Annotated in this window: 65 protein-coding genes and 1 other RNA gene (2 of these 66 running past the window's edge); 27 read left to right on the top strand and 39 right to left on the bottom strand. The window is 63.1% G+C overall.

Translation table 11 applies throughout. From position 1 onward, the window contains the following. The 3 genes in view from U6115_RS14945 to U6115_RS14935 are tightly spaced (each overlapping or abutting the next) and all read right to left on the bottom strand, a layout consistent with a single transcriptional unit that may run on beyond the window. On the bottom strand, positions 1–29 hold the start of the coding sequence (locus U6115_RS14945; RefSeq protein WP_043579936.1) for a tail protein X. It extends 178 nt beyond the left edge of the window; only the first 29 of its 207 coding nucleotides appear in the window; its start codon is at positions 27–29; the stop codon falls past the left edge of the window. Beyond that, a complete protein-coding gene (locus tag U6115_RS14940) occupies positions 29–922 on the bottom strand; it encodes a phage tail protein (protein WP_043579938.1) in 894 nt (297 codons plus the stop codon). The genes U6115_RS14945 and U6115_RS14940 overlap by 1 nt, the downstream gene beginning before the upstream one ends. Beyond that, a complete protein-coding gene (locus U6115_RS14935; protein ID WP_043579940.1) occupies positions 922–3,594 on the bottom strand; it encodes a phage tail tape measure protein in 2,673 nt (890 codons plus the stop codon). The genes U6115_RS14940 and U6115_RS14935 overlap by 1 nt, the downstream gene beginning before the upstream one ends. Positions 3,595–3,623: 29 nt before the next feature. Between U6115_RS14935 and U6115_RS14930 the strand changes: the two genes are divergently transcribed. After that, a complete protein-coding gene (locus U6115_RS14930; RefSeq protein ID WP_043579942.1) occupies positions 3,624–3,875 on the top strand; it encodes a hypothetical protein in 252 nt (83 codons plus the stop codon). A 95-nt stretch (positions 3,876–3,970) separates the two neighbouring features. On the opposite strand, the gene U6115_RS14925 is transcribed toward U6115_RS14930, so the two are convergent. After that, on the bottom strand, positions 3,971–4,240 hold the full coding sequence (locus tag U6115_RS14925) for a phage tail assembly protein (protein ID WP_043580187.1): 270 nt from the start codon (positions 4,238–4,240) through the stop codon (positions 3,971–3,973). A gap of 161 nt (positions 4,241–4,401) precedes the next feature. Between U6115_RS14925 and U6115_RS14920 the strand changes: the two genes are divergently transcribed. The 3 genes from U6115_RS14920 to U6115_RS14910 are packed head-to-tail and all read left to right on the top strand — an operon-like array spanning position 4,402 to position 5,859. Beyond that, positions 4,402–5,007 carry a PAAR domain-containing protein gene (locus U6115_RS14920; protein ID WP_080770327.1) on the top strand — a complete coding sequence of 202 codons (606 nt, stop codon included), beginning with the start codon at positions 4,402–4,404 and terminating at the stop codon, positions 5,005–5,007. Then, positions 4,934–5,566, top strand: a complete 633-nt coding sequence (locus U6115_RS14915) for a hypothetical protein (protein WP_197465941.1) — start codon at positions 4,934–4,936, stop codon at positions 5,564–5,566. Before U6115_RS14920 ends, U6115_RS14915 begins: the two co-directional genes overlap by 74 nt. A gap of 2 nt (positions 5,567–5,568) precedes the next feature. After that, complete coding sequence (locus U6115_RS14910) at positions 5,569–5,859, top strand: hypothetical protein (RefSeq protein WP_043579946.1); 291 nt, start codon at positions 5,569–5,571, stop codon at positions 5,857–5,859. Positions 5,860–5,900: 41 nt separating this feature from the next. Here the strand turns inward: U6115_RS14910 and U6115_RS14905 are convergent, their stop codons facing one another. Genes U6115_RS14905 through U6115_RS14865 form a run of 9 tightly spaced genes read right to left on the bottom strand, consistent with a single transcriptional unit; the run spans position 5,901 to position 11,697 of the window. After that, positions 5,901–6,425: a phage major tail tube protein gene (locus U6115_RS14905; RefSeq protein ID WP_043579948.1), complete on the bottom strand. Its 525-nt coding sequence runs from the start codon at positions 6,423–6,425 to the stop codon at positions 5,901–5,903. Between the two features lie 2 nt (positions 6,426–6,427). Further along, positions 6,428–7,858 (bottom strand): phage tail sheath subtilisin-like domain-containing protein, encoded by a 1,431-nt coding sequence (locus tag U6115_RS14900; protein WP_043579950.1) that lies wholly within the window; start codon positions 7,856–7,858, stop codon positions 6,428–6,430. 2 nt (positions 7,859–7,860) lie between these two features. Further along, positions 7,861–8,169, bottom strand: a complete 309-nt coding sequence (locus U6115_RS14895) for a hypothetical protein (protein WP_230623439.1) — start codon at positions 8,167–8,169, stop codon at positions 7,861–7,863. Further along, positions 8,166–8,630, bottom strand: a complete 465-nt coding sequence (locus tag U6115_RS14890; RefSeq protein ID WP_043579952.1) for a Gp37 family protein — start codon at positions 8,628–8,630, stop codon at positions 8,166–8,168. Before U6115_RS14890 ends, U6115_RS14895 begins: the two co-directional genes overlap by 4 nt. Continuing rightward, positions 8,630–9,079 (bottom strand): gp436 family protein, encoded by a 450-nt coding sequence (locus U6115_RS14885; RefSeq protein ID WP_043579954.1) that lies wholly within the window; start codon positions 9,077–9,079, stop codon positions 8,630–8,632. Before U6115_RS14885 ends, U6115_RS14890 begins: the two co-directional genes overlap by 1 nt. 2 nt (positions 9,080–9,081) lie before the next feature. Then, positions 9,082–9,414, bottom strand: coding sequence for a capsid cement protein (locus U6115_RS14880; protein ID WP_043579956.1), 333 nt, complete (start codon positions 9,412–9,414; stop codon positions 9,082–9,084). Then, positions 9,411–9,638: a hypothetical protein gene (locus U6115_RS14875; protein ID WP_043579958.1), complete on the bottom strand. Its 228-nt coding sequence runs from the start codon at positions 9,636–9,638 to the stop codon at positions 9,411–9,413. Before U6115_RS14875 ends, U6115_RS14880 begins: the two co-directional genes overlap by 4 nt. 10 nt (positions 9,639–9,648) lie before the next feature. Next, a complete protein-coding gene (locus U6115_RS14870) occupies positions 9,649–10,575 on the bottom strand; it encodes a major capsid protein (protein WP_043579959.1) in 927 nt (308 codons plus the stop codon). Positions 10,576–10,587: 12 nt separating this feature from the next. Beyond that, positions 10,588–11,697, bottom strand: a complete 1,110-nt coding sequence (locus U6115_RS14865; RefSeq protein WP_043580195.1) for a hypothetical protein — start codon at positions 11,695–11,697, stop codon at positions 10,588–10,590. A 129-nt stretch (positions 11,698–11,826) separates the two neighbouring features. On the opposite strand from U6115_RS14865, the gene U6115_RS14860 reads away from it, so the two are divergent. Beyond that, complete coding sequence (locus U6115_RS14860; RefSeq protein ID WP_059184255.1) at positions 11,827–12,237, top strand: hypothetical protein; 411 nt, start codon at positions 11,827–11,829, stop codon at positions 12,235–12,237. Between the two features lie 351 nt (positions 12,238–12,588). On the opposite strand, the gene U6115_RS14855 is transcribed toward U6115_RS14860, so the two are convergent. The 15 genes from U6115_RS14855 to U6115_RS14785 form a co-directional block, all read right to left on the bottom strand. After that, positions 12,589–13,047 carry a phage virion morphogenesis protein gene (locus tag U6115_RS14855; protein ID WP_043579961.1) on the bottom strand — a complete coding sequence of 153 codons (459 nt, stop codon included), beginning with the start codon at positions 13,045–13,047 and terminating at the stop codon, positions 12,589–12,591. Continuing rightward, positions 13,044–13,880, bottom strand: coding sequence for a phage head morphogenesis protein (locus U6115_RS14850; RefSeq protein WP_043579963.1), 837 nt, complete (start codon positions 13,878–13,880; stop codon positions 13,044–13,046). Before U6115_RS14850 ends, U6115_RS14855 begins: the two co-directional genes overlap by 4 nt. Continuing rightward, positions 13,873–15,339 (bottom strand): DUF935 domain-containing protein, encoded by a 1,467-nt coding sequence (locus U6115_RS14845; protein WP_043579965.1) that lies wholly within the window; start codon positions 15,337–15,339, stop codon positions 13,873–13,875. Before U6115_RS14845 ends, U6115_RS14850 begins: the two co-directional genes overlap by 8 nt. Beyond that, positions 15,336–16,940, bottom strand: coding sequence for a hypothetical protein (locus U6115_RS14840; RefSeq protein WP_309137398.1), 1,605 nt, complete (start codon positions 16,938–16,940; stop codon positions 15,336–15,338). The genes U6115_RS14845 and U6115_RS14840 overlap by 4 nt, the downstream gene beginning before the upstream one ends. Then, a complete protein-coding gene (locus U6115_RS14835) occupies positions 16,937–17,506 on the bottom strand; it encodes a DUF3486 family protein (RefSeq protein WP_043579967.1) in 570 nt (189 codons plus the stop codon). The genes U6115_RS14840 and U6115_RS14835 overlap by 4 nt, the downstream gene beginning before the upstream one ends. 1 nt (position 17,507) lies before the next feature. After that, on the bottom strand, positions 17,508–17,819 hold the full coding sequence (locus U6115_RS14830) for a hypothetical protein (RefSeq protein ID WP_043579969.1): 312 nt from the start codon (positions 17,817–17,819) through the stop codon (positions 17,508–17,510). After that, positions 17,816–18,157 carry a hypothetical protein gene (locus U6115_RS14825; RefSeq protein WP_043579971.1) on the bottom strand — a complete coding sequence of 114 codons (342 nt, stop codon included), beginning with the start codon at positions 18,155–18,157 and terminating at the stop codon, positions 17,816–17,818. The genes U6115_RS14830 and U6115_RS14825 overlap by 4 nt, the downstream gene beginning before the upstream one ends. Continuing rightward, on the bottom strand, positions 18,154–18,372 hold the full coding sequence (locus U6115_RS14820) for a TraR/DksA C4-type zinc finger protein (RefSeq protein ID WP_043579974.1): 219 nt from the start codon (positions 18,370–18,372) through the stop codon (positions 18,154–18,156). Before U6115_RS14820 ends, U6115_RS14825 begins: the two co-directional genes overlap by 4 nt. Continuing rightward, on the bottom strand, positions 18,365–18,961 hold the full coding sequence (locus U6115_RS14815; protein ID WP_043579975.1) for a hypothetical protein: 597 nt from the start codon (positions 18,959–18,961) through the stop codon (positions 18,365–18,367). The genes U6115_RS14820 and U6115_RS14815 overlap by 8 nt, the downstream gene beginning before the upstream one ends. 152 nt (positions 18,962–19,113) lie before the next feature. Next, positions 19,114–19,344, bottom strand: coding sequence for a hypothetical protein (locus U6115_RS14810; RefSeq protein ID WP_043579977.1), 231 nt, complete (start codon positions 19,342–19,344; stop codon positions 19,114–19,116). After that, positions 19,341–19,751: a M15 family metallopeptidase gene (locus U6115_RS14805; protein WP_043579978.1), complete on the bottom strand. Its 411-nt coding sequence runs from the start codon at positions 19,749–19,751 to the stop codon at positions 19,341–19,343. The genes U6115_RS14810 and U6115_RS14805 overlap by 4 nt, the downstream gene beginning before the upstream one ends. A 103-nt stretch (positions 19,752–19,854) precedes the next feature. Continuing rightward, entirely contained in the window at positions 19,855–20,409 is a 555-nt protein-coding gene (locus U6115_RS14800; RefSeq protein ID WP_146008475.1) for a hypothetical protein, read from the bottom strand. A gap of 268 nt (positions 20,410–20,677) precedes the next feature. Further along, on the bottom strand, positions 20,678–21,235 hold the full coding sequence (locus U6115_RS14795; RefSeq protein ID WP_146008476.1) for a hypothetical protein: 558 nt from the start codon (positions 21,233–21,235) through the stop codon (positions 20,678–20,680). Between the two features lie 11 nt (positions 21,236–21,246). Then, positions 21,247–22,272, bottom strand: a complete 1,026-nt coding sequence (locus U6115_RS14790; RefSeq protein ID WP_059184253.1) for a hypothetical protein — start codon at positions 22,270–22,272, stop codon at positions 21,247–21,249. A gap of 84 nt (positions 22,273–22,356) precedes the next feature. After that, on the bottom strand, positions 22,357–22,782 hold the full coding sequence (locus tag U6115_RS14785) for a helix-turn-helix domain-containing protein (RefSeq protein ID WP_043579987.1): 426 nt from the start codon (positions 22,780–22,782) through the stop codon (positions 22,357–22,359). A 125-nt stretch (positions 22,783–22,907) separates the two neighbouring features. On the opposite strand from U6115_RS14785, the gene U6115_RS14780 reads away from it, so the two are divergent. Beyond that, positions 22,908–23,150, top strand: coding sequence for a DNA-binding protein (locus U6115_RS14780; protein WP_043579988.1), 243 nt, complete (start codon positions 22,908–22,910; stop codon positions 23,148–23,150). A 163-nt stretch (positions 23,151–23,313) separates the two neighbouring features. Here U6115_RS14780 and U6115_RS14775 read toward each other — a convergent pair whose 3' ends face one another. Then, positions 23,314–23,586 carry a hypothetical protein gene (locus U6115_RS14775; RefSeq protein WP_146008477.1) on the bottom strand — a complete coding sequence of 91 codons (273 nt, stop codon included), beginning with the start codon at positions 23,584–23,586 and terminating at the stop codon, positions 23,314–23,316. 111 nt (positions 23,587–23,697) lie between these two features. On the opposite strand from U6115_RS14775, the gene U6115_RS14770 reads away from it, so the two are divergent. The 13 genes from U6115_RS14770 (at position 23,698) to U6115_RS14710 (ending at position 31,522) form a co-directional block, all read left to right on the top strand. Next, a complete protein-coding gene (locus tag U6115_RS14770; RefSeq protein WP_043580199.1) occupies positions 23,698–24,171 on the top strand; it encodes a hypothetical protein in 474 nt (157 codons plus the stop codon). Further along, positions 24,168–24,470, top strand: coding sequence for a helix-turn-helix domain-containing protein (locus U6115_RS14765; protein ID WP_043579992.1), 303 nt, complete (start codon positions 24,168–24,170; stop codon positions 24,468–24,470). Before U6115_RS14770 ends, U6115_RS14765 begins: the two co-directional genes overlap by 4 nt. 14 nt (positions 24,471–24,484) lie before the next feature. Next, positions 24,485–25,480 (top strand): hypothetical protein, encoded by a 996-nt coding sequence (locus U6115_RS14760; protein ID WP_043579993.1) that lies wholly within the window; start codon positions 24,485–24,487, stop codon positions 25,478–25,480. Between the two features lie 11 nt (positions 25,481–25,491). Further along, positions 25,492–27,279, top strand: a complete 1,788-nt coding sequence (locus U6115_RS14755; RefSeq protein ID WP_043579997.1) for a DDE-type integrase/transposase/recombinase — start codon at positions 25,492–25,494, stop codon at positions 27,277–27,279. Between the two features lie 11 nt (positions 27,280–27,290). After that, positions 27,291–28,487, top strand: a complete 1,197-nt coding sequence (locus tag U6115_RS14750; RefSeq protein WP_043580001.1) for an ExeA family protein — start codon at positions 27,291–27,293, stop codon at positions 28,485–28,487. 1 nt (position 28,488) lies between these two features. Next, positions 28,489–28,794, top strand: a complete 306-nt coding sequence (locus tag U6115_RS14745) for a hypothetical protein (protein WP_052258359.1) — start codon at positions 28,489–28,491, stop codon at positions 28,792–28,794. 30 nt (positions 28,795–28,824) lie between these two features. Next, the gene (locus U6115_RS14740; RefSeq protein ID WP_043580003.1) at positions 28,825–29,157 is read left to right on the top strand and encodes a hypothetical protein; all 333 of its coding nucleotides are present in this window, start codon (positions 28,825–28,827) and stop codon (positions 29,155–29,157) included. Then, positions 29,151–29,525 carry a hypothetical protein gene (locus U6115_RS14735; RefSeq protein ID WP_043580006.1) on the top strand — a complete coding sequence of 125 codons (375 nt, stop codon included), beginning with the start codon at positions 29,151–29,153 and terminating at the stop codon, positions 29,523–29,525. Before U6115_RS14740 ends, U6115_RS14735 begins: the two co-directional genes overlap by 7 nt. Further along, positions 29,522–30,133, top strand: a complete 612-nt coding sequence (locus tag U6115_RS14730) for a DUF3164 family protein (RefSeq protein WP_043580010.1) — start codon at positions 29,522–29,524, stop codon at positions 30,131–30,133. Before U6115_RS14735 ends, U6115_RS14730 begins: the two co-directional genes overlap by 4 nt. An 89-nt stretch (positions 30,134–30,222) precedes the next feature. After that, positions 30,223–30,495 (top strand): HU family DNA-binding protein, encoded by a 273-nt coding sequence (locus U6115_RS14725; RefSeq protein WP_043580012.1) that lies wholly within the window; start codon positions 30,223–30,225, stop codon positions 30,493–30,495. Continuing rightward, positions 30,495–30,569, top strand: an RNA gene (locus U6115_RS14720) — hammerhead ribozyme type II. Before U6115_RS14725 ends, U6115_RS14720 begins: the two co-directional genes overlap by 1 nt. Then, on the top strand, positions 30,570–31,172 hold the full coding sequence (locus U6115_RS14715) for a gp16 family protein (RefSeq protein WP_080770329.1): 603 nt from the start codon (positions 30,570–30,572) through the stop codon (positions 31,170–31,172). Next, positions 31,169–31,522: a Mor transcription activator family protein gene (locus tag U6115_RS14710; protein ID WP_043580017.1), complete on the top strand. Its 354-nt coding sequence runs from the start codon at positions 31,169–31,171 to the stop codon at positions 31,520–31,522. Before U6115_RS14715 ends, U6115_RS14710 begins: the two co-directional genes overlap by 4 nt. Positions 31,523–31,651: 129 nt before the next feature. Here the strand turns inward: U6115_RS14710 and U6115_RS14705 are convergent, their stop codons facing one another. The 4 genes from U6115_RS14705 to U6115_RS14690 all read right to left on the bottom strand — a co-directional run bounded on the left by U6115_RS14705 (position 31,652) and on the right by U6115_RS14690 (position 34,875). Then, entirely contained in the window at positions 31,652–32,632 is a 981-nt protein-coding gene (locus U6115_RS14705) for a hypothetical protein (RefSeq protein WP_043580018.1), read from the bottom strand. Next, positions 32,629–33,933, bottom strand: a complete 1,305-nt coding sequence (locus tag U6115_RS14700; RefSeq protein WP_043580019.1) for a methyltransferase domain-containing protein — start codon at positions 33,931–33,933, stop codon at positions 32,629–32,631. The genes U6115_RS14705 and U6115_RS14700 overlap by 4 nt, the downstream gene beginning before the upstream one ends. Further along, positions 33,926–34,171 carry a hypothetical protein gene (locus U6115_RS14695; protein ID WP_043580020.1) on the bottom strand — a complete coding sequence of 82 codons (246 nt, stop codon included), beginning with the start codon at positions 34,169–34,171 and terminating at the stop codon, positions 33,926–33,928. Before U6115_RS14695 ends, U6115_RS14700 begins: the two co-directional genes overlap by 8 nt. 68 nt (positions 34,172–34,239) lie before the next feature. Continuing rightward, a complete protein-coding gene (locus U6115_RS14690) occupies positions 34,240–34,875 on the bottom strand; it encodes a LysE family translocator (RefSeq protein WP_043580021.1) in 636 nt (211 codons plus the stop codon). A gap of 132 nt (positions 34,876–35,007) precedes the next feature. On the opposite strand from U6115_RS14690, the gene U6115_RS14685 reads away from it, so the two are divergent. Continuing rightward, positions 35,008–35,508: a YajQ family cyclic di-GMP-binding protein gene (locus U6115_RS14685; protein ID WP_043580022.1), complete on the top strand. Its 501-nt coding sequence runs from the start codon at positions 35,008–35,010 to the stop codon at positions 35,506–35,508. Positions 35,509–35,579: 71 nt separating this feature from the next. Here the strand turns inward: U6115_RS14685 and dapA are convergent, their stop codons facing one another. Together dapA and U6115_RS14675 are read right to left on the bottom strand one after the other, a co-directional pair. Beyond that, positions 35,580–36,482, bottom strand: a complete 903-nt coding sequence (gene dapA / locus U6115_RS14680) for a 4-hydroxy-tetrahydrodipicolinate synthase (protein ID WP_043580023.1) — start codon at positions 36,480–36,482, stop codon at positions 35,580–35,582. Positions 36,483–36,613: 131 nt separating this feature from the next. After that, positions 36,614–38,044, bottom strand: a complete 1,431-nt coding sequence (locus U6115_RS14675; RefSeq protein ID WP_043580024.1) for an aminotransferase-like domain-containing protein — start codon at positions 38,042–38,044, stop codon at positions 36,614–36,616. Positions 38,045–38,264: 220 nt separating this feature from the next. Here U6115_RS14675 and U6115_RS14670 point away from each other — a divergent pair, with 220 nt between their 5' ends. From U6115_RS14670 to U6115_RS14645, 6 genes are all read left to right on the top strand, one after another. Further along, positions 38,265–40,592 (top strand): FdhF/YdeP family oxidoreductase, encoded by a 2,328-nt coding sequence (locus tag U6115_RS14670; RefSeq protein WP_043580025.1) that lies wholly within the window; start codon positions 38,265–38,267, stop codon positions 40,590–40,592. A gap of 68 nt (positions 40,593–40,660) precedes the next feature. Further along, a complete protein-coding gene (locus U6115_RS14665; RefSeq protein WP_043580205.1) occupies positions 40,661–42,055 on the top strand; it encodes a cytochrome ubiquinol oxidase subunit I in 1,395 nt (464 codons plus the stop codon). Between the two features lie 44 nt (positions 42,056–42,099). Then, entirely contained in the window at positions 42,100–43,086 is a 987-nt protein-coding gene (cydB, locus tag U6115_RS14660) for a cytochrome d ubiquinol oxidase subunit II (RefSeq protein WP_043580026.1), read from the top strand. A 54-nt stretch (positions 43,087–43,140) separates the two neighbouring features. Next, positions 43,141–43,401 carry a hypothetical protein gene (locus U6115_RS14655; protein ID WP_059184252.1) on the top strand — a complete coding sequence of 87 codons (261 nt, stop codon included), beginning with the start codon at positions 43,141–43,143 and terminating at the stop codon, positions 43,399–43,401. Between the two features lie 157 nt (positions 43,402–43,558). Then, on the top strand, positions 43,559–44,626 hold the full coding sequence (moaA, locus tag U6115_RS14650) for a GTP 3',8-cyclase MoaA (protein ID WP_043580028.1): 1,068 nt from the start codon (positions 43,559–43,561) through the stop codon (positions 44,624–44,626). A gap of 363 nt (positions 44,627–44,989) precedes the next feature. Continuing rightward, on the top strand, positions 44,990–45,880 hold the full coding sequence (locus U6115_RS14645; protein ID WP_043580029.1) for a bestrophin family protein: 891 nt from the start codon (positions 44,990–44,992) through the stop codon (positions 45,878–45,880). A 162-nt stretch (positions 45,881–46,042) separates the two neighbouring features. Here the strand turns inward: U6115_RS14645 and cydB (U6115_RS14640) are convergent, their stop codons facing one another. The 4 genes from cydB (U6115_RS14640) to U6115_RS14625 all read right to left on the bottom strand — a co-directional run bounded on the left by cydB (U6115_RS14640) (position 46,043) and on the right by U6115_RS14625 (position 50,778). Next, complete coding sequence (gene cydB / locus U6115_RS14640) at positions 46,043–47,050, bottom strand: cytochrome d ubiquinol oxidase subunit II (RefSeq protein WP_043580030.1); 1,008 nt, start codon at positions 47,048–47,050, stop codon at positions 46,043–46,045. A 4-nt stretch (positions 47,051–47,054) separates the two neighbouring features. Next, positions 47,055–48,446 (bottom strand): cytochrome ubiquinol oxidase subunit I, encoded by a 1,392-nt coding sequence (locus tag U6115_RS14635; RefSeq protein ID WP_043580031.1) that lies wholly within the window; start codon positions 48,444–48,446, stop codon positions 47,055–47,057. Positions 48,447–48,780: 334 nt separating this feature from the next. Further along, positions 48,781–49,716 carry a GGDEF domain-containing protein gene (locus tag U6115_RS14630; RefSeq protein WP_052258361.1) on the bottom strand — a complete coding sequence of 312 codons (936 nt, stop codon included), beginning with the start codon at positions 49,714–49,716 and terminating at the stop codon, positions 48,781–48,783. Positions 49,717–49,920: 204 nt separating this feature from the next. After that, positions 49,921–50,778: a DMT family transporter gene (locus U6115_RS14625; RefSeq protein ID WP_043580032.1), complete on the bottom strand. Its 858-nt coding sequence runs from the start codon at positions 50,776–50,778 to the stop codon at positions 49,921–49,923. A gap of 346 nt (positions 50,779–51,124) precedes the next feature. On the opposite strand from U6115_RS14625, the gene U6115_RS14620 reads away from it, so the two are divergent. Next, a protein-coding gene (locus tag U6115_RS14620; RefSeq protein ID WP_043580033.1) for an NAD(P)-dependent alcohol dehydrogenase crosses the window boundary here: on the top strand, positions 51,125–52,149 show its 5' portion. Its footprint extends 52 nt past the window's final position; the window shows 1,025 of its 1,077 coding nt (coding positions 1–1,025); its start codon is at positions 51,125–51,127; its stop codon lies off the right edge, out of view.

Below are 52,149 nucleotides of genomic sequence, written 5' to 3'. Positions count from 1 at the left end.
CCCTCGAGGGTAATGTGGTTCAAGAACATCAGACAGCCCTCGTGATGACCTTGGCGGCCAGTTTGCTGATGGCGGGCGAAGCCGCATCCAGCGCGCTGCCGGCGGCGCCCAGATAGCCAGCGCAGACGTCGAGCTGGCCGCCCAGATTGCCTGCGCTGACCGAGCCCAGCGTGGTCTGCGCGTTGCGCACTGCGGCCAGGGCATGGCTGCCGGCCCGAGCGATCTCGGCAGCGTCAGGCAGCTTGCTGCTCAGCTCGGCCAGTTGCTCCAGCGGCTTCGCGGCGTCCTGGGCATCGGCCAGCAGGCCCGGCACCCGGCCAAGCGCCGCTTGCGGATTGCCGCTCATCTGCCTGGCCAACTGTGTGGCGTCGCGCGCCACCCGGATCGCCGCTTGCCCCTGGTTGGCATAGGCCACCGCCTGGCGGACATTGTCCTGCACCGAATCGGTGGCCGCCTTCAGCTGGCTCGCGGCCTGGCTGGCCGGGGCGGCGACGGCTGCGGCCGGAGGCTGGGCCGGCTGCACGGCGGGCGGCCGCGGCTTTTTCTTGTCGCCCACGTACTCGCGCAGCGTGATGTTGGCTTCCAGCGCGATCAGGGTGCCGGCCGCATCGGTCTGCTTGCTGGTGGCCTGCAGATCAGTCAGGACAAACCAGCCCTTGTAATCGCCGTTGCCCAGCACCAGCGCCATCGCTTGGTGGTCCGCCAGCGCCTGGCGCAGCTTCAGCAGCTCGCGCTCCGGGTCGCAGAACTGGCTGTGGAACGACAGCTGGATGCGGATTTCATCCAGCTTGTCCGCCACCCACTGCAGCCGCGGCTTGCCTTCGATCAGCGCATGCTCGGCATAGTCGGCGCCGAACTGCGACTCGAAGCCGTCGAAATAGGTAATGAGGTCGAACTGGACCTCGCCCAGGAGCGCAAACATTAGTTGAAGGCCCTCCGTTGCTGCTGTTGCAGAAGCCGCCGCATCATTTGCTCCAGCTCATGCATCGACATCTGCAATCCGGACTGGACGGCGCTTTTGACCGCTTCCCCAGAGCCCGCCGGCACATTGATGACCGGGCTGAAATGGATCACCATTCCGCCGCCTGCAGGCGCGCCTTTGCCGACCGCTTGCAGGCGCTGCAGCCCATCCGCCGCAACCTGCGCGCGCAGCTTTGGTTTGCCCCATGCGTTGGTGGCGGCGCGGGCCATGGCGCCGGTCGCGCGCGTGGCATGCACGGCGCTGCGGTCTATGCCGATAGCCGCGCCCTGGGCGATGTTGTCGCCGAAGCCCATGAACACCCGTGACGGCGATTTGATGCCGAGAGTGTTGGCGAACCAGCCTTTGATATTCGATCCCAGTCCGACGATGGCATCCTTGGCCGCGCCGAGCCTGGACTTGATGCCATTGACCAATCCCATCACCAGGTCTTTGCCCGCCTGCAGGAACTTGCCAGGCAGCTCGCCGGCAAAGCGGATGACCGGCAGCCAGTACACGATCCAGCCGGCCACCTTGGCCTTCATCCAGCTCCAGGCGCTGGCCATGCCTTGCTTGACGCCTTGCCACAGCCCGCTGAAGAAGGTCTTGATGCGGCCCCAGTTGGCGATGATCAACCGCGGGATGCCGATGATGGGGAAGATGTAGTTCAGGATGGGGTAGCGCTTGAATACGCTGTCTACCGCCGTCCACACCTTGCCGAAGAAAGCCTTGATCGGCTCCCAGTAGCGATAGATCAGGTAGGCGGCGCCGGCAATGGCCATCACCGCCAGGCCTATCGGGTTCATCATCGCAGCCCGGCCCAGCCACATCACGGCCTGAATGGCCAGGCGGATGCCGCCCAGCAGGCCGCCCCCCAGTGCGCGGCCCAGCGCCAGCACGCCTCGCGCGGCCAGCATCAATGGCGAGCCAAAAGCCATTGCGAATCCACGGCCAAACGGAAGCAGGATGCGCCCAATCGCGACGACGCTGCCGCCAATGCGTCGGATTCCCGACACCATCGACGCAAAGCGTCCCGCTTGCCATAACGCCCGCAGCAGCGTCCACTTGCCGGATACTGCCGTGATGGCCGTTGTCAGTGCGCTGAACGGCGACAACACCAGGTTGAGGCCGTACTTGATGCCGATGAAAGCCATCTTGCCGGCGAGGAGGCCGCCTACCAGACCGATCACGCCCTTAATGATCCCAGGATGGGCTTTCGCCCATTCCCCAAATGCCTTCACCGCCGGCATGATTTCGACAATCGTTTCAGAAATGGGAGGCAACAGGGTGTTGCCTATCGTCAGCCCCAGCTCGGTTATGCCAATCTTGAACTTGTCGATCTGGGACTTGGCGGTATCCATCCGCTTCTTCCAGTCCTTGTCCAGCAAGCCCTTGTCAGCGGCGCCCATGCTGCCTTGCTGGATGTCCTTCATTTCCTCCTGGTTGGCGATAGCAGGCCGAATAAACGACATCGCCTGCATATCCTGAAACAACTCGCCGAGCTTGTAAGCTTCAGAAAGGCGTTGCAGCGCCGTCGCACGCTCTTTGTCATCCTTGATGGCCATCGCCTGTTTAAACTGGCCAGCAGCAGCCGGCCCCTTGGATTGCATGTATTGAGTAATGATGGCCAACATGGACTGCACAGGCGACAACCCTTGCGCGCGCAAATTCATCATGCTGGCTTTCAGATCGATGCCCGCATTGGCAAAGTCTTTTAGCGTGTCCGGGGCTGTGATCTTCTGCAGGAAATTCTTGAAGTTGTTGGCGGCTTCATCGTTTGAGCCGGCGCCTTTTCGGGCGATCTGCAACGCGGCGCCGATCTCGGCCACGGCCTCCTTGCCAGTGACGCCGAGCGCTTGGAACGACGGCGACAGCGCCGGCAACCACTTGGCCATGTCGCGGATTTCAAACTGGCCCCGCTTGCCCGCATAGGCGAGCATATTGAGCGCGCCTTCGAAGCCGTCTTCGCCCACCTTGAGGTTGTCCTTCAGCGCGATGGCCACGCTGCCCAAGTCGTCCATGCTGGCGCGGGTCGCAGTGGCCGCCTTGGCCATTACCGGAGCGTACTTCTCCAGTGCCTTTGCATCTTGAATACCGCCGGCTACCAATACCGAGGTGCCGCGCGCAATTTCATCCTGGAATTGGTTCCATTTGAGTGCCGCATCACGGATGGTCGAGCCAAGTTTGGCCTCCTCGGCTTTTGAGAATTCGCCGGTGATGGCAACGTCTCGCAGTTGGTCCTGAAAATCAATCGCCACATTGCCCGACTTCACCACTGGCGCCATCAAGGCCACCGCCGTTCCTACGGTCTCCATCGCCTGGCCACGCAATTCAGAACGGTTTGCTTTGAGTGTTTCGCCACGAGCTAGGCTGGCTGTCAGGCGCTCCTGCTTGCTGCGTAGCTGATCCAGCGTCTGGCCCAGACGGTCGTATTGCCGCTTCAGCTCCGCGACATTACGCGTGGGGTGGGACATCGCCTGCGCCATCGCATCGCCGAGCCGGTTGTGTTTGAGCCGCAACTCGTCTGCGACCTGGCCCAGGCGCGCAGCAGTGTTGCGTGCAGAGGCAAACGCAGACTGGAAAGAGCCAGACAGCGCCGCGCCGATTTTTACCCCGATCAGCAGTTCGTTGGCCATGCCATGCGACCTTTTGCTATGCTGTGAACATGTTTGAAAAAACCGCCCTCACTACCGCCAAGGCCATTTACTGGCTGGCCATCTGCAGCGGAGCCATCTGGCTGGCTTGGGTCTGCTTTGCGAACCTGCCGCTGTGGGCCGCGGCCATCCTGTTCGCCATCGCATTGCCGCTTGCGGCGGCGGCTGGCGCGCCCTTGGCGGCCGCCGCATCCTTCGTGGCCGGCGTGTTGGTGGCGGCCGTGCTGGCCGTGTATCGCGGCCTTACGCACTCCGGCGCTTGAGTTCCCGCTCGGCCGCCTCCACCCACCACCAGTAATCCACCATCTCCAGCCCGTCGATTTCAGAGGGCGGCATCCGTAACGCAATCAACAGCACTTCATCCAGCGGCTGCAGGCTGCTCTCCGATGCCCACCATTTGGCGAAAACAATCCGACAGCGCCTTGCTGTCTGCGATGTCCAGCTGGTCGATGTCTTCCAGCGTCAGGCCGGTCATGCGTGCGAACAGGAAGTCTTCCTGGTCGGCGTCGTCCTGGCTGTGACGGCTGGCGGCTTTCAGGTCCGCGCGCTTTAGGCGCTTGATCTCCAGCGCTTCGATACGCTGGCCTGCGGCGTTGGTGAACGGGTACTGCAAAGTGACCTTGTCCATGGAGCATCCTTCCGGTTGATTGATTGGGAACCACGAAAGGATTGTCGCCGGCGGTGGCCAGGAACGCCGTTAAAGGGCTTTAAAGAAGGGTTTGCACGTTTGGTCAGTCGAAAAGGTCAAGGTATCGTGGTACTTTCCGCCCTTTGCCAAACGCTGAAGTAATGAAACGAGTTATCCGAATCGGCGACCCCACAAGCCATGGCGGCAAAGTTGTAAGCGCCTCAGCTACAACCTCCATGTTTGGCAAGCAGGTCGCCTTGGTCGGCGACTCAGTCAGCTGTCCACAAAATGGCCACGTCAATTGCGTGATCGTCGAGGGCGACCCGTCTTGGACAGTCGGCGGCAAAGGCGTGGCGCTGGAGGGCCACAAAGTCAGCTGTGGCGCGACCTTGATTTCCACCATGGGAGAGGTGGGCCGCAGCTACGAGTCCAGCGCGGGAGCCAGCGCAGGCACTAACTCAACGGTTGCCGCAGGCGTTGCTGCAGCAACAGCCGCCGCCGCTGCAGTTGCTGCCATGTTCGATATGCACTTCCTGATCCAGGGAGACCAGACCGGGAAACCGCTCGCCAATATCCCCTATAAGCTATCCCTGGAGGATGGCACCGAGATCATCGGCCGAACTGACGAAAACGGTTTCACTCAGAAGATTTCTGCCGCACACCCTGCAATTGCCACTATTACTGCCCCATATCATGAGCACGAACACCACACAGAAGACTCTGACGCCGACGACGGATGCTGCGCCTGCGGTCTTGAAGATTGCTGAGCCGGAGCTGTCCGGGGCGCAATGGGTATCCCGTTACCCAGGCAGCGCGAAACTCAGCGATCTCGAACCCGATTTCGGTGCCAACGTCACCGCGTTCATTGCCGCATTAAAAGCCGCGGGTGCGCGGGTATCGATTGCCGCAACGTTCCGTCCGATTGAACGCGCGTTCTTGATTCGCACCAGCTGGGAGATCAAGAACAAGAAGGTCAAACCGGACAAGGCCGCAACCTTCCCTGGCGTGAACATCAACTGGGATCATGGCGACGATGAAAAGTCCATCGCGGCGGCACGTGCCATGTGCGCCGGCTACTCGACGTCGACACTGGGGACACGACCCGCGCTGAAGAGCCGCCACACTGAACGCAAGGCCATCGACATGACCATCACCTGGTCGGGAAACTTGACGATTGACGATGCCGACGGCAACAGTGTGGTGATCAAAACCGAACCCCGCACCGGGATGAATACCGAGCTGAAGACCGTCGGTGAGTCCTACGGGGTGATCAAATTCTGGAAAGGGGCGAAGGACAAGCCCCATTGGTCAACAGACGGAAGATAAGAATGAAATACACACTCATCGCGCTGGCCTGCTTGGTCTCGCTCCCTGCAGCTGCTGGCAACGCCACCAATCCCGACGTGAAGAAATTCGTTGATGCCGCCGACCTGTGCGAGCACTTCCTGGGCGAGATTGGCGGGCCTGGTTCGGCCAAGGAACAGAAACAGCTGGTGAATAAGGCGAATCGCTACTGTGATGTTGCCAAGCGCCAATTCAAAAAAGTCGATGCCAAGTACAAGACGGATAAAGAGGTTCAGACCATCCTGGACGATTACCGCGACGAACTGGAAGACTGAAAAAGGCCCGCAATTGCGGGCCTTTTTCTTGGGTGGGACGGTCAGCCGCCGATGTTGCTGCGGTAGATGGACAGCATGTCCTCGCCGCCGACGCGGAAGATATTGGCCATATAGTCCAGCTCCAGCATCTCTTCGCCGTCCACCACCTGCTTGATATAGGTGGCGGAAAAGGCGGAAGAGAATTCCGCGTTCTCATGCTGCTTGAAGGTGCCGAGCGGGTTCTTCTTGAACATCACGGTCAGGAAGGTGACCAGGCTCACCTGTTGCATGCGTCCCTGGGCGCCGTAAGTTTCGATGCTGGAGCGGGCCTGCAGCTGCACCGCCTGGAACGGATTGGCGATGATCTTGGCCACGTCCTTGTACAGCGAGTTCCACTTGATCTCGCCCTCCAGCTTGTCGAAGCCGGCCGGCAGCTCGATCTTGCCGACCATGCCCAGCGCTTTGTGCTCCTGCATGATGGCGGACACATCCGGCAGTTTGACTTCCTCGGCGCGGCCCAGCAGCGAGTTGCCGTTGATGTAGATGTTGGCGTTGGTGATGCGGTTGATTTCAATCTTGCCGGCCATGGTCAGTTCCCTCCCTTCAGGCTGAGCAGGTATTCCGAGGTGATCTCGGTTTCAAAGGTCAGGCGCTCCAACGGCGGCGGCACCGTGTACTTGTAGTGGATCAACAGATGGCCGGCGGACAGCTCGGTGGTCGGGTTGCGGGCCGGGTCGAACCAGGCCTTGAAGCCCAGCAAGGCGCCGTCGCCGATCAGTTTGCGGCCGTAGCCGTTCACCGACTCCACCAGCGCGTCGATGATGGCCTGGTTCAGCGGCTTGTCGATGTATTGCTGGCTGAAGTAGCGGATGGACTCGTTGATCACGTCGCCGGTACGGCGCACGTTCTCGAAGTTGCGCATGTGGCTGATGGTCGGCCAGGCCGCGGTACGGTTGCCCCACAACCGGTAGCCTGAGCCATAGCTGCTGAACACTGTGGTGATGCCTTGCTCGTTGAGCAGGTTCACCTCGCAGTTCGGGTCGTCGATCATGGCCGACAGCTGGCGCTCCACGCCGATCACGCTGGCCAGCTCCTGGTTGGAACTGGACCACCAGAAGCCCTTGTCGTTGTCCACCTTGGCGCGCAGGCCGGCGGCGCGGGCCGACAGCGGCTCCAGGCGCTCGGCATTGCTTGCCGAGTCGTACACCTTCACATGCGGGTAGCACAGGCGGACGCGGTCGCTGGAGGTATTGAAGTTGATGGCGCCAACCGGCCCGCGGCCGGCCAGCGCCTGGGCGAAGGTGGTGCCGATGGGCGCGTCGACGTAGGCCACCGCGTCCAGCTGGTCAGCCATGGCGATCAGTTCGGCCGCCACCGAGTTCTGGGTGCAGAAGCCCGGCGCGATCAGCAGCTTGGCGAAGAAACCGAACAGGTTGTAGGTGTCCTTCAGCGCCTTCAGCCCGGTGCGCACGCCGGCCGCGTTGACGGCGCCGATGATGTCGGCGGCAGTGACCTTGCCCGGATCGGCATAGTCGTAGCCCGCCTTGAGCGTGGCGCCCGCTGCGATCCGGCCAGCCGCCAGCCGGGTCACTGCGCCGGTCAGGGTGTCGACGGTGTAGTCGGTGCCTTCGGTGTACACCGTGCCGCCATCGGCGCTTTTCAGCACCAGCCCGCTGATGGCGCCGTGCGCCAGCCTGCCGCGGCCGCTGGCCGGGTCCAGCGTCACCGCTTCGTCCTTGGCCTGACTCTTGTGCAGCGCCGGGTCCAGCACGTTGATCACGATGACGGTGCCGGCGCCGTGGTCGTAAATCGCGTCCAGCGCCTGCGGGATGGTGAAGCCGGCCAACTGCGGGCCAAAGGCCGCCGCGTCCTTCTCCGACAGGGCCAGCGTGGCCACGTTGACCGCGCCGGCCGGCGCGGTGCCGATCAGGCCGATCACCGCCGACTTGACGGTGCGCACCGGGCGCGGGCCGCGCTCCACTTCAATCGTTTCAACGCCATGCAGGTAGTTCGCCGCCATGGTCAGGCTCCTTTCTCGGTCGACGCGTCATCGCTGGTGATTCGGGCGGCCTTGGCCTTGGCCGGCTCCTGGGCCGGAGCAAGGTACTGCAGCGCCAGCAGCGTCTGGGTGTATTCGTGTTCGGCCGGCAGCTCGACTTCTTTGCCGGGGAACAGCATGATTTCCTGGCCATCGGCCAGGGTGACCCCGCTCACGGGACCGGAATACAGGTATTGGCCAAGCCGCACTGCGCTGGGCGCAGTGCCAGCTGTCGCCGGCATGACGACATTCGTCGTCGGCGTCTCGGTGAAACTCGCGTTGCTCGTTTTCATGGTTGTTCCTCGTGGTTGACTTGGGTGATTCGCGGGTCGGCGTCGGCTTGGTCTTCCTCCACCTGCATCGCCAGCGCGGTGAAGTCGGCGGCGTATTGCCACAGGCCGGCGGATTGCCCCAGGAAGCGCTCGCCCGCGGCCTGCAGCTTGCGGCAATCCGGCAGCTGGTAACCCACCAGCGCGCGGCGGACGTCGTCCAGCACCGCCACCGCGCCAGTTCGGCCGTTCAACTGCCGCAGCACCACCGTCACCGACAACTTGAGCGTGCGCGGCTGTGCCACGACGCCGGCATCCACCGGCGCGGCGAACTGGCTGCTCAGGTAGCTGATCAGCAGCGCGCCGGCCGGGTGGTTGAGCCGATACTCGGCCGGACGCTCCGGGAAATACTCGACCAGCAGGCCGGGCAGCCTGGCCGCCAGCCGCGCCACCATGGCGTCGATGATCTCGACTGTGGCGGCCATCAGCGGTAACGCTCCAGCAGGGTGGCGCTGAACAACTGGCGCCGCGCCCGGACCTTCACCTCGCCCGGCTCCGGCGCGGCTTCTCCGGTGGGCAAGCCGATGGTCAGCTTGCCGTCGCGGATGGATTCCAGGATCTGCAGCGCCGCCTTGTAGGTGCGGGTGACGGCGTCCGGCAGCTCGTTACCCTCCGGCCGCCGCGCATACAGCCAATGCCGCGCCAGGTTGACGGTGTTGTCCTTGATCACCGACGGCACCGTGGCCAGCGGCAGCACGTAGCGGCCCCGCAGATGCGCGTCCACCAGCTCCTCGGCCTGGCGCACCGCTTCCTCCACCACTGCCAGGTTCGGCTCCGGCGCCACGCTGTAATCGGCGGGGGCGTCGTTGGTGAGCTGAACCAGCGTGGCCTGGGGGATGGCCAGCTGCAGGTCGGCCAGGGTGCAATAGCGCATGGTCAGATGCCCCGCAGGATGCGGATCACGTCGCCGGTCGCGGTGGCCGCGTCCAGGGCAATGCCGTTGGACAAGCCGGCCGCTTTGGCCACGGCCTGGCCGGCAGCGTTCGACTGCACGTCAGCGCCGGCTGCGATGGCACCGCCGGCTTCCACCAGGATGGCGCCCAGCGCGTTAGCCGGCGCCATGTTGTCGGCCTCGGTGTCCACCTCCACCACGCCGAGCGCCTTGGCGCCGTCGCCGCAGGTCTTGCCATCCAGGCCGACAAAGCGGCGAGCCTGCAGGTCAGTCACGGCCAGCACCGACAGGGTCAAAACGACGTTTTGTCCTTTCATTTGCCTTCTCCTTCCTTGCCTGTTTTGGCGGTGTCGCCTGCAGGCGGCGTGTCTTCGTTCTCGGTGTTGGTTTTGCTGTCGGCTTTCTGCTTGCTGGCCGGGGTGGTTTTCACCTCCACCAGCCAGGGAGACGATTGTGGCTCGTCCAACTCGATGGTTTCGCCTTCCGCCAACAGTTCTCCGTCGTGCTGCAGCGAGATGCCTTGGATGCGATAGCTCGGCATATATCCCCCGTCACGCCACGTCGGCGATCAGATAGCCGGCATCGGCGCCGACCACCACCAGCTTGTAAATGTCGGTGTGCCGCACGTAACGCACCTTGCCGCCTTCGCCGTCGTACTTGTCGGTTTCCGGCATGTTGCGCTTGCGCAGGGTGTAGCCGAAGGATGGGATGTCGGCATCGCCATCGGTACCGGCTGCGGGCTTGGCCACGTAGGCCAGCACCACGTTGTCGCCCCAGATATCGCCGGTGGCGCCGCGGCCGTCCGATGCCAGCGCTTCGCCGATGAAGATGTCTTCGACACCCCACAGCGCCTTCAAATGCTCCAGCGTGATCAGCTTGCGTTCCTGGGAGCCCAGAGCAGTGGCCAGCTTGGGGTGGAACTTCAGCGTGGCGTAGGCGGATGCGCCAATGACGGCGGTGTTGGGTCGCATGCCGGTGCGCTGGCGCACCACCTCTTTGCCGTCCTCCACATCCTTGATCGGATCGCCGCCACCATTTGCCCACTTGCTGGAGCCGGATAGCGCCACCTTGGCGCCGGGCAGATAGGTCTTGGGGTTTTGCGCCAGGATGGCGGCGGCTACTTCGCGCCGCAGGTCGATAGCGTCCTTGACCCGTTTGGCGGCCTTGGCCTCTTCGTTAAACATCGATTCGGCTTGCTCTCGATGGTCCACCGGATAGGACAGGTCATGCTCGCGCAGCACCACGTCCAGGGTGTTCGGGTCGTCGGCGATCATCACGTTGGTCTTGCCACGGATGGCGCGCTCGGTTTCCCACAGCATGAAGGCTTCTTTGCCGAACAGCGGGATGATGCCGGCCTCCTTGTCCATTGGCGCAATCGGAAACAGGTTCTCGCCGATGTACTGCGCGTTGCGATAGCCGCGCGCCAGGCTGGTCAGTACCGGGTCGACCACCCGGAGGTTCTTCAAACGGTCGCTCATGGCGGCTCCTTATCAGTTGGGACGGGATTTCAGCAGTTGGCGCACGGCCTGCTCGTAGGGGACGCCCTTCTCGGCGGCCAGAGCGGTGGCGCGGTTGTGCAGCTGCAGCCGCTCCGGATCGGCGCGCTCGCCAAATTCCAGCGAGCCATCCTGCTCCCACTGGTTGGCCTTGTCCTTGGTGGCGGACTCGCCGAAGTCGATCACCTTCGGCATGTCGCCCAGGAAGCCTTTGAAGGCGCTGGCCAGCGCTTGCTTGGCGTCGCCCTCGCCAAACTCGACGGAGGTTTCGCCGTCCGCAAAGTCCAGGAAAGCCACCACGGCGTCCTTGTGCTTGGGCGCCAGCTTGCCTTCGCCGATCAATTGCTCGGCATAGGCCAGATGTTCTCCGTGGCGCGCGGCGGCGGCCGTGGCCTTCTTCTCGGCCGCGGCCGTCGCCAGTTGCTGCTTCAGCCTGGCGTTTTCCGCCTCCAGGGCGGCTTGCTGTTCAGGGGTCACTTCAGGGGTCTCCTTGGGTTGGGATGGATCGGCAAAGGAAGAAGAGGAATCATCCTGGCGGGCGTCGTCTTCCAGGTTGGCCACGGCATAGTCGGGGATGACTTTATCGGCAGTGTCCAGGTCGAATTGGCTGATCAGCCACTCGCGCATGCGGCGCCAGAGGCTGGCGTTCTGGACGTCGCCCCAGTCGCCAAACTCGACTACGTCGTCGTCGGCCTCGCCAAATTCCACCGGACGCAGCCCCTTCACGGCAGGCGGCTGCGCGCCCAGGAAGCCGACATGGCGCAGGTAATAGACGCCGGGCACCGGGTTGTTCGGCGAGTCGGGACGGTAGAAGGAGGCGGAGATTTTCTTGTGGCGTCCGGTTGCCACCAGTTCGGCGAAAGCCGGGTCCACCTGGTGCGGATCGGCCAGAAGATCGATGCCGCTGGCGGCAAGAGACTTCACCCAGCCATAGGCCGGCGCGTCGTGTTTGGGATGGCCGATGACGATAGGCGCCTCATGCAGTGCCGGATCGTAGGCGCGGGCACAGGCCGCGAGATCGGACTCGGAGAAGTCCAGCACGTCGCCAGACATCGCTGTCTGGCGGCCGGACTTGAATATGTGCAGGGGTTGGGTCGCGTTCATGCCGTTCATGGTGAACGGTGTCAGCAGGCGAGACTTTTAATCAGCTTTAAAGTTATGCTGAGCTTGTGCCGTAGGGAGCCTAGCTGCTTAATAGCTAGGGATATCGAGATGACTCAGGAGATGTAAGAGATGAGTGAAATAAAAAAGCAGCTCCATCAACAACACATTGCAGCAAATGATAAGTATTGCTATTTTTTGCTGGCCGCAGCAGGAGCTTGTATCGCATATGCAACCGAAAAGTCCGTGGGGGTGCCGCTAACATGGCCTTTGCTAGTGCTTGGGGCGGCCATTGTTATGTGGGGGCTTAGTTTTTACTATGGTTGTTACTGGATTACAAACGAACGAAATGCGCTTTGGCACAATATGGCCTTATTGGATGTTCAGGAACCCCTTGATAAAGTAGCGAACCGGATACTGTTCGATCAGAGTTCCAAGGGAGCAAAGACTGGTGAGCGAAGGCAGTTCCGCCTTTTCATTATCGGAGGTATCTGCTTTATCGTGTGGCGGGTGCTGACCCTGATTCTTGGCCGGTTGGTATGAAGTGCGAGGGGAGCTCTGCTCATCAACTAGCACCTAAAGCCTTTATAAAGCTTTAGATAGCCTCCTTGAAGTCGCACAGGATACGTTACTCATTTGCTTTCAACCAAACCGCCCCTGCGGCTTCTACAGAGCAGGGGCGGTTTGGCTTAGTCTGGTACCATCGCCAGCAACCCGAACCACAGAACCACTGCCAACATCCAGAGCCAGCGCCACCTAGTCAACGCAGCCAACACCACCACACCGCCAGTTACTGCTACTACGCACTTCATGCGCATCTCCTATTTGCGAGTCAGGGCGGGATGCCCCATGACCTCGTATAGGGAGATGCACAACAGATGCGTGTAAGAACCATCACATGCCAGTGCCCGCGGCGTGCTGCAGGTGGCGCATCACGGCGCCGATGACCGCCTCGCCAGCCTCCGGCTGCAGCTCGCCGTCTTCGGTCATCGGCAGATACGGCCGCGGCTCCAGCTCCACCGCCTCGTTGCGGCCGGCTTGGCCGCCCAGCTGGTGAATGCGGGCATAGTCCAGGTTGCTGCCGATCTGCGACGAGCGCGCATCGTAGGCGGTCACCACCGAGGCCGCCAGTTGGCCGCGGTGCTGCAGCGTGACGCCGCCGTCGTTGGTGGCGCGCTGGCTGGGCGTCCAGCTCGGCCGGCCTTCGGCCTCGAAGTTTTCCTCGGTGATGAACGCCAGCGAGGCGGCGATGGCGCGCATGGCCGGCGTCATGTCGGCCACCGACGACTCCAGCCGGCGCAGCGCGCGTTGCACCTGGTCGTCCTGGATGGTGATGCTGACGAAGTCGCTCATGCTCTTAGCTCCTTGCTGGCCAGCTTGGCCAGGTCACCGGTATAGCGCGCCAGGTCCGGCGTCCAGCCGGCCGCGCCGGGGTTGTAGCTCCAGCCCACGTCCGGCGAGACGCTGACCTCGCGCCGGGTCACCGGGTCAATGGTACGGAAGGTCGCCACCTCTCGTTGTTCGCCGGTTCGCTCGGATACGGTGCGCAGCGCGGTGCCCAGCCGGCCAGCCGAGGACTCAACCTGGATGCCGCGTGCGGCCAAATCGTCGGCCGACAGCGCGACAATGCGGCAGCGGCAGCCCCAGCCGTTCGGCGTGTAATAGGACTGCCAGAACGGGTCGTCGTAGCGAAACACCTTGCCGTGCAGGGCGCGATGGCTGGGGCGGGTCTTGCTGTCCCGGATGGCGACATACATCCAGAACGGCCGGTCGTCCACGTTCTCCATCTGGGTCTGCCAACGGCCGGCCATGTAAGCGGTCTGCAGGTTGGTGCGGTAGATGGTCTCCAGCCGCCTGGGGCTGCCCAGCTGCACCTCGCGCACTTCGCCAGTGTCTTCGTCCAGCACTTCCTGTTTGCCCCACCAGCCCTTGGCCTTGAGGACCGGCGTCAGCTCTTTCTTGAACCAGGCAAAGGTCTTTCCCTCGGCCAGCGCCTTCTCCACGGCGTCGCGAATGTCCTGCAGGATGTCCAGCCGCGTCACCTTGGCCACCGTGAACGCCTGGGCTTGGGCGTCCTGCCACAGCTCCTCCCAGTCCCAGGTAATGGCGTAGCCCTTGTTCTTCAGGTACTGGATGGCCTTCTCCGGGGGCAGCTTCATGCAGTACGCGAGGTCGACGTCAGCCATGCAGCCTCCCCCAGACTTTGGCGGTGAAGATGGCGCGCGCCAGGCGCTCCTGCAGGCCGCTGGCGTCCATGTCCGGGTATAGCTCGGCCAGGCTGCCCAACAGCTCATCCGGCTGTGCGCCAGCCTGGATGCGGTCGAACAGCGGTTGCAGCATGGCGGCGGCGTCCGCCTGCAGCTCGGCGGCCGGCAGCGCATCCAGCGCCGCGTCCAGCGCGTCCTGGTCCGGCGCTTCTTCATCGGCTTCGGCAAACTCGGCGCTGGTCTCGGGTTTGGCGGTTTCTGCCAAGTCGCCGTCCTGCAGGTTGTAGGCGCGCTTGAAATAGGCCGGGGTGAGCTGGGCGCCGGCGCGGGTCAGCTTCTCGTCGCGGCCGGCCTGGACTTCGTCCACCTGCTCCTGCTCCCACATCTCGAAACGCGGGCGGTCGCCGCCGTTGAAGTTCAGCTCGCAAACCCAGCGCACCAGTTGGTTCAACGCTTCCTCGATCACCTCTTTGTCGCCGTCGCGTATGTCGCGCGTTACCTCCAGCCCGGCCTGGGCCGAGGCGCGGTTGGCGCTGGCCTCGGTGGTCTGGTTTTGGCCCAGCAGCGCGATGGAGACCTCGGAGCGGCAGAAGTGCAGCAGCCGCTCGTAGACGTCGGCATTGTTGGCGCCGTTGGCGGCCTCCTTGATCTCCACGGAGGAGTCATCCGGGACGACTGCCACCGCGTCCTGCACCATGGCTTCCAGGCTGTCCAACAATAGATCGGTTTCCTGGGTACTGGCCGAGCGCGGGTGCTTGCCGACCAACCAGGGCGAACCGTACTTCTCGGTGAACTGCACCCAAAACTTGAGGCCGCCCTTCTTGAAGGTGGTAGGCCAGAAGCACATGGACAGATCGGCGAAGCCGTAGGGGTTGTCGTAGCTGGCATCCTGGCGCGGCACCAGGAACTTGCGCTCGGGCAGCTCCTCGCCCTTCAGCGGGGCTTGCTTGGTGCGCAGGCGCAGCTGGTTGTCTTCGTCAAAGACAAACCAGTCGGCCGGCTTGCCCACGATGTCCACCGGCACCAGGTAGCTGCCCACCTTGCCCCACATGATCTCCATCGGCTGGTAGCCGTAAAGCATGGCGTCCAGCATCTCGCCGATGATCCGTGACAGGTTGAGGTCGTTGAAGATGGACGTCATCGACTTGGCCACCCGGCTGTTGGCCTGGTCGCGATCCAGTCCCCATTCCAGTGCCTTTACCGCCGCCTTGCGGCGCCGGATGCAGCCGCCCACATGGGCGTCGGCGCGCAGCTCGCGGTAGACCTTGATGTCCTTGCCCAACGCTTTCAGCACCGGGTCCGGATTGGGCAGATACATGCCCAGGCCGTAGAAGTCGATGCTCCTGGAGCGGGTGGCGATCTGGCTGGACAGCGACTGGCGCGGCTCGCCGAACTGGACGAACTCGGTGGGGCTGACCCACATGCCCTTTGCTTTCATGCATACCCCTGTGTGATGCGGGTGGCGGCGCGGCGGCGGCGGGACTTCACGGCTACCGGGCCTTTGTTGAGTTCGCGGCTGGCGTAGTAGGCCAAAGCGATGGCCACCGCGGCGTCGCCGTGGCGCTTGCCCTTGTCTTCACCAGTGGTGCGCGCATCCGGGATGCGCGGCACGCCCTTGACCACCTGGACAGCGCGCAGGTCGGCCAGGATGTCGGCGTCCTTGGGCAAGTCCACCAAGTCGCCGTCTTCCAGCGCCGCCTTCAGCGGCGGCATGTGCTCGCGATACCAACTCTCGGTCAACATCACCTGCTGGATGCGGCTGGCGCCGTAGCGCTGCATGGCGAACTCGGCCAAGGAATGGCCGTTGCCGCGGGCGTCGAAGGCGCCGCCCATGAAGCGCGGCAGGCGGTCCAGCAGGTAGAAGGCAATCTGTTCTTGCTGGCGGAACGGCACATTGCGCAGCTCCAGGATGAACGGCACCCGCCGCACTAGGTTTTGCTGCTGGATCAGCGGCACATGCACGGACAAGTCGCCCGTGCGGCCGAAGTCCTCGCCATTGAAGCTGATGGCATCGGCGGGCAGAGCAGCCAGCAACGGCGCCAGATTGGCCTCCAGCCAGTCGCTGCACTCGGCATGGCGGACGTGATCGGACAGCAGTTCGAAACCATTCGGGCAGGCATAGCGCAGTACCGGCGTGTCCGCCGACATGCGGGATTCAATCAGCGCTCTGGATAGCCAGGCGCCGCCGCTGTGCTTGGGGATGCAGCCGTACTCTTCGTCGGCCGATTCGGTATTCGGCGCGTTGCGGTACAGGTCGTCGCGCCATTTCTTTTCCGCCTCCGGCGACCAGGTCTGGCCGGTGACATAGCAGATGCGCTGGTACAAGCCATCGGCGATGGCGTCATCCAGAGTGATGCGGTGGATGCTGTAGTCCTTGCGGCCTTCGCGCGCTTCCTGGATGTACTGGTTGAACAGATTTTCGACGCCGTTGTGGGTGCTGATCAGCCGCACCTTGTTGCCCCACATGGTCAGCGCCAGCGCGGCTTTCAGCAGCTCTTCCAGCGAGTCATGGAAGGCCGCTTCGTCGATGACCACGTCGCCCTGCAAGCCGCGCAGATTAGACGGCCGGCTGGACAGCGCCTGGATTTTGAAGCCGCTCTTGGGGAAGCGGATCATATACGCGAGGATTTCCTCCTGCTTGCCTTCGTCCCAGAAGCTTTGCTCGTAGACATCGGCCTGGGCCAGCTCGTTGAAGGCCTTGGCGAACAGCGCGCAGGCGGCGATGTACTCCAGTGCCATTTCCTTCTTGCTGCCCACGTAGAAGGTATTGCAGCCCTGGCGACGGCGTGGCCGGGCAGCCTTGACCACGTTGCGGCCGGCCTCGGCCCAGGTCAAGCCGGTACGGCGGCTCTTCTCCGCGAACATGATCTGGGCTTCGTCTTCAAACCAGCGCTGCTGGTACGGCAGAAACACCGGCTGTTCGGCCGGGATAGCATCGGCCACATCCTGCGGCACCACCACGCCGGCCAGCTCCAGCTCTTCGGCCAGGTCGATCTTGCGCGGCGTGCCCAACGGCTTGAGCGGTGTCTGCGCCATCATTCTTTACCCAGCAGAATGCGGCGGATGCGGGCCTCCATCTGCTCGCTCATGCCATCGGCGCCGCGCAATTCCTCCAGTTTCTCCTCCTGCTCGGCCAGCAGCTTGGCGCGGGCTTCGCGCTCGATGCGGGCCTGCTCGTCCAGGCGGAATTTCTTCTGGTTGACGCTGGCGCGGGCGAGCGTGGCGATGTTCTTGGCGGCCTTGGACAGCAGCGCGATGCGGTCTTCCGGCTTGGTTTCTTCCTCGTTGGCTTCCTGCAGGCTGACGATGGACTCGAACATCTCGGTTTGCACCAGGGCGATCACAGCCTCGGAGCGGGCGTCCTGGTCGTCCGCCGCGCCTTCGGTCAGCAGGCGGGCGGCCTCGGTGCTGGCCTTGATGGCGGCGAAGCGGCGCTCGATCTTCTGGCCGTAGCGGTGGATGGCCGATTTGCTGATGGCGAAGCCCTTGTCGCGCAATGCCCCCTCCAGCAGCTGGTAGCCGCTGAAGTTGCCGTCCATCAAGGCCTTGTCCAACCAGTCGCGCACGGCTGTCGGCAGCTGTTCTACGCTGTTGCGACGGGCCATGTCACTGGCTCCAGTACTGCGCCGGACGGGCGATGCCCGGCGCGCAGTCTATGGTGTACTCGGCAATGTCGACGCCGTAGCGGGTCAGGTCGCCCCACCAGCGGCCGGAGGGCTCCTTGCGCAGCTTCACCAGCGCGCGGTCTGCCAGGTAGTCCAGCTCCTTGCGGACTTCCAGCGGCGTCACATCCGGGTAGATGGCACGCATGGTCATCTGGATCACGTCCTCGCACACCTCCTCGGGGCGAGCATTGTTCAGCGCCAGCAGCAGATACCAGCGCAGGCTTTCCCGGCGCACCTTGGCCTGGTCGATCATCGTTGAGCACCTTTCAGTTGGATGTTCTCGATCTTGAGCGCCACGGCATCCAACTTGGCCTCAATCACGGTTTGGTTGCGGACATAGTCTTCGCGGCGGACATAGGACAGCGGCAGGTCTGCCTGGAACTTCAGAAAGTCTCGCTCCAGGCGATGCACGCTCTCCGCCTCCTTGGCGATCTGGGCCAGCAGCGCGGCGATCTGCGCCTCTTGCTTGGCGTCGCGCTCGCTCTGCCGCTGGTCGATCTGCGCCAGCAACATCTTGCCGGCGCCAAACAGAAAGCCCAGGAAGGCCAGGATTAGCGTTACCACCATGCCCAGCTCCATCTGGATGGTCATAGGCCACCCCGTTTTCGTTGTTCCGCGCGGGCCTGGCAGTCCATGCAGCGGGTGCAGCCTGGCGCTGCCTGGCGGCGGGCTTCCGGGATAGCCTCGCCACAGTCATCGCATTGCGCCAGGCTGGCGCCCAGCGGCCGGCTGGCGGCGGCCTGGGCCGCCAGCGATGCCGCCAGGTGGAGCGCCTCCAGTTCCTGGGCGCGGTCAAACTCATCCATGGTCGGCCTCCTGGTGCAGCCGGATGAAGCCATCCAGGCGGGTTTCCAGCTCCTGGCACCAGCGGCCGTAGTCGGCGGCGTGATTCAGTAGGTCTGCGGGCGGTAACCCGCGCGCGGCGGCGCCGGCTTGGTCGGCTTCACCAGCATTTCCGGCGTCGGCTGCGGGCAGGCCCGGATCACGTTCGGAATAGCCGAGGGAGGCGCGGTAGAGCCGCAGGCTGTCAGGGCCAAGACCAGTCCAAGCCTGGCCATCATTGCGAGTCGCATCTGCGATCCTTTCGCGAAGTTGGGCCTGGCTGCGCGCCAGTTGGCCCTGGGTTTGCAACAACTGCCAGCCCACCTTGTGTGCCAAGTCGGTCAACCGCGTCTGCTCTGCATTGGCCGCCGCCAGCGCCTGGTTTTGTTTCTCTGCCTTCTGCAACAGCTCGGCAGCGTGCGCGGCCTCTTGCTTGGCCATCTTGGCCTCGTAAACGCGGGTGGTTTGGCCCTGGCCAAGACCGTAGCAGCCATATCCCGCACACCCCAGGGCAACGCTGCACAATGCCGCGCTTAGCGCGGTGGGAAGCAAAGGGTTGGTGACGCTAAACATGGCAGCACCTCCGACGATTGCGGGCGCGACGGGCGGCGCGCTGGATGGCCGCTGCGCCGGTCTTTCCGTGGCGAGGGGTGGGATAGCCGGGTCGGTTCCCGCATGGCGCTGTTTGCCACAGGAACCAGCAGGCTAGGAGCTGCAGCAGGCGCTCAAGCATTGCCGCCTCCCTTTGCGTCGCGTTGGGCGGCAATCCAACTGCGGGCCGCGGAGTAACCGCCCACCACGCCCAGGTAGATCAGCCAGACCTCGGCGGTCAGCGTGCCGGCCACGCCTTGGTAAACGAACATGCCGGTGGCGACCGCGCAGGCCACGTTGGCCCACAGCTTGCTGTGGCTGAGTCGGCCCGTGGTCGGATTGGTGGCGAGGTCGGCCAGGGTCATTGATACCCCCGCGCCAGGGCGAAGTGCGGAAATTCGCGGAACGGCGCGCCAGGTCGGCCGTACCAGTTGAGGCCCAGCTCCATGCCGATGCGGCCGGCGGTTTGCCAGGCGGGGTGCCGGTCTTCCCACATCGGCTTGCCATTCACCAGCGGGACGATGTCGAAGGCGCGCGCGGCGGGCTTGCCGTTGATCATCGCGTTGTGTTCGGACTGGCCGCCTTTGGCATTGGTGACGCGCGGGCCAGGATTGCCGTTACGGCCCTGGGCGTAGAGCTGGTCCTGCTCGGCAGGCGAGCGCCAGGTGCAGGTGATGAGGATGTCGAGGCCGGCGGCCTGGCAGCGCAGCAGGAACGTCCGGCAAAGCGGCTGCAGGTCCGGGTGAAGGTCTTCGATCTTGCGGCTGGGCATGGTTCCCTCCTGTCAAAATGAAACATGCCACCCATTGTGGGGTGGCATGTTCGGAGGGGCTTTTAATGTAGTTTAAGGTTGATGGTCCGTATAAATAGAAATCCTATCGTGAGGGTTGCCAATTTGCCCAATGGCACCATTGACTAGTCCACCTTCGCCAGAGGTTGATTTCGACAAAATCACTTGATTCTTTGTCTTTATGTAGATGCCCGTCTGCCAGTAAAAGTTCGTTATGACAAAGCAAGTCAAGCACTTTGTAAACAGCTGGCTCATCTTTCTCTATTATTAGTCGTTTCCGGTAATGCTCTTGCCATGCATCATCCTCAATCGATCCTGCCAACATATCAATTTCAAGATCGGCGAATTTCCCTCTCAAAGTCGTATGCAGTGAGGCACGACGAGAATAGCCTATAACCATATCGGTTGCAGCAAGTATTGCAGCAAAAATGGACAACGTTACTAACCACCAAGTGCGATTCACATTTTCGCCGAGATCAAACAAGACGGAGCCTGCCATCAAGATGGTTACAAATCCTGTTATGTGGTGCAGCCGTTCGTAAAACATTCTTCGACGATCGTGGTATCGAATAGAGCGCCTCACGTCAAATAATAATTGGTATTTTACATGATCAAGACCACGCAGCTCATCAATGTTCATTTTGGCTCCTTGTCTTCACTTCCACTCGAGTCGCCGCTAGTCTTGCTTTTGTTGGGATTTGAAGGGGCGGGCACGGTGTTTTTTATACAGCATCCTTTGCCCGATGGTTTAAAAATCCTGGGATATTTCTTGGTCAAAACTTTCTTAATGGGTTCACTCCAAATGGAGTCGTTCCTTTTGTTTTTTACTAGTGCCAATGGGCTTCGCTTTTTATTGCGATTCACAATGCATACCCCAGGAGAGTCCTGACGAGCAGGAGGCATAGAAGTTACTTGCTGGGACAAGTATAGGACACTGTTCCTACGCTGCCATCCGCTCTCACCCCCAGGACCTTTAGGCATCCATTGCGTGGAGGGATCTCGCTCGTAGAAGCGATCTGTTCTGTAGCCCGCTTGTTTCCGCCTTTCCCTGCTTGCAAGCACTCCCGCTTATTTTCCTGGTAGTTTTTCAGTTCTCGGCCTATCCAACCTGGGTTGGCCTCGCGGCCACCACGCTGGGCTGCGTCAAGTTGCGCTTGCCACCAGGCTTGCGCATGCACTCCGGCGGCGAAGCAACGGCCAAAGGGTTCATCAAGAACGCTTTTCCCAAATGATTCACCACGCGCCCGTAGCTGATTGAAGCGCTGGCTTTGGTTGCTGATGGACTTCAGTTCCCCCGATGCCAAAGTCTTTTGAGCCACTTTCATGTTTGAGTCTAATTCTTGAATGTAGCGGCTGGCGTCTTGTGGGCTCGCTGCATTGGCAAAAAACGGTACGGATAGGCTTAGAGCGAAGGTGATTTTTTTCATCATGGAGCCTTTGTTGTGTAGCGCGACAAAAATTGGCATCGAGGATATGCCTAGAACAATTGCGGATTGCTCTCCGGGACTACCGCTTCTGTTTCTTGCTCCGTAGGCTGGGCGGGCACGCTGTGCGCAGGGGCATGCCTTGCATGTTTTGCGCGACTTTTGGCTGGCGCGCTGTGTTGGGCAGCGCGTTTAGTTGGCTTGATGGTTTGCCAGTTGGGCTGACCACCCTGGGGGGAGGCGACACATTGCACATCATCGGCTTGAGGATTGTCGATAATGCTGCCAATGCTATATGCCTTGCCGTGGAACTCGCAGCTGCGGACGAGCATTTCAGCGGTACTGGCTCGTTTGGATGCTTGATAGTTCGAGTAGCCCAAGACGACAGAGACCGCAATGGCAAGCCCCGCCATGACGCAAGCCGTGACAAGCCCCTTGCGAGTGCTGGCGAGCTTATGTGTTGCCGCATAGCATGATGTGCAAGCATGGGCGCGCGGGGTGGCTTCTTGCGCTTGTCGAAGTTGATGTGAGAGGGTATTGAGCGAGGCGGTCTGCTGGCGATGCAGTTGCTCAAGGCTTGAATAGGCTTGTTGGGCATGCCGCAGCCGTTCTGTGGTTTCTGCGTGTTGCTTCCGCAGCTTCTTTTCTGTCGACTGCGCTTCTGTGTATTTGGCCTTCAGTTCGCTGAGCTGGATCAGCAAGTCGGCCTGCTGGCCGGCTGAGGCCTCATCCTGTCTCTCCGCTTGCGCGATCCAAAGATCAAGAATGGCATGCGCGGCCTTTTCTTGATCTCTGAACAGCTCATTGTGGCCCTCGCCCAGAATCTCCTTCAGCGGCCCCCATACCTCGACGCTGTCTTTGCCTAGCAGATCAATAAGCTGCCGGCCTTTCAGCTTGATAGGCCACACCTCAGCGGCTGTCAGGCGCTCGCGATCCTGGCCGCTATAGATATGATTGTTGATGTTGCCGTTGGCTAATTGCCCGTTGAAGTCGCCCTGCACATTTTGGTTCTGGTTTCGTTCGTCCACGGTGTTGCTTTCATTCGTGCCGCTCAAACCCAGCGAATGGAAGGAAGCCATCCGCCAGCCTCTTCGAACCGATCACGCTACCAGCTTTACCAAAATTTGCACCTGTCATTCAGGACAATTCAACTGCAGACAGAGTTATTTTTCCTTCGTCGTTCCGCCGATGTTCATCGCCCCAAAGACATTATTGGTGACATCGCCCTCAAGCACTTGGCCATGGAAGCTACCTCCAACCGAAATCTTGCTCCCAGATGTTGGTTGGTTTCCGCCCTTCAAGCCCGCCACGATTGTGGCTTTCACCTCAAGCGACGCCGCGCGGAACAACGACAGCAACTCCTGCTCATCATTCGAAAGAGCCTGGGCTGAGCGAGTGCCTGTAATGACGAATTGGATATCCGTACCTACCTTTGCGACTGACTCAAGATAAGCAGCATCAGGAAAGCGTTCTCCCTTTTCGTACTTCAGCTGAGCCTGCTTCTGAACTCCGCCAATCGCTCCGTACGCGGTCTGATTAAAGCCTAACCGTTCCCGCTCCTCTCGTAGTCTGTCACCAATATCACTCATTTGGATACCAAAAATATTGACAGGTACTCAAACGAGTACCATCATTAGTCCACACCGTCCCACCACGAACGGCAACTTAAGCGGCACTCTCCCAAGCGCCGCCGCCCCTTGAACAGGAGCTAACCATGCAACTACGTACCCCAGCCCAGGCTCGCCAGGAGCTTCAGGACAAAGGGATTTCGATCACCCAATGGGCCATCGCTAACAAGTTCTCGCCCAACTTGGTTTTTGAAGTCTTGGGCGGCCGCAAGAAGTGCGTGCGCGGCCAGGCCCATGAGATCGCCGTCAAGCTGGGCATCAAGGCCGGTGAGATCTGCACCGATCCTGCCAATGCCTTAGCTCAATCCCGTCGCCGCGTCGCAGCGTGAGGCCTGCCATGACCACGTCACTACTGACTGACCATTTCTTGCCGGACGCTCTCGCTTCGCTGCGCGCGCAGTCAACGTTACGGCAGCGGATGCAGTTGACCGCCGCTCAGCGCGCCGAAGCGGAGCGCCTGTCCCCGTTTCTCGGCATCAGCATGCAGCAGGTTTACCGCGGTTTGCGCTCCGGCGAACTGTCTTTAACCACCAAATAACGGCCGCTGATCATGTCCGCCCATGCATCCACTTCACCCATTACCGCCGCGATCTCGCCAGGATTAGTAACGCTGGCCTTGGGCGCGGAGACGAACTGCTCCAGTTTGCCCACCAGCGCGCTCGGGTCCAGCTGGCCTGCCTGGATGGCGGCTTCCAGCAGCGCCTCAATCATCAGGTTCTGCGCGGTGATTTGCGCTTGCAGCCGGGTTTCCAGGTCCATCGTCATGGTTTGCTTCCTTTCGTGGATTATCCGCTGTTCATGCTATGCGGCGCAAACCCGTTGCACCAGCTGCAAAACGGCATTTTGTTTGGAGCGCCTGTCCTGGAGGACATTCCAATGAGCCGCCGCAACTGGAAACGCCTGCAGCCCAGCTCGCTGCGCCACGCGCTGGAGCTGTGCAAAGACTACGCGAAGGAAAAGCACAACCTGTCGGTGGAGCGCATTGCCGAGCGCATGGGCCTGACCGACCACTGGACACTCTACAAGTGGTTTCAGAGCGGCCGCATGCCGGTCTGCATGATCCGCGCCTACGAAACGGTGTGCGGCATCAACTACGCCACCCGCTGGCTGGCGGCCAGCGGCGGCTTCCTGCTGATCGACATGCCCACCGGACGCAATGCCTCGGCCGAGGACATTCAGGTGCTGCAGCAAACCCTGAACGACGCGGTCGGCCTGCTGCTGCAGTTTTATGCCGGCAAGGGCCAGGAGACCGACACCCTGGCCGCGCTGCAGCAGGGCCTGGAGGGCTTGGCCTGGCACCACCGCAACGTCGAACGGCACCTGCAGCCGGAACTGGAGCTGAACCCATGAGCGCGCAAACCAATAAAAGCTCCGAGAAGGTGCTGGACGTGCTGACGGTGCTGCTAAGCCATTTTGCCCACGGCCTGACACCGGGTGAGCTGGCCAAGGCCACCGACCTGTCGCCGTCCAGCATCACCCGCTACGTGGCCACGCTGGAAGAAGCGGGCTTCGTGGAACGCATCCCCGAAACCGGTCGCATCCGTCCCTCGGTGAAGCTGGCCCAGCACGCGGTGGCGATCCTGCGCAGCCTGGAAGCCGCCCGCAGCCGCCTGGACGAACTAACCACCCGCATCACGCTTGAACGATAAGAGGAGTTCCCCGCATGGCACGCACCAAAACCACAGAAACCCCCGCAATCGCCCCAGCCGTTGAGCTGCGCCAAGACGCAGTGGACGCCGCGAACGTGATGGCCATCGCTCAAGCGAGCTATGGCGCAGAGCGCGACCTCGTCAATCAGCTGCTTGGCCAGGCTCAGATGGCTGGAGCTTTCGAGGAGTTTTCCCGCACGGTGCGGACTTCCAAGCTCGCCTACGTCAAGGAAAACAAGCTGTATCGGACATTGGCAGGCAAGAAGGCTCCGCACGGTGCGGAAATGTTTAATGGAACATGGGAAGAGTTTTGTCACTTGCTAGGGAGGTCGGTTGACCAAGTTGACCGCGACATCGCCAACCTCCGCGCCTTCGGCGAGGAAGCCCTGGAAAGCATGTCCCGCATGGGCATCGGGTACCGGGAACTGCGCCAGTTCCGCAAGCTGCCGGAAGACCAGAAGACCGCCCTGATCGAAGTGGCCAAGGCCGGCGACAAGGAGTCGTTCGTGGAGCTGGCCGAGGAGATCATCGCCAAGCACACCAAGGAAAAAGAGGCGCTGGCGCAGCGTGTGGAAGAGGCCGAGGCGAACCTGGAGGCGCGGTCGCGAGTGCTGCAGGACAAGAGCAGCAAGATCGACCAGCTGACCGAGGAAGTGGCCAAACTCTCCAACCCGTTGAAGACGCTCCCCTGGGACAAGCGCGTGGCGCCGTTCCAGCAGGAAATCACCCAGCGGCAATCGGTGCTGGATGCCGCCATCGCCAAGCACCTGGAGGCAGTGAAAGCGCTGGATGCCTGGCTGACCGCTGAAATCACCCAGGCCCCGGACTATGACCCGGAAATGCCGGCGCCGCTGCCGCCGGAGGTGCGCGCGGTGCTGCTGCACCTGGACGACGCTGTTACCCGCACAGCCATGCTGGCGGCTGAGCTGCGCGACGAGCTGCGCCGCCGCTTCGCCGCGGACATTGAGGACGCCCGCCGGAATGTCCTGACCGAAGGCAGCGAGGCGTAAGGGAGACGGCCATGTCCATGACACCGGAAATACGCGAGGTATTGCGCGGCCTGGCAGGCAAGCTGGACGCGGCGCGGCACGGCGAGCAAACCGCGCTGGTGCAAGAGGCGGCGGGATTCCTGGGCTGGTCGCCGCAGACGGTTTACCGCCAATTGAAGCAGGCTGTGGGCTGGCAGTCCGGCCGCAAGCCCCGCGCTGACAAAGGCAGCACCGTGGTGGCAGAGGACGCCCTGGTGATGCTGGGCGCGGTGCAGCGCGAGGCCATCCGCGACAACGGCAAGCAGACGCTGTTCACCACCACGGCGCGCGGGATGCTGGAGCAGAACGGCATTGAACTGAAGGTGAGCAACAGCCAGCTGAACCGCCTGATCCGCGACCGCAAGCTGAACGTGGCCGCCCAGCGCTGCGCGGACCCGGTGCAGGCGCTGCGCGCGCCGCATCCCAACCACACCCACGAAATCGACCCGTCGCTGTGCCTGGTGTACTACCTGAAGGGGCGGCAGCACATCATGCGCGACCGCGATTTCTACAAGAACAAGCTGGAGAACTTCGCCAAGGTGAAGTTCAAGGTATGGCGCTACGTGCTGTACGACAAGGCCAGCGGCGTGATCGTGCCCTGGTACTGCGAATCGGCCGGCGAGAACCAGCACAAGTTGTTCGAGTTCCTGATGTTCGCCTGGGGCGAGCAGCCGGGCCGGCTGTTCCAGGGTCTGCCGCGCTTCCTGTTGTGGGACAAGGGCAGCGCCAACACCTCGGCCGCCATCAAGAACCTGTGCCGCGCCCTGGGCGTGGAGACGCTGGAGCATCAAGCCGGCCAAGCCCGCGTCAAGGGCGGCGTGGAAGGCGCCAACAACATCGTCGAAACCCAGTTCGAGAGCCGGTTGCGCTTTGAGCCGGTGGAGAGCATCGAACAGCTGAACCGGGCCGCCATCGCCTGGAGCCGGGCCTGGAATGCCAACCTGATTCCCGGCCAGGACAGCCGGCTGCGCCGCACCGGCTTGGCCGACGCCATTGCGCGCATCGACCTGTGGCAGTTGATCCAGCCGCAACAGCTGCTGTTGCTGCCCCCGGTGGAGGTGTGCAAAGCGTTCATGACGGCCAAGGAAGAGACCCGCAAGGTGCGCCCTGACCTGACCGTTTCGTTCAAGCATCCGCAGGCCGAACGCACCGCAGCCTACAGCCTGCGCGGCTTGGATGGGGTCAACGTGGGCGACGAAGTGCGCGTCAACGCCATGGTGTTCGGCGACTGCGCCATTCAGGTAACGGTGTCGGTCTACAACGGCGCCGACCGTGTCTACCAGGTGGAGCCGGAGCGCGGTTACGACGCCTATGGCCAGTTGCTGTCGGCTCCGATCATCGGCGAAGCATACAAGGCCATGCCGCAGACCACGATAGAGCATGCCGCCAGCGCCATGGATGGCCAGGCCTACCCAGGCATGAGCGCCGAGGAGGTCAAGGCCGCGCGGGCCAAGAAGGCGACACCGTTCGACGGTGCGCTGAACACCCACAGCTACCTGCAGGACGTCGAGTTGCCGGCCTATCTGCCGCGCCGCGGCACCGAGCACGCGCTGGCCGCGCCGGCTATCGAATACCCGCCGCTGACCCTGATTGAAGCCGCCAAACAGCTGAAGCAGCGCGTCACCGCGGCCGGCGGCGAATGGACGCAAGACCGTTTCCAATGGCTGGCCCAGCGCTATCCGGCCGGCGTACCCGAAGACCAGCTCGCCGCCATTGTGGCCGAGCTGACCAGCCCGGCAGCGGGCACCAAGACGCCGCTTCGCGTGGTGAAGTCGGCATAGAGGAGCAAGTCATGTTGAAGCTGAAGAGCGTGCTGCAAAAGGTGGGCCGTAAGCAGGCTGACCTGGCTGAGCACTTGAATGTCTCCCAGGCCACCGTGGCCCAGATCGTCAATCACGGCGAGTGGCCCAAGAGCCTGGATGAAATTGACCTGCAGAAGAGCATCCGCCGCTATCTGCAGGCGCATGGCGCCAGCGATGGGGACATCGAAGGCGTATTTGAAGAGGTGAGCGAACCGCGCGCCAACGCGGCCCGCTCGGTCTCCCAGACGAAAACCGACCAGGAATCCAACCAGGAGGAAACCATGTTACTACGCAAACAGACTTTGCTGCCCGCCACTCGCAAACATTTCAGCCTGTTCCGCGACCCGTTTGCAGATGACGCCATTCAGTCCAACGAGGACATGTTCATCAGCCCGGACATCCGCTACGTGCGGGAAGCCATGTTGCAGACGGCCAAGCACGGCGGCCTGCTGGCGGTGGTGGCGGAGTCCGGTGCCGGCAAGACCACGCTGCTGCGCGATCTGGAGGACCGCATCCTGCGCGATACCCAGCCGATCCAGATCATCAAGCCCTACGTCCTGGCGATGGAAGACAACGACCAGAAAGGCAAAACGCTCAAGTCTACCCACCTCGCCGAGGCCATCATGGCCGCCGTGGCGCCGCTGGAGAAACCCAAGAGCAGCCCCGAGGCCCGCTTCGCCCAATTGCACAAGGCTCTGCGCGAAAGCCATGCCGCCGGCTATCGCCACTGCCTGGTGATTGACGAGGCGCACTCCCTGCCCATCGCGACTCTCAAGCATTTGAAGCGCTTCTTCGAGCTGGAGCAGGGGTTCAAGAAGCTGCTGTCCATCATCTTGATTGGCCAGCCGGAGCTGAAGCTGAAACTGTCCGAGCGCGATGCGGGGGTGCGCGAGGTGGTGCAGCGCTGCGAGATGGTGGAGCTGGCGCCGCTAGAAGGCGCACGCCTGGAGGAGTACCTGAAGTTCAAGCTGGAGCGGCTGAACAAGCCGGTGGCGGAGGTGATCGACGAAGGCGGCATCCACGCGCTGCGCGCCAGGCTGACCATCAACACCAAGCGCCTGGACCGGCCGGAATCCGTATCCCTGCTGTACCCGCTGGCTATCGGCAATTTGCTGACCGCGTGCATGAACCTGGCCGCCGAGATCGGCGCCCCGTTGGTGACTGCCGACGTAGTGCGGGAGGTGTGAGATGCAAACCGCCCCGATTCAGGCCAGGCGCCCGCCGTTCAATGCCCAGATGATGGCCGGCGCGCTGAAGGTTGCCTCTGCCATAGAGGCGCTGACCCAGAACAACTTCACCGTGGTGTCGGTGGAGCTGAACACCCCGACCCGGCCGACCATCAATATCCAGACCTGCGGCAACTGCCGCCGGATGGTTGAAAACGGCGAGGCCGTGTACTTCAGCTTTGGCCGGGATACCTACTTTGGCCCGTACCGCCAGGGGCAGTTTGAGCTGGGCGGATGCCGGATTGTTTGGACGGAGATGGGGAACTGACCCCGTTACTCAAAATTCAAGGAGCCAGTCATGAACCTGAATCACGAAGTGGCCTCGTTGCAACGCATCGCGCAATACACCTCTGCAAACATCACCCGCGCCTCGGCAGCCGGCCGCAGCTTCATCGAAATCACCCGCGCCAGCCCGGCCGCCCTGGAACTGGTGGCGGATATCTACTCGGTGCGGTTCGAGCGCGAGGAACGGATCGATACCAGCGTGCCGTTTGATACGGCGGCGTGGGAGCAGGAAATGCTGGTGATGTCCGCCCCGGCCAATCGCCCGGCGTGGCGCCAGCTGTACCGAATGGCGCGGCAGATGATCAACGGCAAGCGCCAGCTGTTGCAGGCCGAGGCGGCATGCTGAAGCCAGCCGCGCCCGAGTTGGACGCTGCCACCAAGCAGCGTCTGGCCGAGGAGGTGGAGCGACTGGTGGCGATGGGCACCGACCGCAAGCAGGCCAGGCAGATCGTCTGGCTGGACTACCAGGACGAGCTGCAGCAGTACCAGGTGGCTCCCCAGGCGGAAGTCTCCACCCCGGCCGAGACGGAGACAGAGGCGCCGGCCGCCCACGCGGAGGAGATGCCCGGCCCCGAACCGCCGCCGCCGACATTGTCGCCTAGGCGATTTTGGCGGGCTGCGGATGAAGTGCCGCTGACGCCGGAATGGCTGGAAAGAAACCGGGCCGAGTTGGCCAAGGTGAAACGATTGGTAGGACTGAGGAGTGAGGAATGAACGCTATCCCCGAAGGGTACAAGCAGGACGGCAAGGGCCGGCTGGTGCCGATCAGCATCATCAAGCCGATAGACATCGCCCGCGACGAGTTTGTCGCCGAGGCGCTGCAGAAGGCTGTGGCCATGCAAGACCAACTGGCCCAATTCAAGGCCGGCTTGTTCGCCGACATTGAGGCGTTTGTCAGCCTGTCGGCAGAGCGCTACCAGGCCGATGTCGGCGGGCAAAAGGGCAATGTCACCCTGACCAGCTTTGACGGCAATACTCGCGTGCTGCGGGCCATCGCCGACACGCTGACATTTGATGAAGGCCTGCAGGCGGCCAAGGCGCTGATTGATGAATGCGTGCACGAATGGACCGAGGACGCGCGCCCGGAGGTGAAGGCGCTGATTGCCGACGCCTTTCAGACCGACAAGGCCGGCAACATCTCGACTGGCCGAGTGCTGGGTTTGCGACGGCTCGACATCCAGGACGAGAAGTGGCAGCGCGCGATGCGGGCGCTATCCGAATCGGTTCGGGTGCAGTGCTCCAAGGCCTATGTCCGCATCGAACGGCGCAGCGAAGGCACTGGCAAGTTCGAAGCGGTACGGCTGGATTTGGCGGGGGTGTGAGATGCACACGGGAGAGACCGCAAGCGATGTGCCAGCGAATTAAACACTACGCCGTTTTGACAATTTCTTTAACCAGCAAGGAGCAAACCATGACCAAGCAAGACCTGATCAAACACCTGGCCGCCCACGCGGATGTCACCAACAAGCAAGCCGAAGCCATTCTCAACGCACTGACTACCGCGGTGCTGGATACCGTGCGTGCGGGGGGTGAACTGGCGATTTCTGACCTCGGCAAGTTTGGCACCACCCAGCGTGCAGCCAAAACCGGCCGCAATCCGAAAACTGGCGAAGCCATCCAGATCGCCGCCAAGCGTGCGCCCAAGTTCTCCCCGGCCAAGGCGTTGAAGGACGCCGCCGCATAAAGCGAAACCGCGCACATAGAAATATGTGTGCGGTCTGCCCGGCGTGGTTGCCGGGTACTGATGAGCAGCCAACGATGAACGCAAAGACTCAAGACCGACAGCGACTGATCCGCCTGATCCACGTGGCCAAGCGCGAGCTGGCCCTGGATGACGACAGCTACCGCGCCATTCTCCAGCGGATTGGAAAGCAGGTATCCGCGGCTGACCTGACTGTTCCAGAGCTGAACCAGGTGCTGGAATACCTGAAGCGCAACGGATTCAAGGTGCGTTCCAAAGCGCGGCAGGCCGCTCAGTCGCGCCCCCTGGCCCAGGACGAGCAGCATAAGAAGATACGCGCGCTGTGGCTGTTTCTACATCAGATCGGCGTGGTCAAGAACCCAGCCGAGAGCGCGCTGGCCGCGTATGTAAAGCGGATTACCGGGCGCGATGCCATGCAGTGGCTGGCCGGAGATCAACTGGAGCAGGTGATCGAATCATTGAAGAAGTGGGCGATGCGTTCGCTGCCCGATTTGGTACAGAAGCTGGCGGCCGAGGTGCAACACCTTCCGCTGACGGCTACGCAGTGCAACGAGCTAAACCAGCGGATGGCTAAGGCCATGGCGCGCAAGACGTTCGAGCCAATGTTGAGCGCCTGGGAGGGTCTGACCGCCACCCTCAAGGCGAAGGAGGAAGCATGAAGCCCATCCATACCCGCAGCAAAGGCCCGGAGCTGCTGTCCGATCTGGCCGACCACATCGCCGAGGCTCTGCAGGAGCTGGCCAGCATTGAACGGGAAATCGGTGAGCAATTGGGCAGCGAGATCGCCAATCGAATGGCGGCGCACTGGGGTGGACAGAACATCTACTTTCCGATGGGGCTGTCGGTCAGGTTGTCGAAGCGGGACCGGAAGATATTCGAGGAGTTCACCGGAGACAACCACGGCGACCTGGCACGCAAGTACGGTGTCAGCCTGCAGTGGATTTACAAGATCGTGAAGGCCGTCCGGCGCGAGGAAATAGAGAGCCGCCAGGGCGACATGTTCGGCTGAAAGTGGTGGGCCGACCGGCTCACCACCCTTTGCAATACGTGAAATAGATTTTCAGACCGCCGTCCATCATCTTCCCATATCATCCCAGCTGTTCCCGATTATCACGTTACTACCAGGTGGGTTTATCCCTCACCCCTTCAAGAACGGCGCGGCGTAAGCGGCCGCCAGCAGCCTGTCGACGGCGGCGTCGCGCGAGCCGGCGGCGGGCCGGCAGTTCAGCAGCGCCGGGAGGTAGGGCGGGCTGCACAGAAAGGATCGCGCCGGCGGCGGATAAAATACGCCGGCTATCCTGCGGCAATAGCGCAGGCCGCGGATGGCGCAGTACGGGTGCCAGAAACCCACGATGTCGAGGTCGGGCCGGCCGGCGTACAGTTGGCCGAAATCCAGCGAACGGGTGGGCGAGCACAGCCAGCTTGGGCCGCAGGGCGCCACGTTGTCGAAGCGCTTACCGGTGAGCATGGCGGGGATGGCATTGATGGTATCGGCGCCGGCGGCGGGCACGACGACGCTGGCCCAGCGCAATTGGCGGTCTTGCGCGGCCTTGAGCAGCGGCGCGGTGAACTCGGGTCCGGTTTCGTCCAGCAGAATCGCCAGGGTGTTGCGGCTGGGCGAGGCCTGGGCGTAAGGGCTGCCCAGCGAAAACACCGGGTAAGCGCCGGCCTGATTGCTCATCCGCAGCGCATAGGGGGTAAGCGCGAACAGCGTGGCGGCCGCGATGACGCCATGTGCCAGCTTGCGCCAGAATGCGTCGGCCAGCCGCGCCGCCGCCAGCCAACTGGCGGCGCAAAGCAGGAAAATGACCGTCCGGGCGGCGTAGGGCGGCAAGGCCGGGGCGGCGGGCAGCAGGCCGCGGACAAACTTGTGAAGCAGGTAGAGAGCGGTGAGCAGCAGCAGCGCGCACAGCAACTGGCGGCCGCGCGCGCCCAGCGCGGCTGCCATGCCGGCGAGCAGGACAGCCGCCAGCGCCGGCAGCAGCAGGTAAGCGGCGGTTTCGGCGACGCTGTAGCCGCCATGGTAGCGCGCTGCGGCCTGCCAGGCCGGCAGCCAGCAGACGGTGGCGCCCAGCGCGATGGCGAGCGCTAGGACCCAGCTGTCGGCGCGGCGGCTCATGCTTGCCGTTTTTCCAGCGCCAGCAGGTGGCGGCCGATGCCGGGCAATTGCTGCTCTCCCAGCAGGCGGAAGCGTTCCAGAAAGGCGGCGCGCTGCAGCGACAGCGGAAATTCGGCGGGATGGCGCTTGCGTTCGCGGCATAGCCGTTCCACCAGCGGATCGTTTTCTTCGATCAGTTCGACGATCAGCCATTTCCGGGTGGAGGCGGCGGCGAATTCGGCGATCTTGCGGTAGGGGATGGAAAGCGAAATCGCCAGGTGGTGAGTCAGCGCCAGCATCAGCGCCAATTCTGTCACCGCGGCCAGGCGCGCGGGCAGGCCGTTGAATTCGGCGCCGCCCCAGCCGCGGCCGCCGTCCAGATCGTCCAGATTGGCCACCAGCGGGTGCAGGCGGGCCTGTCCCGGATGCGTGTCGTAAAGCTGGCCGATGCAGCGGTGGTCGGTGTCCAGCGCGATGACTTCCGCGCCAGCGTCCAGCGCCAGTTGCGAATACTCGCCGGTATTGCAGCCGAAATCCGCCGCCCAGGCCGGTTTGAGCCGGTTCAGCCACTGGCTGACGAAGGCGCGCTTGGCCTCCTGGGCAGCCGGCGGGTAATGGGTATTGTTGGCGGCGTAGTCTATCCAGGCGCTACGGCCGCTCTGGCGCGCGGCAGCCGCCAGAAACCAGTCCAGCAGGCTGTACAGATTGCCGTGGTAGCCGGGCCGCTGCGCCAGCGTCTGCGCCGGCTCGGGAATCGGGGCGCTGCCGCGGCCCAGGGCCAGCGGCCAGAAGCGGGTGGCGAAGATGCGCGCGCCCATCAGCGCGCGGAAGCGCGAGGCGTCCAGCCCGTCGCGGCTGAGCAGGAAGCTGTCGCTGACCGGAAAGTCGCGATAACGGGCGACGCATAGCGGAAACACGAAATGCTGCAGATACTGGCCGAAGGCCCACCAGTGGCGGCTGGCGATGGGCTGGAACGACAGGTGGTCGCAGAAGATCGGCGCGCAGCCTTTGAACAGCACGTTCCAGGCCGAGGCGTCCTTCAGCTCCCAGCCCGATTCCAGCAAGTTGCAGGAGATGTCCAGCGTCAGCCGCGCCGCGTCGCGCAATTGCGGCGCCGACCATTCGTGCGGGTAGCTGACGAAGGGCAGCCGTTCGGAGACGATGCCGGAGCTGCCCAGAAAGTCGAAGTCCAGCAGCATGCCCTGGCCGACCAGCTGCTGCGACAGGGGGCTGTGCAAGTAGTGGCTTGGCTCCAGCGGGGCGTACAGCGAGCGGACGGCGGTGCGTTCCTTCAGTTCCAGGTGGCCTAGCGGGTCACGCATGATCGTCGTCTTTCCTCTTGAAGACTCGGCGCAACAAGCGCTTGAGCGAGGAGACGGGGGCTTTGACGAAAACCAGCAGTCCGCCCAGCAGGGCTAAAGCGCCTTGCCAGGCAAACAGGGTGGAGCTGGGGTCGATGTAGGCGTAGGCGGCAGGGCTGAGGGCAATAAGCATAAAGAAAGTCGCCAATATTCTCATTTTAATAATCCTATTGGGTATTTGAAACTTAATGCTGCTCATTCAGCTTAGCATCTGCCCCCGCCAATGTGTTTGCCAATCTGGAATAGTAATTAATTTCTATTGAGTTTTCAGCGCGCCAGGATCAGACGCAGCCCCAGCGCGATGAAGATGGCGCCGGCCGTCCGGTCCAGCCACTGTCCGGTCTTGCGGCTTCTGGCCAGCCATTGGCCGACATGGCCGGAGAAATAGCCCAGCGCGCCAAAGATCAGCGCGCCCTGGGCGGAGAACAGCGTGCCCAGGATGGCGGTTTGCAGCCCGGCCGGGCCTTGCGCCGGATTGACGAACTGCGGCAAAAAGGCCAGAAAAAACAGCACCACTTTGGGGTTGATGGCGTTGGCGATCAGGCCGCGGCGGAAGGTGGCGGCCAGCGAACCCTGCGGACCCGCGCCATCGCCGCCGGCATCGAAGCCGACGCCCGGGCTGCGGATGGCGCCCCAGCCCAGGTAAACCAGGTAGCCGCCGCCGGCGATCTTCAGCGCGGCGAAGGCGGCGGGCGAGGCGGCGATCAGCGCGCTGATGCCCAATGCGGCCAGCAAGGTGTGGTTGAGGCAGCCCAGCGCGCAACCCAGGCCGAAGGCCATGCCGTGGCGGCGGCCGCGCGAGATGCCCTGGCTGAGCACCATCAGGTTGTCGGGGCCGGGCGACAGCGTGATCAGCACGGCGGCGGCGAGAAAAGCGGCCAATTGGGGCAGGGTGACGAGCATGGTTGGATGTCCTGATGCGGATGGTTGGTTTGGCTCCGATCACAGCATGCCGCGCCGGCTTTGGCAATGGGCGGGTGACAAGCCGCGGGGGCGCAACTAGAATTCGGCTGATTATTAGCGAGGATACGTTTTATGCCGTCTTTTGATGTCGTTTCCGAAGTAAACAAGGTGGAAGTGCGCAACGCGCTGGATCAGGCCAACAAAGAAGTGGGCAACCGCTATGACTTCAAGGGCAGCGACGCCCGCATCGAGTTCAACGACAAGGAAGTCACCCTGTTCGGCGACACCGAGTTCCAGCTGGACCAGGTCAACGAGGTGATGGTGGGCAAGCTGGCCAAGCGCGGCGTCGATGTGCGCAGCCTGGACTACGGCAAGCTGGAGAAAGTGTCCGGCAACAAGGTGAAGAAGGTATTGAAGATTAAGGAAGGCCTGGATTCCGACCTGGCGAAGAAAATCGTCAAGCTGCTGAAGGATTCCAAGATGAAGGTGCAGGCCAGCATCCAGGGCGAGGCGGTGCGGGTGTCCGGCGCCAAGCGCGACGTGCTGCAGGAGGCCATCGCGCTGCTGCGCAAGGATATCGGCGACGACCTGGAAAACGGCTCGCCGCTGCAGTTCAACAACTTCCGCGACTGATCCCCGCCGCGCGGCGTGTCAGCCGCGAAAAAGGAGACCCTCGGGTCTCCTTTTTTATTGCCGATGGCCGCTCAGCGTTGGCCGGCGCGCCAGGCTTCCAGCCGGCGCCAGACTTCGGCGGCCTGCCGTCCCACGCTTTCCGGCGCGGCCGGCAGCGGCAGCCGGCACTCGCCGACGGCCAGGCCCTGGCCGCGCAGCATCGCCTTCACCGACATCGAGTACACAGAGTCGTCGGTATTGGAGAAGGCGAACGACGGCTGCAGCGCCGCGTTGATGGCGCGCGCGCGGCGCACGTCGCCCTGCTCGAAGGCGGCGATCATCGCGGCGAACTCCGGGCCGGTCCAGTGGGTGGAGGTGCCCACCACGCCGACCGCGCCGATGGCCAGCAGGGGCAGGGTCAGCGCGTCGTCGCCGGAGTACAGCTCGAAACGGTCGCCGGCCTCGGCCACCAGGCTGGCGGCGGCCGCCGGATCGCCGGTGGCGTCCTTGAAGGCGACGATGTTGTCCACCTCGCCCAGCAGGCGCAGCAGCACGTCGCGGGCGATGCGGCGGCCGGTGCGGCCGGGCACGTCGTACAGCATCACCGGCAAGCGCGTGGCGGCGGCCAGCGCGCGAAAATGCGCCTCGATGCCGGCTTGCGGCGGGCGGTTGTAGTACGGCGACACCAGGAAGGCGCCGGCGGCGCCCAGCTCCTCGGCGCGGGCGGTGAGCGCCAGCGCGTGGCGGGTGTCGTTGCTGCCGGTGCCGGCCAGCACCGGGATGGTCACCGCCTCGCTGACCGCGCGGATCAGGTCGAAGCGTTCGGCGTCGGACAGGGTCGGCGCTTCGCCGGTGGTGGCCGCCACCACCAGGCCATCGCTGCCGTTGTCGGCTAGGCGCCGCGCCAGCGCGCGGGCCGCGTCAAGATTGAGCCGGCCGTCGGCGTCGAACGGCGTCACCATCGCCGTCAGCACCTTGCCCCAGTGTTTTGCCATGTCAGCCCCTTTTTATTTTTGCGTGAAGACAGGGCGGGATGATACTCCTCCGGCGCGGTTCGACCAATCATCCGAGCCGCCCGGCCGGATGGCGGCGGCGCGATTGGCTGCCTTGCCCCTGGCCGCCTGCTTCATTTGTAGTGGGAAATGATTTTTCCCAGGGTGACGATGGCGGATTGGATTTCTTTAGACCATGAATAACTGTAATTCAGGCGAATGCAGTTTCTGAATTTTCCGGTATTGGAAAAAATGGTGCCCGGGCCTATGGTGATTTTTCTCTCCAGCGCCTCGTTGTACAGCCGCATCGCGTCAATATGCGGCGGCAGCTGCACCCAGAGCAAATAGCCGCCGGCGGGCTCGGAAATGATGCACGCCTCGGGGAAAAACCGTCTCACCACATGGGTGATGATTTTTGCCTGCTGCTGATAGAATTTTCTTATTTTCCGCAGATGCTGATCATAGCCGCCTTGCGACAGATACTCGGCGATGGCCATTTGCGGAATGGCCGAGGTGCTGAGCGTATTGACGAATTTCAGGTTCTCGACCTTTTCCCGGTATCTGCCCGGCATGGCCCAGCCGATGCGGAATGCGGACGACAAGGTTTTGGAGAACGACGAGCAATGCAGCACATAGCCTTCGGTGTCGTATTGCTTGAGCGAGCTTGGCGGCGTGTCGGAGTAGTAAAGCTCGTTGTAGACCGCGTTTTCGATGATGGGCTTCTTGGCTCGGGTCATGATCTCCACCAGCTTTTTCTTGTTCGCTTCCGGCATGACGATGCCCAATGGATTGTGAAAATTCGGCATCACCATGCAGGCAGCGATATTGCCCGATTCCAGGATGCTTTCCAGGTAGTCCACATCCATGCCGCTTGTGCCGCTGGTGGGAATTTCTATCGCCCGCATTCCCATGCGCTCTATCGCATGCAGGATGGCGTAGTAGGTCGGCGATTCCACGGCGATGGTGTCGCCAGGCCGAGCGGCGGCCTGCAGGCAAAGATTCAGCGCCTCGGTGGCGCCGACGGTGATGATGACTTCGGCGGGATCCACCAGCAGGCCATTGAGGAAATAGCGTCCGGCGATCTGGCGGATGAGGTCTATGTTGCCCGGCGGCAAGTCATTTAGCACGCCCCAGCCGCTGCTCTTTTTGGCGATATTGTTGGCCAGATGGCTGAGCCTGACCAAGGGGAAGGGCGTGGGGTCGGGATAGGGCGATCCCAGCGGCACGGCGTCGTGCCGGCTGATGGTTTTCAAGGTGCGCAATACCAGCTGGCTGATCTCGACATTGCTGGCGACCGGATGGGGCCTGAGCGTGGGCGGCATTGGCGCCGGCATGGCGGCGGCATGGCCGGCCAGCGTGGCTTTGCGCACGAAATAGCCGGATTGCGGCCGGCTTTCGATGACGCCCCGGCTTTCCAGCAGCGAGTAGGCCTTCAATACGGTGGTGATGCTGATGTCGCGTTGCTGGCTCAATTGCCGGACTGACGGCACCTTGTCGCCGGCTTTCAACATGCCCGACATCACATGCTGCTCCAGTTCGCGGGCCAGCGTTTCATACATTTTCATGCGCTGCGTCCCTTGGGTTCTGCGGGTGGCCTGGCTTGGCCGCTACCATCATAGCAATGCCTGGGGCCTTGACGTGGGTCAAACTGTACTCTGCGATATCGTCGCGATGTGTACACTTCCGCCGCCGGACTTTGCTCTTAACCTCTCCTCCATGCAATACGGCGCAGAATGAGTCCCGATTTCCGGGCCTTGCGACTGCGCGGATCATGGAAGCCAGGTCATGGACAAGTCAAATCCACCCGGAAAGATCGAACCCTACCACCATCCCGCCGCGGGCTGGGGCGCGCTGAAATATGTGGCGATCAATCTGATCAAGGAACGGGTGTCGGGCGGGAATTACCGCATGCTGTTCAAACAGAATCAGCCGGATGGCTTCGATTGCCCCGGCTGCGCCTGGCCCGACCGCCAGCATGCCTCCACGTTTGAATTCTGCGAGAACGGCGTCAAGGCGGTGGCGGCGGAAGCCACCACCAAGCGCGTGACGCCGGCCTTCTTCGCCGAGAACACCGTCGAGTCTCTGATGCAGCAGACCGACTACGAGCTGGAGCAGCACGGCCGGCTGACCGAGCCGATGAGCTATGACGCCGCCAGCGACACATACGTCCCCATCTCCTGGCCGCAGGCGTTCGAATGCATCGCCGGGCATTTGAAGCGCCTGCCCTCGGCGAACCAGGCGGCGTTCTACACCTCCGGCCGCGCCAGCAATGAGGCCGCCTTCCTCTACCAGCTGTTCGTGCGCATGCTGGGCACCAACAATTTTCCCGACTGTTCCAATATGTGCCACGAGGCCACCAGCCGCGGCCTGCCCGGTACGGTGGGGGTGGGCAAGGGAACGGTGACGCTGGACGATTTCGAGAAGGCCGACACCATCATCATCTTCGGCCAGAACCCGGCCACCAACCATCCGCGCATGCTGGGCGAATTGCGCGAGGCGGCGCGCCGCGGCGCGGTCATCGTTTCGGTCAATCCGCTGCGCGAGCGCGGCCTGGAGCGCTTCGCCAGCCCGCAGCACCCGATCGAGATGATCACCATGGGCAGCACGCCGATTGCCTCCACCTTCATCCAGCCCAGGCTGGGCGGCGATTTCGCGCTGATCAAGGGCGTGGCCAAATATGTGCTGGCGCGCGACGACGAGGCCCGCGCCAAGGGCGAGCCGGGCATTCTGGATAGGGACTTCATCCAGCGCCACACGCTGGGGTTCGACGCCTTCGCCGACGACCTGCGCCGGGAAGACTGGGCGCTGCTGGAGGCCGAATCCGGCGTCGCGCGCGCCGACATCGAAAACCTGGGCCGCATCTACGCCGCGGGCGAGCGGGTGATCGCCACCTGGGGGATGGGCATCACCCAGCACAAGCATTCGCTGCAAACGGTGCAGCTGTTGTCCAATCTGCTGATGATGCGCGGCCATATCGGCCGCGAAGGCGCCGGCATCTGCCCGGTGCGCGGCCACTCCAATGTGCAGGGCAACCGCACGGTGGGCATCGAGGAAAAGCCGTCGATGGCTTTTCTCGACCGCCTGGGCGAGGTGTTCGGCTTCGAGCCGCCGCGCGAGCACGGCCTGGACGTGGTGGAAACCATCGAACACATGCTGCACGGCAAGGTGAAGGTATTCGTCGGCCTGGGCGGCAACTTCGCGATGGCAACGCCGGACACCCTGCGCACTTTCGAGGGCCTGCGCGCCTGCGATCTCACCGTGCACATCACCACCAAGCTCAACCGCAGCCACCTGGTGCACGGCAAGGCCGCGCTGATCCTGCCGACGCTGGGCCGCACCGAAATCGACGACCGCTCCGGCGTGGCGCAGGGCATCACGGTGGAGGACTCGATGAGCATGGTGCACATCTCCTATGGTATGAACACGCCGGCCTCGCCCGATCTGTTGTCCGAAACCGCCATCATCGCCCATATCGCCGATGCCACGCTGGGCGACGCCAAAGCGCCGTGGCTGGAATACGCGCGCGATTACGGCAAAATCCGCGACGCCATCGAGCGGGTGATACCCGGTTTCGAAGACTACAACGCGCGCATCCAGCAGCCGGGGGGCTTCCATCTGCGCGTGGCCTCGCGCGAGCGGGCGTGGGAAACCGCCAGCGGCAAGGCCAATTTCATCGCCCACCCGGTGCAGCGCGACACGCCGATCAGCCGCGCCCGCAAGCTGCATGGCGAACGGCTGATGACGCTGATGACCACCCGTTCCCACGACCAGTACAACACCACCATCTATGCGTTGGATGACCGCTATCGCGGCGTGTTCGGCCAGCGCCGGGTCATTTTCATCCATCCGGCCGACATCGCCATGCTGGGTTTCCAGGATGGCGACTGGGTGAACATTTCCACGGTGTGGGAGGACGGCATCGACCGCCACGCCAATTATTTCCGCCTGGTCAGCTACGACATTCCGCGCGGCTGCATCGCCGGCTATTACCCGGAAACCAACCCGCTGGTGCCGCTGGACAGCGTGGGCGATGTCTGCAACACGCCGACGTCCAAATCGATACCGGTGCTGTTGCACCTGTCCGCCGCGCCGCCGGTGATGCCGGCGTTTTGACGCGCTTTTCCTGAATTTCGGCAGCCCGGCAGGCAAGGCGGGCTGTGGCTTTCCCTATGGTGATTGATATGTCTGTCGAATCCCTGGATCTTGCGCGCGGCCAGTTCGCGCTGACCGCGATCTTCCACATCTTGTGGCCCATCCTCACCATCAGCCTGTCCGGCTTTCTGGTGATTGTCGAAACTCTGTGGGTGCGCACCAGCAATCTCGTCTGGTACCACCACGCCCGTTTCTGGAGCAAGCTGCTGCTGCTCAACTTCGCCGTCGGCGTCGCCACCGGCATCCCGATGGAGTTTCAGTTCGGCACCAACTGGGGGCCGTTCTCCGAATACACCGGGCAGTTCTTCGGCAACATCCTGGGCTTTGAAGGCGCGATGGCCTTCATGCTGGAGGCCGGCTTCGTCGGCATCATGATGTTCGGCTGGGACAAGGTGTCCCGCCAGATGCACTTGTTCGCCACGGCCATGGTGGCTTTCGGCTCCTCGCTGTCGGCGTTCTGGATCATGGTGGCCAATTCCTGGCTGCAAACCCCGGCCGGCGTCATCGTGGTGGGCGGCAAGCTGGTGGTGACCGACTATTTCGCCGCCATTTTTAACCCGGACATGGTGTGGGGCGTCAGCCATATGTGGTTCGCCGCGATGGAGACCGGGCTGGTGGTGGTGGCGGGCATTTCGGCCTGGTATCTGCTCAAGCGCCGCCATCCGGCGTTCTTCGCCCGGTCTTTCCGCCTGGCCTTGCTGTTGCTGGCGATCGCCCCGCCGCTGCAGATCTGGCTGGGGGATTCCAGCGGAGTGGATGTGTTTGAAACCCAGCCGGCCAAGGGCGCGGCCATCGAAGGCCATTGGGAAACCAACGCGCCGGGCAGCGGCGCCAATTGGTCGCTGATTGCCTGGCCCAATGCCGAACGGCAGGGCAATGACTGGTCGCTGGAGGTGCCCGGCATGCTCAGCCTGCTGGCCACCCATACGCTGCATGGGCAGATCAAGGGCCTGCGCGACATTCCCAAGGCCGATCAGCCGCCGATGCTGCCCTTGCTGTACTACGCCTTCCGCGTGATGGCGGGCATCGGTTTCCTGTTCATGGCGCTGGCGTTCTGGAGCATGTACGCGATCCGCAAGGCGCGCGGCCGCCTGGACAGCCTGCTGGCGCAGCGCAAGCTGCTGTGGGCCTGGGTGCTGGCCATTCCCTTGCCCTACATCGCCGTCGAATGCGGCTGGATCGTGCGCGAAGTCGGGCGCCAGCCGTGGACCGTTTACGGCATGCTGCGCACCGAGCACGCCGCCTCGGCGATTCCGGCGGCCACGCTGAGCGGCAGCACCATGATGTTCGGCGCTTTCTTCATCGTGATGCTGGCGTCCTTCTTCCTGTTTGCCCGACGCTGGCTGCAAAAGGGGCCGGACCTGTCGCTGCGCCCCGCGCCGACGGCGGCGAGCCTGGACCCGGCGCGCGGCTTCGAGCGCTGACGCGCCGGGCCGGCCCTACCGATTGTTGTTAAGGAAACACTGCAATGACACCTACTTCCACGCAGGACCTGCTGAGCCATGCCTGGTTCGGCATCATCGGCCTGATGCTTTTGCTCTACGTCGTGACCGATGGTTTCGATCTGGGCGTCGGCATCCTGTCGCTGTTCCAGCGCAAGCAGACGGAGCGGGACCTGATGATCCAGTCCATCGGCCACGTCTGGGACGCCAACGAAACCTGGCTGGTGGCGCTGGGCGGCGCGCTGTTCGGGGCCTTCCCCGCGGCTTACGCGATGCTGATGACCCAGCTGTATGTGCCGGTGATGGCGCTGATCGCCAGCTTCATGATGCGCGGCGCATCCATTGAGTTCCGCCATCTCGCCCGCGGCAGCAAGGCGTTCTGGGATCGGGTGTTCGGCCTTGGCAGCCTGCTGGCGGCGCTGGCGCAAGGCCTGATCCTGGGCCGAGTGATCAGCGGCCTGGCGCCCGGCATCCAGGCGGACGCGCTCGTGGCGGTGACGGCCATAGGCGTGGCGTCCGGCTACAGCTTGCTGGGCGCGACCTGGTTGGTGAAGAAAACCACGGGGCAACTGCAAAACCGCGCCCGCCGCGGCGCGGTGGCGTCGGTGTGCGCCACGGTGCTGGCCGCCATCGTGGTGTCGCTGGGCACGCTGTATTTCAGCCCGGTCGGCCTGGGGCGGTGGCAGGATGGCGGCACCCTGCATGTGCTGATGGGGCTGGGCCTGCTGGCTGCGCTCGCCTTTGTCCATGTGCTGTACGCCGTCTACACCGGCGGCGAGCACAGCCCGTTTGTCGGCGCCTGCCTGCTGTTCACCGCGTCGTTTGCCGGGCTCGCCATCAGCCTGTTCCCGTGGCTGGTGCCGGGCAAGTTGACGATTGCGGCGGCGGCCTCCAACAGCGCCTCGCTGGCCTTCATGCTGCTGGGCATAGGCACGGTGCTGCCGATCATGATCGGCTACAACCTGTACCAATACCATTTGTTCCGCGGCAAGGTGGCGTTGGCGCCGCATTGACGCGTTTCGCCGGCGGCTGGATGCGGGAGCCGGCGCAATGATAAGGAAAACGTGATGGACGAACCGAACGATCAGGTCTTGCTGGCGGTGCTGGCCCAGCTGTGGCAGGCCGCGCTGAAGGACCGCGAGCGGCCTTGGTCGCTGACCCGGCTGTCCAAGCAGTCGGGCGTGCCGATGAGCTCGCTGCGGCGCTGGCTGAGCTATCTGCGCGCCAGCGCGCTGGTGGAGGTGGCGATGCGCGAAGACGGCTGCGTCGGCACCGCCTGGCTGACAGAGGAGGGGCTTTGTGCCTGCGGGGAACTGTTTGCGGCATGAGCCGGCGCTTTGGCCGCGCAACTGTATCTGTCAGTACGGCTGGCAACTGTACCGTTCGCGGCGGCGCTCAGCCGCTATAGTGGCGCACATGAAGCCGACTGGGCCGCATTTGCCGTCCATGGGGCAGGTCTGAGGCATGGCGGGGAGAGCGGACGTGATGAGCGAACAGTCAGCGCAAGACAAGAGCGGAATGGCGGTGTTGGACGCGCTGCGGCGCCCGTTGCTGGATCTGCGCCTGTCGGTAATCGACAAGTGCAATTTCCGCTGTCCGTACTGCATGCCGAAAGACGTGTTCGGCAAGGACTATGCGTTCCTGAAACATGCCCAGCTGCTGTCGTTCGACGAAATGCGCAAGATGGCGGTCGCCTTCGTCGCGCTGGGGGTGGAGAAAATACGCATCACCGGCGGCGAGCCCTTGCTGCGCAAGGACATCGAGCGCTTGATCGAATCGCTGGCGCGGCTGAGCACCCCGGCGGGAAAAAGCGTTTCCGTGTCGATGACCACCAATGGCGTGTTGTTGGGCGCCAAGGCGCAAAGCCTGAAAGACGCGGGGCTGGAACGGGTCACGGTAAGCCTGGACAGCCTGGACGACGGCATTTTCCGGCAGATGAACGATGTCGGCATCGGCGTCGGGCGGGTGTTGGACGGCATAGCGGCCGCCTGCCGGGTTGGGCTGGCGCCGGTCAAGATCAACACCGTGGTGCAGAACGGCTTGAATGACGGCCAGATCCTGCCCATCGCCGACTATTTCCGCCATAGCGGCGTCACCGTGCGCTTCATCGAATTCATGGACGTAGGCGGCGCAGCCAACTGGAGCGGCGCCAGCGTTTTGCGTTCGGAGCAGGTGCGGGAGCGGATCGAGCGGCGGCATGCGTTGATCGCGGCGCCGGTCGAGCGGGCCAGCGATACCGCCCGCTATTTCCAGTACGCCGATGGCGGCGGCGAGGTCGGCTTCATCTCCAGCGTGTCCGCGCCGTTTTGCGGAGACTGCAGCCGCGCCCGGGTCTCCGCCGACGGCCAGCTGTTTACCTGCCTGTTCGCCAATCGCTCGCTCGATCTGCGCCCCTATCTTGGCGAGCAGGTTTCTCCCGCCGCCTTGCAGACCGTCATCGCGTCGGCCTGGCGCGCGCGGGACGACCGCTATTCCGAATGGCGCGGCGAGCAATATCGCGAGCACGGCCGGAAAAAATACCCGACGGTGCGGATGTCCTTGGTCGGGGGCTGAGCGGCGTTTTTCCCCGCCATGCTTCGTTGGATGCGAGAGGCGGCATTGCCCTGCGGGCAGTGCCGTTTTTTATTGCAGCTAGTTTGTTTCAATCGAAACTGTATTGCATTGGATGGGGGGAACTGTGCTCTTTCTTTGCCGGACGGCTGATTAAGATGGCGCTGTGGCCTGTGATGGGCGGCGGGCTGGCTTATTCGGCTGCCGCGGCTGTTTGACACTCGCTGCAAGATTTCAACGGGGAGAGGTTTTTGGGTTCAGGCCTTTCTGCCCGCATGGATTGGCGCGGCAGGCATGGCGGACGCCGTTTCGCGTCTTACGGGCGCTTGCCGGGCAAGGTTTGATTAATGGATTCAGGAATGCAAGATGATTGTGCGCTCTGAAAGCAGCTGGCTGAAGCTGCTGTTCGTTTGGGAGGGGTCGGTTATTCGGCGGATCATCCCCCAGCTTTTGTTCATGGCCGGGATCAGCGGGGTGGCGCTGTTGACCGATGGGCATGTGTTCGGCGATAAAATCCCTCTGAATACCGTGCCGTTCACGCTGGTGGGCGTGGCGCTGACGATATTTCTGGCATTCCGCAACAATGCCAGTTACGACCGCTATTGGGAGGCGCGCAAGCTGTGGGGGCACTTTCTGATCGCCATCCGCAGCCTGGCGTCGATGGTGATTTCCATTCGGAGCGCCCAGCCGGCTATGGCGGCGGAGGGCGAGGCCATCATCCGCAAGCTGTTGCTGCTGCCTAGCCTGCTGAAAAGCCAGTTGCGCGGCGATGCGCTTGAAAATGCCAGCTGCGCGGGAAAAGCGTACAAACCGACCGTGCTGTGCCATGAAATACGCCGCGCCTTGTACGCGTTGAATCGGCAAGGCCTGGTGACGGACATGCAGTTATTGGCCTGCGATGGGCAGATGGGCGAGATCTTCAATGTGATAGGCGGCTGCGAGCGCATCAAATCGACGCCGATTCCGTTCGTGTATTCGGTATTGCTGCACCGGACCGTATATATCTACTGCCTGTTCTTGCCGTTCGGCCTGGTGGACATCATCAGTTACGCCACGCCTTTCATCACGGTGTTCCTGTCTTATACCTTGTTCGCGCTGGAGTCTATCGCCAGCGAGCTGGCCGAGCCGTTTTCCTGTTCGCCCAACGGCCTGCCGCTGGATGCGATGACGCGCACCATAGAACGCACCGTGCTGGAGTTGAATGATGAAGCCCTGCCGTCGGATTGGCGGGTGGGCAGCCATTACATCCTGACCTGAGCCGGCTGGGCGGCGCCGCTTTTGCGGGTTGGCGATGCGGCAAATATCAGCTGGGGAATCATGGACTGCGGCGCGGAGCCGTTCCACACGAACAGCATGCGGAACCAATTGGGCATCGGCCGGATGATCATCACGCGCGCCGGGCGGATTCCGCGGCGCCGTTCAATGATAACCGGCGTCGCCTTCGCGGACCTTTCCCCGGAATACGTGGTATTGCATGATGTTGTAGACAAAAATGATGGGCAGGATGATCACCGTGCCGACCAGCGCGAATAACTGGCTGGAGTGGCTGGACGATGCCTGCCATATGGTCAGCGATGGCGGAATGATGTTGGGCCAGATGCTGATGACCAGGCCGCTGTAGCCCAGAAAGCACAGCGCCAGCGTCAGGAGAAAAGGCAGGGAATCATTTTGCCGGCGGATCGCGCGGTAGACTCCCCAAACCGACGCCAGCACCAGGATGGGCACGGGCAGAAACCAGCCGAGATGGCCGCTGCCAAACCAGCGGTAGGCGACGGCGGGCAAGCCCAGCACCGTCCACAGGCTGATGATGGCGATGACGCCAAGCAAGGTGCCGGCCATTGGCCGCATCAAGGAAAACATCTTTCTCTGCAGTTCGCCGTCGGTTTTCAGGATCAACCAGGCGCAGCCCAGCGTCGCGTAGGTGATCAGCACGCCTATCCCGCAAAAGATGCTGAACGGCGAGAGCCAGTCGAACGGCCCGCCGACGAATTGCCCGTCGGCGATTTTGATCCCTTGCAGCAGCGAGCCCAGCACGATGCCCTGGCAGAACGCCGCCAGCGCCGAGCCGCAGATGAAGGCCAGGTCCCACAAGTGCTGGGTGCGCTTGGCCTTGGCGCGCAATTCGAAGGCGGCGCCGCGGAAGATCAGCCCGATCACCATCATGATCAGGGGCAGGTAGTTGGCCGGCAGCAGGGTGGAGTAAACCACCGGGAACGCGCCGTACAGGCCGGCGCCGCCCAGCACGAGAAAGGTCTCGTTGCCATCCCAGAATGGCGCGATGGTGTTCAGCATCACTTGCCGCTCGTTTTTCAGCTCGAAAAACGGAAACAGCAAGCCGATGCCGAGGTCGAACCCGTCCAGCACCACGTAGATGAAGACGCCCAGCCCGATGATCGCGGCCCACACGACGGGAAGATCGATCTGCATGGCATTACTCCTCTTCTTCCAGCATGTCCAGCGCGCGATTGTGCAAACCCGGGTGCGCCATCGGCTCGCCATGCGCGGCATGCGCGGCGGGGCCGTGCTTCATCAGTTTCAGCATGTAGTAGACTCCCACGCCGAAAACCAGGAAATACACGATCACGAAAATCAGCAGCGACACGCCGGCCTGCTGGGCGGTGATGGGAGATACCGAGTCTTCGGTTCTCAGCACGCCGTACACGGTCCAGGGCTGCCGGCCGACTTCGGTGGTGATCCATCCGGCCAGCAAGGCCACCAGGCCGGATGGCCCCATGCACAGCACCAGGCGTTGAAACCAGCGGGCATGGTAGAGGCGGCCGCCGCGGCGCAGCAGCAGGCCGAGCAGCGCCGTCAGCAGCATCAGCATGCCCAGGCCGGCCATGATGCGGAAAGTCCAGAACAGGATGGGCGAATAGGGGCGGTCCCGCGGCGGAAATTCCTTCAGGCCGCGGATCTCCCCGGTCCAGCTATGGGTGAGGATCAGGCTGCCAAGATGCGGCGCCTGGATCTCATAGCGCGTCGTTTCCGCCTGCATGTCCGGCAGCCCGATCAGGTTCAGCGCGGTGCCGCCTTTCTCGGTTTCCCACAACCCCTCGATGGCGGCGATCTTCGCGGGCTGGTATTGGCGCGTGTTGAGGCCATGGGCGTCGCCGACCAGAATCTGTATCGGCGTCAGCAGCAGCAAGATCCACAGCCCCATCGAGAAGCTGCGCTTGATCGGCGCGTCGTCGCGGCCGCGCAGCAGGTGCCAGGCGCCGCAGGCGGCGACGATGAAGCCCGCCACGATGAAGGCGGCGATGGTCATGTGGGCGAGCCGGTACGGGAACGAGGGATTGAAAATCACCTTCAGCCAGTCCACCGGGACGATGCGGCCGTTTTCGATGGCAAAGCCTTGCGGCGTCTGCATGAAGCTGTTGGAGGCGAGAATCCAGAACGTGGAAATCAGCGTGCCGATCGCGACCATCAGCGTGGCGAAGAAGTGCGCGCGTGGGCCGACCCGCTCCCAGCCGAACAGCATGATGCCGAGAAAGCCGGCTTCGAGAAAAAACGCGGTCAGCACCTCGTAGGTCAGCAGCGGGCCGGTGATATTCCCCGCCACGCGGGAGAAGCCGCTCCAGTTGGTGCCGAACTCATAAGCCATCACCACGCCGGAAACCACCCCCATCCCGAAGCCGATGGCGAAGATTTTCGACCAGAACAGGTACATGTCCTTGTAGGCGCGGTCGCCTGTCGCGATCCAGCGCCATTCCAGCACCGCCAGGAAGCTGGCCATCCCGATGCTGATCGCCGGAAAGATGATGTGCACGGAAACCGTGAAGGCGAACTGCAATCTGGCGAGGTGAATTGCGTCGAATAGATCCATGGCCATTTGCTCTTGTTTGGGAAACCATCTGCCGACCCGGGCCCGCGCCGGCCGCCCGGCCTTCGCGCGCGTCACGCGCAGGGGGGGCGGATTTGAAGACGGGCGGCATCAGCACATTCGCTTTCGGGGTGTCGGCGCCTCCCAGCCGCCGGCGGGCGCGTCATAGGCGTGGATGCCGGGGACGTCGCATCGTTTGGCCATGCGGATTGCCTCCTGCCGTGCCTGCCTGGATGCGGAGGCTGGCGGGCGAGGCCCGCGCAGGCTTATTCGTAACTCTAGTCCAAATGATTTTGATGGAAACTGTTCCAGAAAGTATCAAGGCGGCGGGCCTGGCCTAGCCGTCCCGGTAGATGACCGAGCGGTTGCGGTCGTATGCCTTGGCCTGGTACAGCGCCTGATCGGCAGCCTGAATCCAGTGGCGGCGGTCGAATCCGGGCGGAATGGACAACTCCGCCACGCCGGCGGAGAAAGTGTAGGAAAAGCCGGGCGCGACGAATTCCAGGCTGGCGTTCGCCAGCTCGGTCCGCACGCGCTCCAGCAGGCTCATCGCGCCGGCGGCGCTGGTTTCCGGCAGCAACAGGGCGAATTCTTCGCCGCCCAGCCGCCCCAGCGCATCCTGGTCGCGGGCATGGGCGGCCAGGGAGTCGGCGAAGTGTTTCAACACCAGGTCGCCGGCTGGGTGGCCGTAGCTGTCGTTGACGCGCTTGAAGTGGTCCAGGTCGAACATCACCAGGCTGGCGGGGTGCTGGTAGCGTTTGGCGCGTTCGTATTCCCGCTCCATCTGCGCGAGGAAGTGGCGGCGGTTCGAGATGCCGGTCAGTTCGTCTGTCATGGCCAGCCGCTCCAGCTCGGCATGGGCGGCGCGCAGCGCCAATTCGGTCTGCTTGTGCCGGGTGATGTCGGCGCAGACCATCACCATCATGCCCTGCTGGTATACCTGCTTGGTCAGCAGCAGCCAGCGCTTGTCCGTCCACTCCACCTCGTAGTTCCACACCTCCTGGGTGCGGTGGCGGGCGTGAACCACCTCCAGCCAGGCCTCCAGCGTGGTTTTGCCGCATTCCGCGATCAGCCGCAGATTGAAGGCGCGGGCCATCAAGTCGTCATAAGGCTTGCCGATCATGGAAATGCCTTCAAAGGCGAACATGGTGATGAAGGACTGGTTGTAGAAAAGAAAGCGATCCTCGGCGTCCAGCACGGCAATGCCGTTGGCGCTGCCGTTCAGATGCTGGACAAAGAGATCTTGTACTTGTTTTGAATGGTCTAAAGTCATGCCGGGCCTCCCCAATTAGTATGATTTTAGACTTTATCGATTGAATATTAACCGGGAGCCGGGCAAGGGATTGCGCGTCACGCGCTTGGCGTGGCAGGGAGGATCGGGCACAGGGGGCGAAAATGGGCCCCCTCTGCGGGCCGGACTGCGCGGCGGGCAGAAAGGACTGGCGATGCCGGCCGCTCAAGGCGGCCGGCGGCGGGGTCAGGCTTGCAGCCAGCGGGGCAGCAGGCGCCGCGCCGGCAGCGTGCCCAGCGCGGCGCCGCCGACGATCATGGCGATGGCCAGCGCGGCGGAGCCGTTGAGCGCGGCCTGGCCGGAGGCGACCAGCATCAGCGTGGACAGCAGCGGGGTGGCGTTGCCCAGCGCGCCTATCTGGCGCGGATCGCCCAGCTGCATCGCGCGGTTCCAGCACAGGAAGGCCGCGCCCATCGGCAGCAGGCCCAGCACGGCGATCATCAGCCACTGGATGGCCGACGGGTGGGCGGCGGGCTCAGTGGCGAAGTGCAGCGCCAGCGCCAGCAGGCCGGAGGCGAGGCAGTAGCCGCCTACGGCGTTGTCGGAGGTGGCGGGCAGGCGGCGGGTGAACAGGCTGTAGGTGGCCCACACCACGGCGGCGCCCAGCGCCATCAGGTAGCCGGGCAGCGCGGACAGCGATAGCGACAGCTTGCCGCCGGTGACGATCAGCGCCGCGCCGGCGAAGCCGATCAGGCTGCCCAGGATGTGGTTGGCGCCCAGCCGGGTGCCCGGCAGCAGCAGCGGCGACAGCAGCACCATCAGCAGCGGCCAGATGTAGCTGAGCACGGTGGCATCCATCACCGGCGCCAGCCGGTAGGCGTTGAACAGGAAAAAGTAGAAGCCGAAGATGCCGTAAACCCCATTGGCGAAGCTTTTCAGCGGCACTTTCCATTCCGCGGCGCGGCGCGCGGTCAACAGGCTGCCCAAGATCAAGCCGACGCCGGCGACGAAGAAGGGCGGCAGGGCATGGGTGAGCGAACTGAGGGTGGCGACTGAGGCCCACATGGCGATGGCGGCGAGCGCGTAGCGCATCGGCTTGTTCATGAGTATTTTCCGTCTGCATTATTTTATCTGGAGATATTTTACGCGGAACGGCCAGTTGTAAACCAGCTGTTACATCAAGCTGGCAGCATGCTGCGCGACGGGTGTTATTCATGTTCATGCCATTGCGCTGCAGGGGCGGCCCTTAAACGGATCCAAAGACGAGGCGCGGCGCGAACTTTCATGGATTGGCGCAGGTAGCGGCGGCGCCACGGCCGGTTTGACTTGGGTCAGCCATAGGCCATTCGGTCGGGTGGCCGGCTTGCGTGCGGGGAATGGGTCTACTGTATTGAAGCATGGGCCGGGGCGCCATTTCGCGCCTCGGCCGCCATCGATGCGGGAGGCAGCCATGAACAGCATGAAAGCGACGGTCTTCGTCGCGCCGGGCCGGATAGAACTGCGCGAGAAGCCGATTCCGGCGGTGGGGCCGGGCGATGCGTTGGTGCGGGTCACCACCACCACCATTTGCGGCACCGACGTGCATATTCTGAAGGGCGAGTATCCGGTGGCGTCGGGTCTGACCATCGGCCACGAACCGGTGGGGGTGATCGAGAAGCTGGGCGCGGACGTCAAGGGCTATCGCGAAGGGCAGCGGGTGATCGCCGGCGCGATCTGTCCCAGCTTCACCTCCTACGGCTGTCAGGATGGCCATCCGGCGCAGGATGGCGGCTGCGAATGCCACGGCTACAAACCGATGGGCGGCTGGCGTTTCGGCAACACCATAGACGGCACCCAGGCCGAGTACGTGCTGGTGCCGGACGCCCAGGCCAATCTGGCGCCGATTCCGGACGGGCTCAGCGACGAGCAGGTGCTGATGTGTCCGGACATCATGTCCACCGGCTTCGCCGGCGCTGAGGCGGCCAATATCAAGATCGGCGACGTGGTGGCGGTGTTCGCCCAGGGGCCGATAGGTTTGTGCGCGGTGGCGGGCGCGCGCTTGCGCGGCGCGTCGTGCATCATCGCGGTGGACGGGATAGACGACAGGCTGGCGATTTCGCGGCGGCTGGGCGCCGACATCACGCTGAATTTCCGCCAGGTGGATGTGATCTCGGAAATTCTGAAGCTGACCGGCGGCCGCGGCGTCGATTCGGCCATTGAGGCGCTGGGCACCCAGGGCACGTTCGAGTCGGCGCTGCGGATATTGAAGCCGGGCGGCACCTTGTCCAGCCTGGGCGTGTACTCCACCGATCTGAGAATCCCGCTGGACGCGTTCCATGCCGGCCTGGGCGACAAGAGGATCGTGTCTTCGCTGTGCCCGGGCGGCAAGGAGCGGATGCGGCGGCTGATGAATGTGCTGGAGAGCGACCGGCTGGACTTGTCGCCATTGGTCACCCATCGCTACAAGCTGGACCAGATCGTCGAAGCTTACGACCT

It is taken from the genome of Chromobacterium subtsugae (assembly GCF_035919665.1).
Taxonomy (GTDB): domain Bacteria; phylum Pseudomonadota; class Gammaproteobacteria; order Burkholderiales; family Chromobacteriaceae; genus Chromobacterium; species Chromobacterium subtsugae.
This window is presented reverse-complemented; position numbering and strand designations above follow the sequence as displayed.

Excerpts from the sequence above, each read along its gene's own strand:
- U6115_RS14940 (WP_043579938.1), bottom strand. The coding sequence starts at position 922 with ATGTTTGCGCTCCTGGGCGAGGTCCAGTTCGACCTCATTACCTATTTC.
- U6115_RS14935 (WP_043579940.1), bottom strand. The coding sequence starts at position 3,594 with ATGGCCAACGAACTGCTGATCGGGGTAAAAATCGGCGCGGCGCTGTCT.
- U6115_RS14930 (WP_043579942.1), top strand. The coding sequence starts at position 3,624 with ATGTTTGAAAAAACCGCCCTCACTACCGCCAAGGCCATTTACTGGCTG.
- U6115_RS14925 (WP_043580187.1), bottom strand. The coding sequence starts at position 4,240 with ATGGACAAGGTCACTTTGCAGTACCCGTTCACCAACGCCGCAGGCCAG.
- U6115_RS14920 (WP_080770327.1), top strand. The coding sequence starts at position 4,402 with ATGAAACGAGTTATCCGAATCGGCGACCCCACAAGCCATGGCGGCAAA.
- U6115_RS14915 (WP_197465941.1), top strand. The coding sequence starts at position 4,934 with ATGAGCACGAACACCACACAGAAGACTCTGACGCCGACGACGGATGCT.
- U6115_RS14910 (WP_043579946.1), top strand. The coding sequence starts at position 5,569 with ATGAAATACACACTCATCGCGCTGGCCTGCTTGGTCTCGCTCCCTGCA.
- U6115_RS14905 (WP_043579948.1), bottom strand. The coding sequence starts at position 6,425 with ATGGCCGGCAAGATTGAAATCAACCGCATCACCAACGCCAACATCTAC.
- U6115_RS14900 (WP_043579950.1), bottom strand. The coding sequence starts at position 7,858 with ATGGCGGCGAACTACCTGCATGGCGTTGAAACGATTGAAGTGGAGCGC.
- U6115_RS14895 (WP_230623439.1), bottom strand. The coding sequence starts at position 8,169 with ATGAAAACGAGCAACGCGAGTTTCACCGAGACGCCGACGACGAATGTC.
- U6115_RS14890 (WP_043579952.1), bottom strand. The coding sequence starts at position 8,630 with ATGGCCGCCACAGTCGAGATCATCGACGCCATGGTGGCGCGGCTGGCG.
- U6115_RS14885 (WP_043579954.1), bottom strand. The coding sequence starts at position 9,079 with ATGCGCTATTGCACCCTGGCCGACCTGCAGCTGGCCATCCCCCAGGCC.
- U6115_RS14880 (WP_043579956.1), bottom strand. The coding sequence starts at position 9,414 with ATGAAAGGACAAAACGTCGTTTTGACCCTGTCGGTGCTGGCCGTGACT.
- U6115_RS14875 (WP_043579958.1), bottom strand. The coding sequence starts at position 9,638 with ATGCCGAGCTATCGCATCCAAGGCATCTCGCTGCAGCACGACGGAGAA.
- U6115_RS14870 (WP_043579959.1), bottom strand. The coding sequence starts at position 10,575 with ATGAGCGACCGTTTGAAGAACCTCCGGGTGGTCGACCCGGTACTGACC.
- U6115_RS14865 (WP_043580195.1), bottom strand. The coding sequence starts at position 11,697 with ATGAACGCGACCCAACCCCTGCACATATTCAAGTCCGGCCGCCAGACA.
- U6115_RS14860 (WP_059184255.1), top strand. The coding sequence starts at position 11,827 with ATGAGTGAAATAAAAAAGCAGCTCCATCAACAACACATTGCAGCAAAT.
- U6115_RS14855 (WP_043579961.1), bottom strand. The coding sequence starts at position 13,047 with ATGAGCGACTTCGTCAGCATCACCATCCAGGACGACCAGGTGCAACGC.
- U6115_RS14850 (WP_043579963.1), bottom strand. The coding sequence starts at position 13,880 with ATGGCTGACGTCGACCTCGCGTACTGCATGAAGCTGCCCCCGGAGAAG.
- U6115_RS14845 (WP_043579965.1), bottom strand. The coding sequence starts at position 15,339 with ATGAAAGCAAAGGGCATGTGGGTCAGCCCCACCGAGTTCGTCCAGTTC.
- U6115_RS14840 (WP_309137398.1), bottom strand. The coding sequence starts at position 16,940 with ATGATGGCGCAGACACCGCTCAAGCCGTTGGGCACGCCGCGCAAGATC.
- U6115_RS14835 (WP_043579967.1), bottom strand. The coding sequence starts at position 17,506 with ATGGCCCGTCGCAACAGCGTAGAACAGCTGCCGACAGCCGTGCGCGAC.
- U6115_RS14830 (WP_043579969.1), bottom strand. The coding sequence starts at position 17,819 with ATGATCGACCAGGCCAAGGTGCGCCGGGAAAGCCTGCGCTGGTATCTG.
- U6115_RS14825 (WP_043579971.1), bottom strand. The coding sequence starts at position 18,157 with ATGACCATCCAGATGGAGCTGGGCATGGTGGTAACGCTAATCCTGGCC.
- U6115_RS14820 (WP_043579974.1), bottom strand. The coding sequence starts at position 18,372 with ATGGATGAGTTTGACCGCGCCCAGGAACTGGAGGCGCTCCACCTGGCG.
- U6115_RS14815 (WP_043579975.1), bottom strand. The coding sequence starts at position 18,961 with ATGTTTAGCGTCACCAACCCTTTGCTTCCCACCGCGCTAAGCGCGGCA.
- U6115_RS14810 (WP_043579977.1), bottom strand. The coding sequence starts at position 19,344 with ATGACCCTGGCCGACCTCGCCACCAATCCGACCACGGGCCGACTCAGC.
- U6115_RS14805 (WP_043579978.1), bottom strand. The coding sequence starts at position 19,751 with ATGCCCAGCCGCAAGATCGAAGACCTTCACCCGGACCTGCAGCCGCTT.
- U6115_RS14800 (WP_146008475.1), bottom strand. The coding sequence starts at position 20,409 with ATGAACATTGATGAGCTGCGTGGTCTTGATCATGTAAAATACCAATTA.
- U6115_RS14795 (WP_146008476.1), bottom strand. The coding sequence starts at position 21,235 with ATGCCAATTTTTGTCGCGCTACACAACAAAGGCTCCATGATGAAAAAA.
- U6115_RS14790 (WP_059184253.1), bottom strand. The coding sequence starts at position 22,272 with ATGGCTTCCTTCCATTCGCTGGGTTTGAGCGGCACGAATGAAAGCAAC.
- U6115_RS14785 (WP_043579987.1), bottom strand. The coding sequence starts at position 22,782 with ATGAGTGATATTGGTGACAGACTACGAGAGGAGCGGGAACGGTTAGGC.
- U6115_RS14780 (WP_043579988.1), top strand. The coding sequence starts at position 22,908 with ATGCAACTACGTACCCCAGCCCAGGCTCGCCAGGAGCTTCAGGACAAA.
- U6115_RS14775 (WP_146008477.1), bottom strand. The coding sequence starts at position 23,586 with ATGACGATGGACCTGGAAACCCGGCTGCAAGCGCAAATCACCGCGCAG.
- U6115_RS14770 (WP_043580199.1), top strand. The coding sequence starts at position 23,698 with ATGAGCCGCCGCAACTGGAAACGCCTGCAGCCCAGCTCGCTGCGCCAC.
- U6115_RS14765 (WP_043579992.1), top strand. The coding sequence starts at position 24,168 with ATGAGCGCGCAAACCAATAAAAGCTCCGAGAAGGTGCTGGACGTGCTG.
- U6115_RS14760 (WP_043579993.1), top strand. The coding sequence starts at position 24,485 with ATGGCACGCACCAAAACCACAGAAACCCCCGCAATCGCCCCAGCCGTT.
- U6115_RS14755 (WP_043579997.1), top strand. The coding sequence starts at position 25,492 with ATGTCCATGACACCGGAAATACGCGAGGTATTGCGCGGCCTGGCAGGC.
- U6115_RS14750 (WP_043580001.1), top strand. The coding sequence starts at position 27,291 with ATGTTGAAGCTGAAGAGCGTGCTGCAAAAGGTGGGCCGTAAGCAGGCT.
- U6115_RS14745 (WP_052258359.1), top strand. The coding sequence starts at position 28,489 with ATGCAAACCGCCCCGATTCAGGCCAGGCGCCCGCCGTTCAATGCCCAG.
- U6115_RS14740 (WP_043580003.1), top strand. The coding sequence starts at position 28,825 with ATGAACCTGAATCACGAAGTGGCCTCGTTGCAACGCATCGCGCAATAC.
- U6115_RS14735 (WP_043580006.1), top strand. The coding sequence starts at position 29,151 with ATGCTGAAGCCAGCCGCGCCCGAGTTGGACGCTGCCACCAAGCAGCGT.
- U6115_RS14730 (WP_043580010.1), top strand. The coding sequence starts at position 29,522 with ATGAACGCTATCCCCGAAGGGTACAAGCAGGACGGCAAGGGCCGGCTG.
- U6115_RS14725 (WP_043580012.1), top strand. The coding sequence starts at position 30,223 with ATGACCAAGCAAGACCTGATCAAACACCTGGCCGCCCACGCGGATGTC.
- U6115_RS14715 (WP_080770329.1), top strand. The coding sequence starts at position 30,570 with ATGAACGCAAAGACTCAAGACCGACAGCGACTGATCCGCCTGATCCAC.
- U6115_RS14710 (WP_043580017.1), top strand. The coding sequence starts at position 31,169 with ATGAAGCCCATCCATACCCGCAGCAAAGGCCCGGAGCTGCTGTCCGAT.
- U6115_RS14705 (WP_043580018.1), bottom strand. The coding sequence starts at position 32,632 with ATGAGCCGCCGCGCCGACAGCTGGGTCCTAGCGCTCGCCATCGCGCTG.
- U6115_RS14700 (WP_043580019.1), bottom strand. The coding sequence starts at position 33,933 with ATGCGTGACCCGCTAGGCCACCTGGAACTGAAGGAACGCACCGCCGTC.
- U6115_RS14695 (WP_043580020.1), bottom strand. The coding sequence starts at position 34,171 with ATGAGCAGCATTAAGTTTCAAATACCCAATAGGATTATTAAAATGAGA.
- U6115_RS14690 (WP_043580021.1), bottom strand. The coding sequence starts at position 34,875 with ATGCTCGTCACCCTGCCCCAATTGGCCGCTTTTCTCGCCGCCGCCGTG.
- U6115_RS14685 (WP_043580022.1), top strand. The coding sequence starts at position 35,008 with ATGCCGTCTTTTGATGTCGTTTCCGAAGTAAACAAGGTGGAAGTGCGC.
- dapA (WP_043580023.1), bottom strand. The coding sequence starts at position 36,482 with ATGGCAAAACACTGGGGCAAGGTGCTGACGGCGATGGTGACGCCGTTC.
- U6115_RS14675 (WP_043580024.1), bottom strand. The coding sequence starts at position 38,044 with ATGAAAATGTATGAAACGCTGGCCCGCGAACTGGAGCAGCATGTGATG.
- U6115_RS14670 (WP_043580025.1), top strand. The coding sequence starts at position 38,265 with ATGGACAAGTCAAATCCACCCGGAAAGATCGAACCCTACCACCATCCC.
- U6115_RS14665 (WP_043580205.1), top strand. The coding sequence starts at position 40,661 with ATGTCTGTCGAATCCCTGGATCTTGCGCGCGGCCAGTTCGCGCTGACC.
- cydB (WP_043580026.1), top strand. The coding sequence starts at position 42,100 with ATGACACCTACTTCCACGCAGGACCTGCTGAGCCATGCCTGGTTCGGC.
- U6115_RS14655 (WP_059184252.1), top strand. The coding sequence starts at position 43,141 with ATGGACGAACCGAACGATCAGGTCTTGCTGGCGGTGCTGGCCCAGCTG.
- moaA (WP_043580028.1), top strand. The coding sequence starts at position 43,559 with ATGAGCGAACAGTCAGCGCAAGACAAGAGCGGAATGGCGGTGTTGGAC.
- U6115_RS14645 (WP_043580029.1), top strand. The coding sequence starts at position 44,990 with ATGATTGTGCGCTCTGAAAGCAGCTGGCTGAAGCTGCTGTTCGTTTGG.
- cydB (WP_043580030.1), bottom strand. The coding sequence starts at position 47,050 with ATGCAGATCGATCTTCCCGTCGTGTGGGCCGCGATCATCGGGCTGGGC.
- U6115_RS14635 (WP_043580031.1), bottom strand. The coding sequence starts at position 48,446 with ATGGATCTATTCGACGCAATTCACCTCGCCAGATTGCAGTTCGCCTTC.
- U6115_RS14630 (WP_052258361.1), bottom strand. The coding sequence starts at position 49,716 with ATGACTTTAGACCATTCAAAACAAGTACAAGATCTCTTTGTCCAGCAT.
- U6115_RS14625 (WP_043580032.1), bottom strand. The coding sequence starts at position 50,778 with ATGAACAAGCCGATGCGCTACGCGCTCGCCGCCATCGCCATGTGGGCC.